Source organism: Mycolicibacterium lacusdiani (assembly GCF_021916785.1).
GTDB lineage: Bacteria > Actinomycetota > Actinomycetes > Mycobacteriales > Mycobacteriaceae > Mycobacterium > Mycobacterium lacusdiani.
Window position 1 is genome coordinate 1 of record NZ_JAKCFC010000013.1, and the last position, 57,306, is coordinate 57,306.

Here is a 57,306-nt window from a genome sequence, read left to right on the forward strand (position 1 = left end):
TCCCGAACCCGGAAGCTAAGCCTACCAGCGCCGATGATACTGCCCTTTCGGGCGGAAAAGTAGGACACCGCCGAACACCCTTTAAACCAGTGGCCCCCAATCCAAGATTGGGGGCCACTGGCATTTCTATGTCCAGACGCCATTCTCTCCAATGGCCAGGATGGTCAATCGAATAGCGTCGCCACCGGCGCGAGTCGATTCTTCTCCATGTCGAGTAATTGCCGCTTGCGCGCAAGGCCGCCGCCATAACCGGTGAGGCTGCCATTCGCTCCGATGACGCGATGACACGGCACGATGATGCCAATCGGATTGTGTCCATTGGCGAGACCGACGGCCCGCGAAGCGCCGGCGGAACCGATGTCGCGCGCGATCTCTCCATAGGTCCGGGTCTCGCCGTAGGGAATGGTGAGCAGTTCGGCCCATACCTTCTCTTGAAAGTCCGAGCCCACCAGGTCGAGTTCGAGGTGGAATTCGGTCAGGTCGCCGGCGAAGTAGGCGTGGAGTTGACGGACTACGTCGTCGAACGCACCGTCGTCGTCGACCCAGCCCTCGCGACTCGGCTCGTAAGTCTGATCGACCATGCGCAGATGACGAAGGCGTCCGTTCCGTCCCGCCAGGGTCAGCAGACCGACCGGACTGTCGACGGTGCGTGACTGCAGTGTCTCCATCACTTCTCCTTGGTCTTCGGGGGCCATACATTGACGTCGTGGTCCAGCGCGGTCCACAGGTATTGCGTTGCGTAGGAACGCCATGGCCGCCACGCTGCGCTATGACGAGTCAGTGGTCGAACCTCGTGTGGCAGGCCGAGTTGCTTGGCGGCGACGAGGACGCCGAGATCGCTTCCTGGAAAGGCGTCGGGGTCTCCGAGGCCACGCATGGCGATCATCTCGGTCGTCCAGGGCCCGATGCCGGGCAGGGCCATCAGTCGATCCCGTGCACTGTGCCAATCGCACCCAGGGTCGAGCACGACGTCGCCCTCGGCCAATGCGCTGATGAGGCCCACCAGCGTGCGCTGGCGTGACTTGGGAAAGGCGAGGAGCGCGGGGTCGATGTCGGCGAGCTGCGACACGTCGGGGAACACGTGGGTCAACCCGCCGCCCGGATCGTCGATCGCGCTGCCGTACGCCTCGACGAGCCGGCGGGCGTGGGTGCGGGCCGCCTTGACGGACACTTGCTGGCCGAGCACGACGCGCACGGCCAACTCGTTCTCGTCGACCGTGCGGGGGATGCGCTGGCCCGGTGCCTCGGCGACCAGTGCGCTCAGGTGCTCGTCGGCGCCCAGCACGTCCGTCACGGCTTCCGGGTCGGCGTCGAGGTCGAGCAGTCGGCGGGCCCTCGAGATGGCCGTCGACAGGTCACGTAAGTCGTCGAGCGTCAGATGACATTCCACGTGATCGGCGTGGGGACGCAGGCTGATCACGCCGTTGCCGGATGGCAGCCGAAGCGTTCGCCGGTAGGCGCCGTCGCGGACCTCCTCCACGCCGGGGATGCCGCTGGCCCCGAGGTGGCCGAAGAGCCCCTCGTAGGCGAACGGCGCACGCACCGGCAGCCGCAACGACAACGCGCCGGCTCCCCGAGCGTGATCGCCACCGAACCTGGTGCGCGCCTGGACGCGGAGCTCGGTCGGACTCGCCGCGCAGACCAACCGGACGGTGTCGTTGAATTGCCGAATGCTCGAGAACCCGGCGGCGAAGGCCACGTCGCTGAACGGCAGCTCCGTCGTCTCGATCAGTACGCGTGCGGTTTGCATGCGTTGCGCCCGGGCCAGGGCCAGGGGATTGGCGCCCACCTCTGCCTGAAGCAGGCGCTGCAACTGACGGGTGGTGTAGCCGACCCGGGCTGCCAGGCCGGTGACGCCTTCGCGGTCCACCGTGCCGTCGGAGATCAAGCGCATGGCGCGTGCCACGGCGTCACCGCGGACGTTCCACTCCGGCGACCCGGGCGATGCGTCCGGCCGGCAGCGCTTGCACGCGCGGAACCCGGCGCCCTGCGCGGCTGCTGCGGTGGGATAGAACCGGACGTTGCGGGCGAACGGGGGACGCACTGGACAACTCGGTCGGCAGTAGATCTTCGTGGTGCGCACGGCGGTGACGAACCATCCGTCGAACCGGGCGTCCTTGGATTGGACGGCCCGGTAGCAGCGGTCGAAGTCGTCGTGCACTCCTCCACGCTTACACGTCGGCTCCGACAGCACTGGCGGAAATCGGACATCAACGTGCGACGAGTGGACCGCGACGCCGAACGCAGTCGTTAGCCAAGCTCATTTCCTCCTCGGATGCCCTATGCTCATCCGGGACGCCAGAACGACGGCGCATCGGAATCCGGGGGGGCTTTCAGTGGTCGACACGCTTGCCGGCCACGACGTCGCCGATCTGCCACTGGCACCGAAGAATCCGCTGCCCTACCTCCAGCGTCTGCGTGCCGTCCGGTCGTTCCACACGGGCCCGGAGAAGCTGCGCGACGCCGGCGGCCCGGTGACCCGATTCAGCATCGGGCCACGCTGGCTCACCCCGACGATCGTCCTCGCCACGTCACCCGCCGCCATCCGCGACGTGCTCGGCGTCAAGGACGGGTCGGCCGACAAGACGACGCTGGTGTTCGACGAGGTGCGGCGCATCCTCGGGGCGAACCTGGCGAATCTGCCGCACCAGGAATGGGTTCCGCGCCGGCGCACGATCCAGCCCGTGTTCACCAGGCAGCGGGTCCGGGAGTTCGGTGGGCACGTCGCCGAGGCCGCAGAAGCGCTGGTGGACGGCTGGGCCGACGGCGCCGACCTCGACCTCGACGTCGAGGCACGCACGCTCACGTTGCGCGCCCTCGGCCAATCGGTGCTGGGCATCGACCTGGCCGAACGGGCCGATGACGTCGCCGAACCGCTCCGCATCGCCATGCAATACGCGATGCGCCGCGCCACGTCCCCCGTCCGCGCCCCGCGGTGGCTGCCGACCCCTGCGCGCAGCCGTGCCCGCGCGGCCAGCGCCAAGGTGCACCGGCTGGCCCTCGACATCCTCGACGCCTGCCGCTCCGATCCCACCCGGGAGGCGCCGCTCGTCCAGGCGCTCATCGCGGCGCGCGACCCCGAGACCGGCCGAACGCTGACCGACGAGGAGATCGCCGACGAGCTGATCGTGTTCATGTTCGCCGGATACGACACCACCGCAACGACCTTGGCGTACGCACTCTGGGCGCTGGGCAGGCACCCCGACGTTCAGGACCGCGTGGCCGCCGAGGTCGACGCCATCCCCGCGGGCCGGTTGACGCCGGACGACATCCCGCGGCTGGACTACACCGTCCAGGTGCTGCGCGAAGCGCTCAGGTTGTGTCCCCCCGCGGCCACGGGCACCCGCAGAGCCGAACGGGACCTTCGGGTGGGCGGCTACCGGGTGAAGGCAGGGACGATGATGGTGGTCGGGCGGATGGCCGTGCAACGCGATCCCCAGCTGTGGGACAGCCCGCTCACCTTCGACCCGGACCGGTTCAGCCCAGAGCGCTTCAAGGAACTCGACCGCTGGCAATATCTTCCGTTCGGTGGGGGTCCGCGGTCGTGCATCGGCGATCACTTCGCGATGCTCGAGGCCAGCCTCGCCCTCGCGACCATCATCCGACGCGTCGAGGTGACGTCCGCCGAACCGACGTTCCCGCTGGCCGTGCACTTCACGATGGTGGCCGGGGGCCCCGTCCCGGCACGCGTACGCCGACGGATCGCCACCACCGCGTCCGGCGGCGAGGCGCCGGGGTGACCGCGCTGGAAGACGAAAAGCGCTACGGCGCTCGGCTTCTCGATCCGGCTGACCCCGGTGACCACCGCGTCCTCGGGGAGCTGCGCGCCGACCCCCGCATCGAGTTCGTCGACCGGCTCGACGAGCAGCGCGAGACCCTGCAGCAGCTGCGGCCGGTCCCTAGCGCCGACGTCGTCGACGAAGGCCCGCGATTCGCCTACTACCCGTGGCGGCGCACGGTCGTCGGGGTACTGGGGCCGCGCGCCTTCCGGATGCTGCGGCTCGACCGCAACCGCAACGTCATCACCGTCGACGAGCAGGAACGGCTCGGCGCTCTGACGATCGGCGTGGTCGGGCTGAGCGTCGGCCACGTCATTGCCCACACGCTCGCCACCGAAGGTCTGTGTGGCCGCCTGCGTCTGGCAGACTTCGACGAACTCGAACTGTCCAACCTCAACCGCGTCCCGGCGACCGTGCTGGACCTCGGACTGAACAAGGCCGTCGTTGCGGCCCGCCGGATCGCCGAGATCGATCCATATCTCGACGTCGAGGTCTTCACCGGCGGGTTGACCGTCGACTGCCTCGAGGAGTTCTTCGACGGTCTCGACGTCGTCGTCGAGGAGTGCGACTCACTGGAGGCGAAAGCGCTCGCCCGGGAGGCCGCGCGCGACCGTGCACTGCCGGTGGTGATGGTCACCAGCGACCGGGGTCTCGTCGACGTCGAACGCTACGACCTCGAACCCGGCCGCCCGATACTGCACGGGCTGCTCGATGGCATGGACTCCGCCGGGTTGGCGCAGCTGACGAGCCACGAGCGCCTCCGCTACACGGTGCGGCACGCAGACCCCACGCAATCGTCGGCACGCCTGACCGCATCCCTTCTCGAGGTCGGGCGCACGGTGTCGACCTGGCCGCAACTGGTCGGCGAGGTCACGCTCGGTGCCGCGATCATCGCGGAGGCGGTACGGCGGATCGGGCTGGGTGAGCCGCTCACCTCCGGGCAGGCCCGCGTCGACGTGGCGGCCGCTCTCGGCGACCTCCGCGAACCGACGACCGCCCCGGCCGAATCGTTGGACTCGACAACCGATTTCGACGTCGCGGGCGACGCGCCGACCTCGGTCGCCGGCAAGATCGCTGCCGCCGCCAACCGTGCGCCGTCGGGTGGCAACGCGCAACCGTGGCACGTGGAGACGCGCTCCGACTCCGTCGTAATCCGGCTCGTCCCCGAACGCACGTCGCTGATGGACGTGAACTTCCGCGGCAGTGCGGTCGCGGTTGGGGCGGCGTTGTTCAACGCCAGGGTCGCGGCCGCGGCTCACCAGGTCTTGGGACCGGTCGAGGTGGTCGAGGCCGGCGCCGACACCCCGCTGCTGGCCACGCTCCGGCTCGGGTCGGGCACCGACCCGCGGCTCGCCGACCTCCATGGACCGATGCTGCAGCGGGAGACGAACCGGCACCGCGGCGAGCCCCACCCGATACCCGAACCGACGCTCGAGGCGTTGCGCGCGGCTGCGGAGACCGAAGGCGGGCGGCTGACGCTGCTCACCGCACCGACCGTTCTCGACGACGTCGGGAAGATCGTCGCGGCGGGCGACCGCATCCGCTACCTCACGCCGGACCTGCACCGCGAGATGTTCGCCGAGCTGCGCTGGCCGGGGGATGAGCCTGCGGACACGGGGATCGACGTTCGCAGCCTGGAATTGGACCCGAGCGATCAGGCAGTGCTCGACCTCCTGCGCCGCCCTGACGTGATGGCCGAGTTGGCGCGGTGGGATGCCGGGTCGGCACTCGGCGAGGACGCAGCGGCGCGCATCCGCTCGACGTCCGCGCTGGGCATCGTCTCGATGCGGGGGGACCAGCTCACCGACTTCGCCCGTGCCGGGGCAGCGGCCGAGGCGGCGTGGATAGCGGCGGGCCGGCTCGGGATCGCGGTGCAGCCGCTGTCGCCGGTGTTCCTGCACGCCATCGACGCCGCGGAACTGGCCGATATGTCGCCACCCTTCGGTGCGGAACTCGAGCGGCTGCGAGTGGAGTTCCGTCGCGTCGCCGGGATACCGGCCGACGAGTCACTGGCACTCGTCATGCGGATGACCTCGCCCGCGCCACCTCCCAGCGTGCGCAGTCGGCGTCGATCGGCGTTCGCCGACGACGTGTAGCAACCCCGGCCGGCCACCGCGAGCCGATGGACAATATGACCGTATCGTGAAACGATACGGTCGTATTGTAGTACTGAACCGCAAGCTGGGAGTTCGAGGGGTGCGCCTGGCATGGACCACCGATCAGCAACGACGCGTGAACCAAGGGTCTCCGGGGGGGCCTGACGGATACGACGGCGAGCCCGGGTCGCTCAATGCGGTGGCGAATCCCGGAATTGCCCTCGACGGATGAGCGCCGTGACGGCAGCGTCCCACCGTCGTAGCTGATCGGGTTCGGTGAGCGGCCCAGGCAGGTGACGCTCGATGTGCGACCGCAGGAGCATGGCACCCAGCCGCAGCACCAGCGGGTTGAGCGCCGCCCAGACCATGTCCTGTTCCGGTCGCAACAAGTCCTGCGCGGCGAACTGTTCCCGCTGCGCCGTGCTCAGCGCCAGCAGACCGTCGAAGATCTCCGCACCGAATTCGTCGCCTTCGATCAGGGCGCGGGCGAGGTAGTCGACGACGAATGCGTTCGACGAGATCATCGAGATCAGGCGGGCGCCTGCCTCGGTCAGTGGGTCGCCGTCGGCGGCCGTCAACGGGCTCGAGGCGACCGTACCGCTGATGACCTTCAGCACGTGATCGTTGACCGACTCGACAAGGGCCGCCTTCGTACCGAAGTGATGTTGCACCGAGCCGACCGACACGCCTGCGGACTCCGCGACCGTACGAAGTGACGTCGCCGCAATGCCAGTGCTGGCGAAGCACTCCAGCGCAGCGTCTCGAATGCGCTCCACGCTGGACGGCTCCGCCGTAGCGGGCCGGCGTGGAAATGGCATCGGGCGATCCATCGACGGCCACGCTACAGCGTCACTAGCCGTCGACGGGTCGAGCCGAGCGCAATTAGACGGCCCCGGGACCCGCACGCAAGGATGGGGTCATGGGCATGCTCGATAAACCGGCCATCAGCGACTCCGACGTGGAGTGCGTTCTCTACCGCGCCGTCGGCATCATCAATCCGCTGCTCGACCTCCTGGCTCAAGCCGATCCGCTGGGTCTGCGCGAGCGCACCGGTGATCTGAGCGCCGAGGGCGTGGTCGGTCACACGCTCGACATCGCGGCGTGGGTGCTCAACGTCGCCGACGTCCCCGGGACCACGTCGTGGGAGGGTATGGACGTCGACGAGCGGATCGACTGGTGGGTGCAGCGGGTCGGCGCGCTGAACACCGTGGCCGTGGCGTTCCCCGGTTTCTTCGGCGTGATCGCCGACCGCCTCCCGCTGCAGGACTTCCTCGGCTTCGCGAGCCAGGCCATCGTGTTGTGCGCGGTGGCGCGCGAACTCGGCGTCACCGACCGCCGCACGCACGTGCGGCTGCTCGGCGTCGTGATGTGCGACCGGGACTTCGAGGGCCCGCCTTTGGTCGCCGAGGACGTGACGGCCGCCGACGCCGTCACCGTGGAGTGGTCACTGCCGGGTGTTGGGAAGGCGCTGTGGCAGCTCGTCGGGCTGATGCGTGCCATCGGCGACGAATTGGTCAAGCGCCCCAAGCCCCGTGGCATCTACCACTACCTCGGAATGTTGCCCGCGGCCGGCGCCGTCGCGGACTACTTCGGCGAATACGGTGCACTCAAGCGCGCGGCGAAAGAAGCCCGGACGTGGCTCGAAACCAATGCGCAAGCGGAGGGGCGTCAGCCCCGCTGAATGGGGCACGCCACGTCGACCGAGACCGGGGTGGTCGCAGTCGGATCCGGCGTCGGGGTGTCGGCATCGTGGATCTCGGTCACCACGCAGGTGGTCAGTAGCGCGGTGTCGCCACTGGGCACGCCGTTGATCGTCACCGCAAAGCCTTCTTCGCGAAGCTGGTCGATGACCGCCGCCGCGGATTCGCCGTCGATGTCGGGATCCGCTGTTGCGCAGGGGGCCAAGCCGATGGCTCCGGCCATGGCGGCGACGGCCAGAGCCACTCCGAATCTTGGTGCGAACGACATGCGAGGCCCTCTCCGGGTGCTCAGTGCACCTGGGCGGTGCCTGTGAGATCGCCCCGAGGCTAGCTTTTCGCGAGATCTCCGCTCGAATGGCGAACCGGCGTGGCGAGTCTCGTTGCCTCATCGTGACCGCGCAGTGTCACGGTCTTGCCCAACGTCCAACGCGGGCGTTCGTCATCGCCTGCCGCTGCGACGGTCTCGGCCGAGGCAACCAGATGCCCGTCGACGTCCTTGGACAGTTCGCACAGCCGGGCCGCCTCGTTCACCGGCCCGCCGATCACCGTGTACTCGAACCGCTCCTTGGCGCCGACGTTGCCTGCAACCACCTGGCCGGACGCCACCCCGATGCCCGCGTCGCACTCGGGCACCTCGGCGCAGATGCGTTCGGCCATCGCGCGTGCCGCCGACAGCGCTTGGTCCTCAGCGTCGTCGAGTGCCACCGGGGCGCCGAAGACGGCCAGCACCGCGTCGCCCTCGAACTTGTTGACCAGACCGTGGTGGCGGTCGACCTCGTCGACGATCACGGCGAAGAACCGGTTGAGCAGCTCGACGACCTCGACGGCGGGCCGGCTGGTCACCAACTGCGTCGACCCGATGATGTCGACGAAGATCACGGCGGCATGCCGTTCCTCGCCACCGAGTTTCGGCCGTTGCTTCTCGGCGAGCAACGCCACTTCGCGACCCACGTGCCTACCGAACAGATCGCGTACCCGCTCGCGCTCGCGCAGGCCGTGCACCATCCTGTTGAAACCCCGCTGCAGCTCCCCGAGTTCGGTGCCGTCGAAGACCACGAGGTTGGTGTCGAGGTCGCCGCGCTCCACCCGGTCGAGGGCGTTGCGCACCGACCGAACGGGTGTGGCGGTGAGCCAGGACAGGATCCACATCAGAAGGAAGCCGAACGCCAATGCGAACACGGCCAGGATCATGACCGCGACGGTGAACTGGGTCGGTGACACGTTCTGCAGCGTCAGCGTGATGATGGCGGCCAGCAGGATTCCGAGCACCGGCACGCCCGATCCAACTGCCCACACCGTCAGCGTGCGGCCCATGATGCCGGGGGCGAAGCGGCGCGGCGGCGGCCCCACTTCGAGCGCCTGCGCGGCGACGGGCCGCAGCGCGAACTCGGTGAACAGGTAGCAGCTGGCGGACACCACGATGCCGGGAAAGCTGATGCCCAGCAACACCTTCGGGATGTAGTCGGTGTCCTGCAGTCCGTACAGCAGGGTCAGCACGATCGTGCCGCCACCCCACAGCACCAGCAGGACGCGCGTCAGCCGCCAGGGCGCGAAGAACGTGTTGCGCTGGTCCTGTTCGGTCGGCACCCGTTCCTCGATCGACCACCGGACGTTCTTGATGACGCGGTTGGTGGCCCAGATGACGCCGACGATCAGTGCCGAGCCGATGTAGGCGGGCGCCACCGCGGCGGTGATCCACAGGACGTGCGAGTCGAAGACGCTGGGCACCGGGAACGTGACGGTGACGACCAGCAGCGCGACGCAGATGCCCACGAGGTTGGCGATCACGACGAACGTCGTCAGGATCAACTGGATGCGGATGCGTCGACGCTGCGGACTCTCCGACACGCGGCCGAGGATCCAGGTCCCGTACTCCGAGGACGCAGGCCCGTGGCTGCTCTGGCTGGTGAGCCGTGCGAGGAGCCGGCCCAGCCGCTGCGCGGTGCTCTTCTCGTGCCTCATGGTGGCGTCAGCCTAATGACCGCGGCGCGGCAATCTATGGTGGTTCGGTGCGGCTCGTCATTGCTCAATGCACCGTCGACTACGTCGGACGGCTCACCGCCCACCTTCCCTCCGCGCGGCGGCTGCTGCTGTTCAAGGCAGACGGGTCGGTGAGCGTGCACGCCGACGACCGCGCCTACAAGCCGCTGAACTGGATGAGCCCGCCGTGCTGGGTCACCGAGGAGGACGGCGACCCGCTGGTGTGGGTGGTGCAGAACAAGGCGGGCGAACAGCTGCGCATCACCGTCGAAGACGTCGAGCACGATTCGTCGCACGAACTTGGCGTCGACCCCGGTCTGGTGAAGGACGGCGTCGAGGCGCACCTGCAGGAGCTGCTCGCCGAGCACGTCGAACTGCTCGGCGTCGGCTACACGCTGGTACGGCGTGAGTACATGACGGCGATCGGGCCGGTGGACCTGATGTGTCGCGACGAACTGGGACGGTCGGTGGCCGTCGAGATCAAGCGCCGCGGCGAGATCGACGGCGTCGAACAGCTGACCCGCTACCTCGATCTGCTCAACCGCGACACCCTGCTGGCGCCGGTGAGTGGCGTGTTCGCCGCCCAGCAGATCAAGCCGCAGGCCCGAACCCTGGCCGCCGATCGCGGAATTCGTTGCGTGACATTGGATTACGATCAGATGCGCGGGCTCGACAGTAGCGAGTTCCGGCTGTTCTGAGGGCCTACACTCGAAGGCATGCCCAGGCGTCGCCCTCCTCCGCGACGGCAGCCGCCGTCGTCGCCCACACCGCCGTTGCAGCGACGCGTCGAGACCGGGCCGGACGGATACGACTACGAGGTGCGGCCGGTCGCGGGGAGCAGGGCGACGAAGACCTACCGCTGCCCGGGCTGCGACCACGAGATCAGAGCGGGCGTCGCGCACGTCGTCGTGTGGCCCGCGGACGCGGGGAAGTCGGCGGTCGATGACCGCAGGCACTGGCACACGCCGTGCTGGGCGAACAGGATGACGCGCAACCCGACGCGGAAGTGGTCCTGAGGGTCAGTGATCCTCGGCCGCTGCCGGCTCGACGAGTTCGACCAGCACGCCGCCCGCATCCTTGGGGTGGATGAAGTTGATGCGCGAGTTCGAAGTACCGCGACGGGGCACGTCGTAGAGCAATCGGATGCCCTGCTCGCGCAGTCGCTCGGTGAGTGCGTCGATGTCGCTGACGCGGTAGGCGAACTGCTGCAGGCCGGGGCCGCGCTTGTCGATGAACTTCGCGATGGTCGACGTCTCGTCGAGTGCCGCCATCAGCTGGACCTGCGAGCTGCCCTTGGGGGCGCCGCGCACTGCGAGCATCGCCTCGCGAATGCCCTGGTCCTCGTTGACCTCCTCGTGCAGAACGATCATGCCCAGGTGGTCGTGGTACCACTTGATCGCGGCGTCGAGGTCGGGGACCGCAATGCCGACGTGATCGATCGCCGTCACCAGCGCGCTCGCCAATGCTGGTCGGGCGTCTACGTGTTCGGTGGTCATGTCGTAACGGTAACCTTTACGGGAATGTTTGCGGAATGTGTGATAGGCCACACAGTTCCCATTCGAGTGTCTAGTCAAACGTCTCGTGGAGGTACTCAATGACGACATCGGTGATCGTTGCCGGAGCCCGCACTCCGGTCGGCAAGCTCATGGGATCGCTCAAGGACTTCTCTGGAAGCGACCTGGGCGCCGTGGCCATCAAGGGGGCGCTGGAGCGCGCGGGTGTGCCCGCGTCGGCCGTCGAGTACGTGATCATGGGCCAGGTGCTGACCGCCGGTGCAGGTCAGATGCCCGCCCGGCAGGCGGCCGTCGCGGCGGGCATCGGCTGGGACGTCCCGTCGCTGACCATCAACAAGATGTGCCTGTCGGGCATCGACGCCATCGCGCTGGCCGATCAGCTGATCCGCGCCGGTGAGTTCGACGTCGTCGTCGCCGGTGGCCAGGAGTCGATGAGCAAGGCCCCGCACCTGCTGATGGACAGCCGGTCGGGCTACAAGTACGGCGACGTGACGGTCCTCGACCACATGGCCTATGACGGCCTGCACGACGTGTTCACCGACCAGCCGATGGGCGCGCTCACCGAGGCGCGCAACGACGTCGACCAGTTCACCCGCGCCGAGCAGGACGAGTTCGCTGCGCGCTCGCACCGGCTGGCGGCAGCCGCGTGGAAGGACGGCGTGTTCGCCGACGAGGTCGTGCCGGTGTCGATCCCTCAGCGCAAGGGTCCGGCGGGCAGGAGCGCAGCGACGGGGGGATCGGCTCAGTCGATCGAGTTCACCACCGACGAGGGCATCCGCGCCAACACGACCGCCGAGTCGCTGGCCGGCCTGAAGCCGGCGTTCCGCAAGGACGGCACCATCACCGCGGGCTCGGCGTCGCAGATCTCCGACGGGGCATGCGCCGTGGTCGTGATGAACAAGGCCAAGGCCGAGGAGCTCGGCCTGACCTGGCTGTGCGAGATCGGCGCACACGGCGTGGTCGCCGGGCCCGATTCGACGCTGCAGAGCCAGCCCGCCAACGCGATCAAGAAGGCGATCGCCAGGGAGGGCATCTCCGTCGATCAGCTCGACGTGATCGAGATCAACGAGGCGTTCGCCGCCGTGGGGCTGGCCTCGGCCCGCGAACTGGGCATCGACCCGGACAAGGCCAACACCAGCGGTGGGGCCATCGCCATCGGCCACCCGATCGGGATGTCCGGTGCCCGGATCACGCTGCACGCCGCGCTCGAACTGGCGCAGAAGGGCTCGGGTTACGCGGTGGCCGCACTCTGCGGTGCGGGCGGCCAGGGCGATGCGCTGATCCTGCGGAGGCCCTGACCCCTCGGCCACGATCGACAACGACGCCGTGTAGTAGCTGGCGTCGCCGTCGGGCAGAATGGCGGGCATGGCAAACACTTTGGACCTACGCAGCGCTGCGGGCTGGTTCCGGCTGATCGCATTCGCGGAGGCGCTCAGCTGGGCGGGGCTGCTGATCGGGATGTACTTCAAGTACCTCGGGTCGCCGCGTACCGAGATCGGCGTGAAGATCTTCGGTCCCATCCACGGTGGGGTGTTCGTCGCGTTCATCGTGGCGGCCGTACTGGTCGGCATCGCGCACAGGTGGAGCGTCTGGACGTGGATCCTGGCATTGCTGGGCAGCATCGTGCCGCTGGGCAGTGTGATCTTCGTCATGTGGGCCGACCGCACCGGCAGGATGAGCCCCGTCGCGGGCGCGAAGACCACGTCGGTCCCTCAATCGACCTGACGGGCGACGTGCCAGACTTGTACGCGTGACACGTCCACGACCTCCCATGGGGCCCGCACTGGCGGGCGCGATCGATCTCTCGGCACTCAAGCAGCCACCCCCGTCGGCCGCCGCTCCGGCATCCGGTGCCGCACCGGCGAGCGCCATCGAGGTGACCGAGGCGAACTTCGAAACCGACGTCATCGCCAAGTCCAACCAGGTCCCCGTCGTCGTCCTGCTCTGGACGCCGCGTAGCCCGTCGAGCGTCCAACTCGGCGACGTGCTCGCCGCACTGGCCGCCGACGACGGCGGCACGTGGGCGCTGGCGACGGTCAATGTCGACGTCGTCCCGCAGGTCGCCCAGGCGTTCGGCGTCCAAGGCGTGCCCACTGTCGTGGCAGTGGCTGCGGGACAACCACTCTCGAGCTTCCAGGGCGCGCAACCGCCCGAGCAGTTGAGGCGGTGGGTCGACTCGCTGCTCGAGGCCACGGCGGGCAAGCTCGCCGGCGGTTCCGGGGAGGAAGAGGTCGTCGACCCCGAGGTCGAGCAGGCTCGCGCGCACCTCGACGCCGGTGACTTCGACGCGGCGCTCGCTGCCTATCAGGCCGTCCTCGACGCCAAGCCCAATCACGAGGAGGCGCGCGGCGCGGTACGGCAGATCGCCTTCCTGCAGCGGGCGACGACTCAGCCGCAGGACGCCGTGGTCCGCGCCGAGGCGGCGCCCGACGACCTCGACGCGGCGTTTGCCGCGGCCGACGTCGAAGTGCTGCAGCAGGATCCGGCCGCGGCGTTCAACCGGCTCATCGGCTTGGTGAAGCGCACTGCAGGCGACGACCGGACGAAGGTGCGTACCCGGCTCGTCGAGTTGTTCGAACTCTTCGACCCGGCCGATCCCGACGTCATCGCAGGCAGGCGCAACCTCGCCAACGCGCTGTACTGACCGGCCGGACTACCCGGCCGCTTCCGGCGGCGCCGGTTCGAACCACAGTGCTGCCAGGGGCGGCAGGACCATCAGCGCGGACGCCGGCCTGCCGTGCCAGGACTCGTCGGTGGCTTCGACGGCGCCGTAGTTGCCCATGCCCGAACCGTTGTAGTCGGCGGCGTCGGTGTTGAGGACCTCTCGCCAGGTGCCGGTGTGCGGCAGGCCCAGCCGGTAGCGCGAGTGCTCGGATCCCGAGAAGTTGAAGACGCAGGCCATCACCGAGCCGTCGTCGCCGTAGCGCAGGAAGCTCAGCACGTTGTTCGCCGAGTCGTTCGCGTCGATCCACGAGTAGCCCTCGTGGCTGGTGTCGCGCGACCACAGGGCACGGTGGTTCTGGTAGACGCCGTTCATGTCGCGGACCATCCGCTGCACGCCGTTCGAGAAGCCGTTCTCGTCGAGCTGGTACCAGTCGACGCCGCGTTCCTCGGACCACTCGGCGCGCTGGCCGAATTCCTGCCCCATGAACAGCAGTTGCTTGCCAGGGTGGGCCCACTGGTAGGCGAGCAGGCCGCGCAGACCGGCGGCCTTCATGTGGTCGTCACCCGGCAGGCGGCCCCACAGGGTGCCCTTGCCGTGCACGACCTCGTCGTGGCTGATCGGCAGCACGAAGTTCTCGCTGAAGGCGTACACCATCGAGAACGTGATCTCGCCGTGGTGGTACCCGCGGTGAATGGGGTCGCGGGAGATGAACTCCAGGGTGTCGTTCATCCAGCCCATGTTCCACTTCATCGAGAAGCCAAGGCCACCAAGGTTGGTGGGGCGCGTGACGCCGGGCCACGACGTCGATTCCTCGGCGATCGTGACGATGCCGGGTGTCACCTTGTGGACGGTGGCGTTCATCTCCTGCAGGAACTGCACCGCCTCCAGGTTCTCCCGTCCGCCGTAGACGTTCGGCGTCCAGCCACCTTCTGGCCGGGAGTAGTCGAGGTACAGCATCGAGGCGACGGCATCCACCCGCAGCCCGTCGACGTGGTACTCCTGCAGCCAGTACAGCGCGTTGGCCACCAGGAAGTTTCGCACCTCGGCCCGCCCGAAGTCGAACACGTAGGTGCCCCAGTCGAGTTGCTCACCGCGACGGGGGTCGGAGTGTTCGTAGAGGGGAGTGCCGTCGAACCGGCCGAGCGCCCAGGCGTCCTTGGGGAAGTGGGCAGGCACCCAGTCGACGATCACGCCGATGCCTGCCTGATGCAGGGTGTCGATCAGGTACCGCAGATCGTCGGGACTGCCGAGCTTCGGCATCGGCGCGTAGTACGAGGTGACCTGGTAGCCCCAAGACCCACCGAAGGGGTGGGCGGCGACGGGCAGCATCTCGACGTGCGTGAAGCCGTTCTCGACGACGTACTCGGTGAGTTCGGTGGCGAGTTCCCGGTAGGTGAGACCCGGCCGCCACGACGGCAGGTGTACCTCGAGCGTGCTCATCGGTTCGAAGACGGGGTTCTTCAGCGCGCGTTGCGCCATCCAGTCGTCGTCGCCCCAGGTGTAGTCGCTGACGTGGACGCGCGACGCGGTGCTGGGCGGCACCTCGGCGGCGAACGCCATCGGGTCGGCCCTATCGCTCACCGAACCGTCGGCGCCGTGCACCCGGAACTTGTACAGCGCGTCGAGCGGGAAGTCCGGCCAGAACAGTTCCCAGACGCCCGAGGATCCCAGGCTGCGCATCGGAGCGTCGTTGCCGCTCCAGTGATTGAACTCGCCAATCAGCGTGACGCCCTTGGCGTTCGGCGCCCAGACGGCGAACGACACGCCGTCGACGTCGCCGTCGGCGGTGCGATAGGTGTGCGGATGTGCGCCCAGCACCTCCCACAGGCGTTCGTGGCGGCCCTCGGCGAACAGGTGCAGGTCGATGTCGCCGAGCGTCGGCAGGAAGCGGTACGGGTCGGCCACGGTGTGCACCGGGCCGTGGTCGTCGCCGGAGGGGTAGCGAATCTCCAGGCGGTAGTCGATGAGACCGGTGATCGGCACCGCGACCGCGAACAGCGCGTCGTCGACGTGGCTGAACGGGTAGCGCTCCCCGCCGATGAGTGCGGTGACCTCGACGGCGTTCGGACGCAGCACCCTGATCACGGTGTGGTCCTCGTACTCATGGGCACCGAGCACCGAGTGCGGATCGTGGTGCTCGCCGGCGAGCAGACGGCCGAGGTCGGAGTCGTTGGGTCGTAGATGTTGGCTGGTGAACGGGTTGGTGCGGGTCATGTCTGTCATTCCCTCCGCAGCAGGTTGAGGCGTCGATCGGCGGGGATCGACGGCATGTTCAAAACGTGGGCCACGGCTCTGGCCGGATCGAGGCGGACATAGTTGGCCTGCCCCCATTGGTATTCGTCACCCGTTATCTCGTCGCGCACCCAGAACCGGTCGTGGTCGGACATGCCCAGAGCGGCCATGTCCAGCCAGACCGTCGATTCCTCGGCGCCGAACGGGTTCAGCGTCACGACGACCAGCACGCAGTCTCCGGAGACCGGATCGAACTTGCTGTAGGCGAGCAGTGCGTCGTTGTCCACGGCGTGGAACTTGATGGTGCGCAGTTGGCTGAGTGCGGGGTGGAGCCGGCGGATCTCGTTGAGCCGGGTGAGGAAGGGCTCCAGCGATTCGCCTCGGGCCACTGCGGCGTCGAAGTCACGCGGACGCAGTTCGTACTTCTCAGAGTTCAGGTACTCCTCACTACCCTCGCGCACCGCCTGGTGCTCGAAGAGTTCGTAACCGCTGTACACGCCCCACGTCGAACTCATCGTGGCTGCCATCACCGCACGAATGGCGAACATGCCCGGCCCGCCGTACTGCAAACTCTCGTGCAGGATGTCCGGCGTGTTGGGCCACAGGCTCTGCCGCGCATAGTCGGCATGCTCGGCGATCTGCTCACCGAACTCGATGAGTTCCCACTTGGCCGTCCGCCACGTGAAATACGTGTATGACTGCGTATACCCAAGTTTCGCGAGACCGAAAAGGCGGGCCGGCCTGGTGAACGCCTCGGCGAGGAACAGCACGTCGGGATCGGAGTTCTTGACCTCGCCGATCAGCCACGCCCAGAAGTTCGGCGGCTTGGTGTGTGGGTTGTCGACGCGGAACACCTTCACCCCGTGCGACACCCAGAACCGCACCACGCGCAGCACCTCGGCGTAGATGCCCGCCGGGTCGTTGTCGAAGTTGATCGGATAGATGTCCTGATACTTCTTCGGCGGGTTCTCGGCGTAGGCGATGGTGCCGTCGGGCAGCACGGTGAACCACTCGGGGTGGTCCCTGGCCCACGGGTGGTCCGGCGCGCACTGCAGCGCGAGGTCGAGTGCGACCTCCAGGCCTTGGTCGCGGGCGGCTGCCACGAAGGCATCGAAGTCCTCGATGGTGCCCAGGTCGGGATGCACGGCGTCGTGGCCGCCGGCGGCGCTGCCGATCGCCCACGGCGACCCGACGTCGTCGGGACCCGCGGTGACGCTGTTGTTGCGGCCCTTGCGGTGCACCTCACCGATCGGGTGGATCGGCGGGAGGTACACGATGTCGAAGCCCATCCTCGCGACCCGCGGCAGCGCATTCACCGCGGTCTTGAAGGTGCCGTGCACCGGGTTCCCGTCGGCGTCCCAGCCGCCCGTCGAGCGGGGGAAGAACTCGTACCAGGCACTGGACCTGGCCAGCGGGCGGTCGACCCAGACGCCGTACTGCTCGTCACGGGTGACGAGTTCCCGCAGCGGGTAGCGGTCCAGCAGGGAGGTGACCTCCTCGGCGAGCGCCAGGCCGGCCCGCGTGAGCGGGTCACCCGGCTCGCGCAGGCGGGTCGCCGCGTCGATCAACGGGAAGCGGTCCTGGCGCGGGAGCCCGGTGGCCGCCCGCTCGAGGAGCTTCGCGCCGATCAGCAGATCGTTGTCCAGTTCGGCCTCGCCCTGGCCGGCGTCGAGCTTGGCGACGACCGCCTTGCGCCAGGTGGCGATGGGGTCGCCCCACCCGTCGACGCGGAACGTCCACAGACCCACGGCGTCGGGCACGAACTGGCCGTAGAAGACGTCGGGCTCCTCACCCGTGCGCATCGGCAGGTTCTGCGGCTTGACCCTGGGCGCGGGGTTGACCACGTCCTCGATCGGTACGGGTTCGGCCTCGGTGGGCCGAATGCCTGCCGGCGGCGTGGCCAGCTGAGGGTAGGACGTGCCGTGGTAGCGGACGACGAGCGTGGCCGCGACGACGTCGTGCCCCTCCCGCCACACCGTGGCCCGAACCGGCACCACCTCTCCGACCACGGTCTTCGCCGGATACCGTCCACCCGAAACCACGGGCGCGACGTCATCGATCCCGATACGACCGGCCACCACCGAACTCCTCACATTGGCGCGACGCGTAATGGCCGCGCGGTGTCATCTGTTTCGTTTCAGCCTCGTCGCGCTCTATACCCACCGTAGTGTCCGACTCAACCCCTCGCGCGTGACCAGTAGTTCAGCTCGCAGTGGCTAACGGCGATCAGCAGTAAGGTGAGATCGCGTGAAAGCACTTCGTCGGTTCACCGTCCGTGCCCACCTCCCGCAGCGTCTCGAGGCGCTCGAGCGACTGTCGGTCAACCTGCGCTGGTCGTGGGACAAACCCACCCAGGACCTGTTCGCGAGCATCGATCCCGAACTGTGGAGCCACGTCGAAGCGGACCCCGTGGCGCTGCTGGGAGCGGTCAGCCCCAAGCGGCTCGACGAACTCGCGGTCGACGACTCCTTCCTGAACCGGCTCGACCACTTGGCGGCCGATCTCGACGACTACCTGCAGCGGCCCATGTGGTACCAGGAGCGGATCGCCGCCGGTGAGGAGCTACCGACCGGAATCGCCTACTTCTCCATGGAGTTCGGCGTCGCGGAGGTGCTGCCGAACTACTCCGGCGGGCTGGGCATCCTGGCCGGCGACCATCTGAAGTCGGCGTCGGACCTCGGTTTGCCGCTCATCGCGGTGGGCCTGTACTACCGGTCCGGCTACTTCCGGCAGTCGCTGACCGCCGACGGCTGGCAGCACGAGAACTATCCGTCGCTGGATCCGCAGGGGTTGCCGCTGCGGCTGCTGACCGATGAGGTCGGGGAGCCCGTCCTGGTACGCCTGGCGATGCCCGACTCGGCGGAACTCAACGCACGCGTGTGGATCGCCCAGGTCGGTCGAATCCCGTTGCTGCTATTGGATTCCGACACCCCCGAGACCGACCACGAGCTGCGCGGCGTCACCGACCGGCTCTACGGCGGTGACCAGGAGCACCGGATCCAGCAGGAGATCCTGGCCGGCATCGGTGGCGTCCGGGCGATCCGCGCGTTCACGCGGGTGGAGAGTCTGCCCGAACCGCAGGTGTTCCACATGAACGAGGGGCACGCCGGATTCCTGGGCATCGAGCGAATCCGTGAACTCGTCACCGACGGTGGCCTGGACTTCGACACCGCGCTGGCGGTGGTGCGCTCCTCGACGGTGTTCACCACGCACACCCCCGTGCCCGCGGGCATCGACCGGTTCCCGGTCGACCTGGTGGAGCAGTACTTCGGCGCTGAATCCGGAGAGCCGTCGGGCGCGGATTCCGAACTGCTGCCTGGTCTTCCGCTGGACCGCATCGTCGCATTCGGCGCGGAGGACGATCCGTCGAAGTTCAACATGGCGCACATGGGTTTGCGGCTGGCGCAACGCGCCAACGGCGTATCGCTGCTGCACGGCCGGGTCAGCCGGGGCATGTTCAACGAGCTGTGGAACGGCTTCGACACCGAGGAGGTGCCGATCGGGTCCATCACGAACGGTGTGCATGCCCCCACGTGGGCGGCCCCGCAGTGGGTGCAGCTGGGGCGTGAGCTGATCGGCAGCGACGATCTCGGGTCGTTGAGCGAACCCGATACGTGGCAGCGGCTGCAGCAGGTCGACCCCGGTCACCTGTGGTGGATCCGCTGCGAGTTGCGCAAGCTGCTGATCGACGACGTCCGCGCGCGGTTGCGCAAGTCCTGCCTCGAACGCGGCGCCTCCGATGCCGAACTCGGTTGGATCGCAAGCGCATTCGACCCCGACGTGCTGACCATCGGATTCGCTCGCCGGGTGCCGACCTACAAGCGCCTGACGCTCATGCTGCGCGACCCCGACCGACTCGAGCAGCTGTTGCTCGACGAGGCGCGGCCCGTCCAGCTGATCGTGGCTGGCAAGTCGCACCCGGCGGACGACGGGGGCAAGGCGCTGATCCAGCAGGTGGTGCGCTTCGCCGACCGGCCCGACGTGCGGCACCGGATCGCGTTCCTGCCCGACTACGACATGTCGATGGCGCGGCTTCTGTACTGGGGATGCGACGTGTGGCTCAACAATCCGTTGCGCCCCTTGGAGGCCTGCGGCACCTCGGGCATGAAGAGCGCGCTCAACGGCGGGCTCAACCTGTCGATCCGCGACGGGTGGTGGGACGAGTGGTACGACGGCGAGAACGGTTGGGAGATCCCGACCGCCGATGGCCTGGCCGACGAGACGCGCCGCGACGACCTCGAGGCGGCCGCCCTGTACGACCTGATCGCCAACTCGGTCACCACCAAGTTCTACGACCGCGACGCCCAGGGCGTCCCCACCCGCTGGGTCGAGATGGTGCGGCACACGTTGCAGTCGCTCGGGCCCAAGGTGCTGGCGTCTCGGATGGTGCGGGACTACACCGAGCAGTACTACGCACCGGCGGCCCGATCGCTGCACCGGACGATCGAGGCGGTCGACGGCGTGCCGTTCGGCGCGGCCCGCGACCTCGCGGCGTACCGCCGGCGTGCCGAGGAGGCGTGGCCCAGGATCCAGATCACCGACGTCGACAGCTACGGCCTGCCGGATACTCCGCTGCTCGGTTCGGAACTGACGTTGACCGCGACGGTGGACCTCGCAGGCCTCGCGCCCGACGAGGTGGTGGTCGAAGCGGTGATCGGCCGCGTGGACACCACCGACGCACTGCTCGAGCCCACCACCGTGCAGATGGCGCACGCCGGGCCCGGCGACGGCGGTAGCGAGACCTTCTCGACGACGACGCCGCTGCCCGTGGCCGGGCCGGTCGGTTACACGGTGCGGGTGCTGCCACACCACCCGTTGCTGGCCGCCGCCGACGAGCTGGGGCTCGTCACGCTCGCGTGAGCGGCATCCTCGAGGTCCCCGTCGACGGGGGGCCGTACGCACTGACCGCCGGTCCCGACGGTGCGATGTGGGTGACGCTGGTGCACGGCGGCGCGATCGCGCGGGTGGCGCCCGACGGCGACCTGCGCGTGCATCCGGTGGCCGACGGCAGCCGACCGTCGCTGATCACGCGCGGCGGCGACGGTGCGCTGTGGTTCACCCGCTCGGGCGACGACCGGATCGGGCGCATCACCACCGACGGTGAGCAGTCGTCCGTCGAATTGGCAAGCGGCAGCGCGCCATTCGGGATCGCGGTGGGTCCCGACGGCGCGCTGTGGTTCACCACGATGACGGCAGGCACGGTCGGCAGGCTGGGCGACGACGGCACCGTGGACGAGTGGCCGGTGGGCGGCATGCCGTCGATGATCACGACCGGCCCCGACGGGGCACTGTGGTTCACGATGAATAAGGCCAACTCCATCGGCAGGCTCGACACCGGCGGCACGCTGACCAAGCGCGAGGTGCCGACCCGCGGGTCAGGACCCGTCGGCATCACCGCCACCCACGACGACACGGTGTGGTTCACGGCGGTATTGGCCGACAAGATCGGCCGCATTCCGATGGACGAGGCGATCCAGGAACTCGACTTGCCCGGCAAGCCGCACGCCGTGGTCGCCGACCCGATGGGCGGTGTCTGGGTCAGCCTGTGGGGTGCCGACCAGGTGGCGCGGGTGAGTGCCGATGGGGAGGTCGTGACGATCGACCTGCCCGCGGGCAGCGAGCCCCACGGGATGGCGATCGGGCCCGACGGCGCGCTGTGGGTCGCGCTCGAAGCCGGGTACGTTCTGCGGCTGCCGACCAACTGAGTGGGTTTCCCCAACCCGGCACCGCGGAAGTGCTGAGGCGATATAAGTTCCGAAGGTCACCAACAACAGGGGGTCCTTCGTGCTCTTTCGTCGTCTTGCCGTCGTGGCATCGGTCGCCGCGATCGGTGGGCTGAGCCTGCCGCTGGCCGGCGCCGAGCCGGGCCCGGTCGTCGAGCCGGTCGGCGCCGAGGTGGCGCCGACGCCCGACGCGGGCCGCGTGGTGTCACCTCCGCCGCAGGTCCTCGAGTCCCCGGACGGCTGGAAGCTGGTGCTGGGGGCCAAGGACGAGACGCAGGTCATCAGCGCTCCGCTGACCACCGCCCTCTCCTCCCGTGAATACGTCGTCGGCGGCACCTACGAGGGGTCCCTCGAGGGACCCGACGACGGTGAGGGCACCCGCGGCACCATCGAGGTGGGCTACCAGATCGGGTGCGGCATCGACATGAGCACCTCCAACGGCGTCTCGCTCACCGGCACCGTGGGCCTGAACCCGTCCCTGGGCATCCTGGGCACCGAGGTGATCTCACCGCTGCCCGACGGCATCCTGCCGGGTATCGGCGGCAACATCGGCGGCGGTATCACGGTGGGTCTGAAGCCGGGCATCATCAACGTCGTCCCGGTCACCAAGAAGGAGTTCGACGGTGCCGCGCCGTGGGTCATGATCAGTAACTTCCACGTCAAGATCGACGGGTGCGTCGGCGAGTCGTTCCTACGGTCGTACGCGTTCCTCACCCGCTCGACCAAGATGTCCGACGCGATCGTCGCGTACTACGGCGAGACCAAGACCGTCTAGCGACCGTCTAGTCGAAGCGCTTGAAGCAGCGGTCGGCGTCACCGAGTACGCCGACGCGGAACGCGTCGATGCGCGAGAACCCGGACGGCACGGTGTCGCCGTTGACGTCGCTGGCGACCAACCCGTTCAGCAGGATGCCCGACACCGCCTCGTCGACGTCACCCGCCGTGATCGCGATGGTGTTGCCGTCGGGCGTGGTGACGCTGTCGGTCATCTTCGCCGTCGCCACCCCGGTCAGACAGGCAGTGCGCAGGGCGGCCTCGGCGTCGTCGAGCGCGACACCGCCGTGCTCACGCTGGACGGCCTGCATGTACCGCGACACCAGAATCGAATACGCGGTGTTGTCACCGCTGGCCAGCCCGCTGCCGTCGTCTTCATCCGACGGCATGCCGATCTCCGCCAGCTGCGGAAGGTCGACGACGATCGTGTTCGACGAGGGGCAGTAGGACACCGGCGGGTGCGTTCGCGCGTCCGTGCAGTCGACGGCGTCGAAGGTCAGCGCAGGCGGGTCGGCAGGTGCGAACAGCGTGCCCATCGCGTCGACCACCGAACGCACCGAGTCCTCGGTGACCGGCAGTTCACCGGTCTCGTCGCCGGGTAGGAGCACCGGGAGGTCGCCGCGGCGCTGCTCGATCTCCTCGGAGTCGATGCCCGCGCACGACGCCGGTCCGTCGGTGAAGCCGAACTGGAAGGCCGACACCCGCTCGAAGGCAGACCCGTGCTCGTCGGCGCCGGCCTCCGGGTCGTCCTCGTTGAGCAGCGGGTCGCGGAACGCGATCATCGCTGCCAGCAGGTTGTTGAGGCCTTCGCTGGTGCTGAGCGTGAACCTCGGCGAATTGCCCTCGGCGACCCAGCGCATGTACGAGCCCGCGAGGCAGTCGGCCTGCTGCTCGCCGACCAGCGTCGGGGTGGACGGACCGACCAGGTCCGCCTGGTGCTGCACCGCGTGGCCGTATTCGTGGGCAAGCACCATCGCGACCGCCATGTCGCCGTTGGCGCTGTGCAGCGACGGCAGCAGCTCACCGCGGTCCCAGCCGATGGTCTCATCGTCGAAGCAGTAGCCGGCATTGACCAGACCGAAGGTGTCGGATCCGCAGAACGCGCCGTCGAATTCTTCGCTGTCCCATGAGTGCACCTCGGAGACCGGGGTGAACTCACCGCCGAAGGCGTCACCGTAGGCCGACGCCCAGAACTCCTCGACGTCGCTGACCGCTTGAACGCCGAGTTCGTCGATCTCGCTGCCGTCGGTTCCCAGCACCTCGCGCGACGGTGCGGCCGCGTCGTCGCGCAGCCCGGTGGGGCCGTCGGTGGCTGCCATGCCCGCGACGCTGAACGGATCGCTGAATACCGACACCGGCCTGCCCTGCAGTGTCGTCGTCGCGCACGCGGAGATCAGTAGGGCCGCACACGCGATCACCGTCGTGGACATCGGGTGCCACCGGCTCATCGAGGCTGCCTTTCGCTTGCCTTGCGGCCGGCGGCACGCACGTGGAAGTCGATCGTGATGATAGTGATCGAGTGCACCGCACACCGGGTGAATCCTCGCCGTCGGTCAGGACCTCAGGCGTTCGAGCGCCGCCCGCACCCGCGCGCCGTCCGTCGTCGACCAGAACGGCGGTAGCGACGCCCGCAGGTAGCCGGCGTAACGGGCCGTGGCCATGCGGGAGTCGAGGACGGCGACCACGCCGCGGTCGTCGACGCTGCGCAGCAGTCGCCCGGCGCCCTGGGCCAGTAGCAGCGCGGCATGGCTTGCCGCCACCGCCATGAAGCCGTTGCCGCCGCGGGCGGCGATGGCGCGCTGCCTGGCGGTGATCAGCGGGTCGTCGGGTCGGGGGAACGGGATGCGGTCGATGATGACCAGCGTCAGCGACGAACCGGGTACGTCGACGCCCTGCCACAGCGACAACGTGCCGAACAGCGAGGTCTCGTCATCGGCGGCGAATTGGCGCACCAGCGCGGAGGTCGTGTCCTCGCCCTGGCACAGCACCGGGGTGTCGAGTCGCTCGCGCATCACCTCGGCGGTGGCACGCGCGGCGCGCATCGACGAGAACAGCCCGAGGGTGCGTCCACCCGCGGCCGCGACCAGTGCCTCGATCTCGTCGAGCTGCTCGGCCGATCCCGCGCTGTCGCGGCCGGGCGGGGGAAGGTGCGCGGCGACGTAGAGGATGCCCGACTTCCCGTGCGCGAACGGCGATCCCACGTCGAGCCCACGCCAGGGCGCACCGTCGTCGTCGTCGCCGAACTTCAGCCCCCAGGACCGGGCCATCGCGTCGAACGTGCCGCCGACCGTGAGGGTCGCCGAGGTGAGGATCGCGGTCTGCTGGTCGAAGATGCGGTTGCGCAGCAGGCCCGCCACCGACAGCGGTGCGACTCGCAGGACGACCCTGACCTGACCGCGAATCTCCTCCCGATCCAGCCACACCACGTCGGTGCGGTCCGGGATGGCCGGGCCGTAGGACGTCAGGATCCGCGTCGCGGTGTCGCTGAGGTCGGTCAGGGCAGTCACCGCCTCGGTGCGCGCCGAGGCGGCCTTGGGGTCGCTGGGCGCCGTGTCGATGGCCGAACGCACCTTGTCGGCGGAGTCCCGCAGCACCGTCAGGTAGGTCGCCATCTCCTCGTCGAGGCTGTCCTTGCGGCCCGGCTCCTCGTCGTGCAGTGCGGAGGTGAACGTGGCAATCGCCGCTTCGAGTCGTTGCGCCATCTCGGGTTCGACGAGGCGCGCCGCGCGCCGCAGTGCGATGCCGAGGGAGGTGGCCGAGAGTTCGGCGGTGGCCACGCTGGTCACCCGGTCGACGAGTTCGTGCGCCTCGTCGACGACGATCACGTCGTGCTCTGGCAGCACGTTGACGTCGGAGATCGCATTGATCGCCAGCAGGGCGTGGTTGGTGACCACGACGTCGGCGGTGCCCGCCTTGGCCCGCGCCTTCTCGGCGAAGCATTCGGTGCCGTAGGTGCAACGGGTGGCGCCGATGCACTCGCGCGCCGAAACGCTCACCTGACCCCAGGACCTGTCGGGGACGCCGGGCGCGAGTTCGTCGCGGTCCCCGGTCTCGGTGTCCGACGACCACTCGGCGAGGCGCTTGACGTCGCGACCGAGCTGCGTCGACGCCACGGCATCGAACAATTCCTCCTGCGGCCGGTCGTCCGGCTCGGCGGTGGATCCGCCGTTTATCTTGTTGAGGCACAAGTAGTTTCCGCGTCCCTTGAGAAGCGCGAACTCGGGACGGCGCGGGAGTTCGGGAGCCAGCGCGTCGGCCAGGCGCGGCAGATCGCGATCGACGAGCTGGCGCTGCAGTGCGATCGTCGCGGTCGAGACGACGACCGGGTGGTTCGCCTCGAGAGCGTGAGAGATCGCAGGCACGAGGTAGGCCAGTGACTTGCCGGTGCCGGTGCCCGCCTGCACGGCGAGGTGCTCGCCGGTGCTGAACGCGCGCTCGACCGCTTGGGCCATCTCGACCTGACCGGTGCGTTCGGCGCCGCCCAGCGCGGTGACGGCCGCAGCGAGCAGTTCGGTCACGCGGCCTGAGTCGGAGCCCTTGGGCATCGGGGTCACATGCCCTCGGGGGCGACCATGCGGGTCGGGATGGCCGGCTCGCCACCGGAGAGCTTCAGCCCGTCCCACGGCAGGCTCACCAGGCCTGCGGCGACCCGCGTGCGTGCGGCATCCAGCGAGAAGTCCGCGACGGCGTCACCGCCGCGGACCATCGGCACCGCGAGTTCACGCGCCAGAAGCCCCTCGGGTACCGACGGCGCGCGTCCGGCGGGGTGGACGACCTCTTCGACGACGGTGCCCGACGGCTTGGCCAGCCGCAGCGCCTGCTTGCCGCCGCCGTGGGACTCCTTGTGGCTGCTCCGCTTGGCGACGGGGATGCCGTCGACCTCGACCAGCTTGTAGACCATGCCCGCCGTCGGCGCGCCCGAGCCGGTGACCACGGACGTGCCGACGCCGTAGGAATCGACCGGTTCGGCACGCAGCGCGGCGATCGCGAACTCGTCGAGGTCGCTGGACACCACGATCTTCGTGCCCGTCGCGCCGAGCCCGTCGAGCTGGTCGCGGACCTGGCGGACCAGCACGCCGAGTTCTCCGGAGTCGATGCGGACGGCGCCGAGTTCGGGACCGGCGACCGCGACCGCGTTGGCAACGCCGGTGGCGATGTCGTAGGTGTCGACGAGCAGCGTGGTGCCGACGCCGAGGGCGTCGACCTGGGCTGCGAACGCCGCCTTCTCGTCCGTTCCGCTCGCCGACGCGTGCAGCAGCGTGAAGGCGTGGGCGCTGGTGCCCATCGTGGGGACGCCGTGGCGCTGCTCGGCCGCGAGGTTCGACGACCCGGAGAAACCGGCGAGGTAGGCGGCGCGGGCCGCGGCCACCGCGGCTTCCTCGTGGGTACGGCGGGACCCCATTTCGATCAGCGGTCTGCCCTCGGCGGCGCTCACCATGCGGGCCGCGGCCGAGGCGATGGCACTGTCGTGGTTGAGGATCGACAGGGCCAGCGTCTCGAGCACGACGCACTCGGCGAAGGTGCCCCGCACCGACAGCACGGGGGAGCCGGGGAAGTACAGCTCGCCCTCGGGGTAGCCGTCGACGTCGCCGCCGAACCGGTAGTCCGCGAGGTAGGCCAGCGTGTCGGGATCGAGGAAGTCGTCGAGCAGGCTCAGCGCGGCGTCGTCGAACGTGAACTGCGACAAGGCTTCCACCAGGCGTGCGGTACCCGCGACGACGCCGTACCGGCGTCCGTCGGGCAGCCTGCGGGCGAAGACCTCGAAGGTGGTCCGGCGGTGCGCGGTCCCGTTGCGAAGTGCCGCGGCGAGCATCGTGAGTTCGTACTTGTCGGTGAACATCGCCGTCGACGAGGTAGCCACACGCCCAACCGTAGCCGCTGGTACTCCAGCGTCGGGCAGCCAGATCTGATCCCCGGGTCGCTGCGCTCCTGCCCGCCGACAGCCACTCGCTATCCTAGGCGGCATGGTTACCCCAGCACGGACCCGTCCGGGTACCCGTGAGGAGCGATCGGCCGACGCCGTCGCAGCCGAGGACACCGCCACCGACGCACCCTGGGTGACGATCGTGTGGGACGACCCGGTCAACCTGATGTCCTACGTCACCTACGTCTTCCAGAAGCTGTTCGGCTACAGCGAGCCGCACGCCAACAAGTTGATGATGCAGGTGCACGAAGAGGGCAAGGCGGTCGTGTCGGCAGGCAGCCGCGAATCGATGGAGGCAGACGTGTCCAAGTTGCATGCCGCTGGACTGTGGGCCTCCATGCAGCAGGACCGCTGAGGCCGGCGGGTGCGCAAGTGGAAACGGGTCGAGACCGCTGACGGACCCCGGTACCGATCGTCGCTCGCGGCGCACGAGGCGGCACTGGTGCGCAACCTCGTCTCGTCGTTGATCGAGATGCTCGCCGACCGCGAATCCGATTCGCCCACCGACGAACTCGAAGAACTCACCGGGATGAAGACGGGCAACTCGAAGCCGCCAGAGGACGACACGATGCGGCGGCTGCTGCCGGACTTCTACCGCCCCGCGACCGAGCATCCCGCGGGCTCGCGCACCGCGGAGAGCCTGAACGCAGCGCTGCGCAGCCTGCACGAGCCGGCGATCATCGACGCGAAACGCCAAGCCGCGCAGCGACTGCTGGACACGCTGCCGTCCGCAGGCGGGAAGTTCGAGCTGACCGAGGACGACGCGCACTGCTGGGCCAGCGCGGTCAACGACGTCCGGCTGGCACTGGGGACCATGCTCGAGATCGGCGCCGACGGGCCAGACCGGCTGCCCGCCGAGCACCCGATGGCCGGGCACCTCGACGTCTACCAGTGGCTGACGGTGTTGCAGGAGTATCTGGTGCTGGGACTGATGAACTCGTCGCACCGATGAGCGACCGACGATGACCGGTTCGGAGTTCGGCTCGATCACCGACGTCGCGGGCATCATGGTCGGCCACCACGACCGGCTCGACGACGACGCCACGCTCGGTTCCGGCTGGGCCACCGGCACCACCGTGGTGCTCACTCCGCCGGGAACCGTCGGCGCCGTCGACGTGCGCGGCGGTGCGCCCGGTACCCGGGAGACCGATCTGCTCCACCCGTCCAACAGCGTGCGCTACGTGGACGCGGTGATGCTGACCGGTGGCAGCGCGTTCGGACTGGCCGCGGCAGACGGCGTCATGCAGTGGCTCGAGACCCGCGAGCGGGGTGTCGCCCTCGACGGCGGTCTGGTGCCGATCGTGCCCGCGGCGGTGATCTTCGACCTGCCGGTCGGCGGCTGGCAGTGCAGGCCGATCGCCGAGTTCGGCCGGCGCGCCGCCGAGGCCGCGGGGCCGTCCGTCGCGGTCGGGACCGTGGGGGCTGGGGTCGGCGCCCGCGCAGGCGCGCTCAAGGGTGGGCTCGGCACGGCGTCGATGCGGCTCGACGACATCGGCGTCACCGTCGGTGCGATCGTCGCGGTGAACTCGGCGGGCAACGTCGCCGATCCACGCACGGGCCTGCCGTGGATGGTCGAGTACGCGCGCGAGTTCGGTCTCGTTCCGCCGCCGCCGGAGGAGATCGAGGCGTTCCGCGAGCGCGACGCCGAGCTGTCGCCGTTCAACACGACGATCGCCGTCGTCGCGACCGACGCGCTGCTGAGCCCGGCCGCATGTCACCGGATGGCCGTGGCCGCGCAGGACGGGCTCGCCCGCACGATCCGGCCGGTGCACACGCCACTCGACGGTGACTCGGTGTTCGCGCTGGCGACCGGTGCCATCGAGGTGGAGCCCGCGAGCGACACCCCGGCCGCGATGTCGCCGGAGACCAAGCTGACCGCCGCCGTCGGCGCCGCGGCGGCCGACTGTCTGGCCCGCGCGGTCATGGTCGGCGTGCTCGCCGCCGAGGCGGTGGCAGGAATACCCACCTACCGTGACATGTTGCCCGGAGCGTTCGGCGAGTGAAGGGGAAGTGACCGGTGCTGGTGATCCGTAGCGATCTGGTGGACGCCATGGTGGCCCATGCCCGCGCCGACCACCCCGACGAGGCCTGCGGGATCGTCGCCGGGCCCGACGGCTCGGACCGGCCCGAACGGTTCGTCGCCATGCTCAACGCCGAGCGGTCGCCGACCTTCTACCGCTTCGACTCCGGAGAGCAGCTCAAGGTGTGGCGTGCGATGGACGAGGCCGACGAGGTGCCCGTGGTCATCTACCACTCGCACACCGGCACCGAGGCGTACCCCAGCCGCACCGACATCTCGTTCGCCTCCGAACCCGACGCGCACTACGTGCTGATCTCCACCCGTGACCCCGAGGTTCACGAACTTCGCAGCTACCGCATCGTCGAGGGCGTCGTCACCGAAGAGCCCGTCACGGTCGTCGCCCAGTACTGACCCTCCAGACTTCACCGCAACCGAACCGTCCCAGCACGGCAACGAAAGGACCGAGCCCATGACCGTCAGCGTGTCGATCCCGACCATCCTGCGCACCCACACCGGCGGGGAGAAGCGCGTCAGCGCCTCCGGTGACACCCTCAAAGCCGTCATCGACGACCTCGAGGCCAACTACTCCGGCATCACCGAACGCCTCGTCGACAAGGACAAGCTGCATCGCTTCGTCAACATCTACGTCAACGACGAGGACGTGCGCTTCTCCGGCGGTCTGGACACCACGATTTCCGACGGCGACTCGGTGACGATCCTGCCCGCCGTCGCGGGCGGGGCAGTCGGCGGCTGACCCGTGGCCCGGTTCGACTCACTGCTGCAGGCCCTCGGCAACACCCCGCTGGTCGGGCTGCAGCGGCTCTCGCCGCAATGGGAGGACACCGACACCGCGCCGCACGTCAGGCTGTGGGCCAAGCTCGAGGACCGCAACCCCACCGGCTCCATCAAGGACCGGCCGGCACTGCGGATGATCGAGCAGGCCGAGCGGGACGGGCTGCTCGCCCCGGGTGCCACGATCCTCGAGCCGACGAGCGGCAACACCGGGATCTCACTGGCGATGGCGTGTGCGCTGAAGGGCTACCACCTGATCTGCGTCATGCCGGAGAACACGTCGATCGAGCGGCGCCAGCTCCTCGAGCTGTACGGCGCGAAGATCATCTACTCGCCTGCCGAGGGCGGCTCGAACACCGCGGTGGCGACGGCCAAGGAGCTGGCCGCCGAACACCCGGAGTGGGTGATGCTCTATCAGTACGGCAACCCCGCCAACGCCGAGGCGCACTACCACGGCACCGGTCCCGAGCTGCTGGCCGATCTGCCCGAGATCACCCACTTCGTGGCGGGTCTCGGAACCACCGGAACGCTGATGGGGGCGGGGCGGTTCCTGCGCGAGCGCGTACCCGGGGTGCAGATCGTCGCGGCCGAGCCGCGCTACGGCGAAGGCGTGTACGCCCTGCGCAACATCGACGAGGGCTTCATTCCCGAGCTGTACGACCCGGACGTGCTGACCACCCGCTACTCCGTCGGCGCGTTCGAGGCCATTCGGCGCACCCGCGAGATCGTCGAGGTGGAGGGCATCTTCGCCGGCATCTCGACCGGCGCGATCCTGCACGCCGCGCTGGGGATGGCCGCCAAGGCGGTGAAGGCCGGCGAGCGTGCGGACATCGCGTTCACCGTCTGCGACGCCGGCTGGAAGTATCTGTCGACCGGTGCATACGCCGGTAGCCTGGATGACGCCGAGGACGCGTTGAAAGGGCAGCTATGGGCATGACCGCACCGAACCCCGCTGCGCCGTCCGGTTCCGGCAGGCGCCCCGCCTGGGTGGTGGGCGCCGCGACGGTCGTGACGTTCGTCGCGCTGCTCTACCTGGTCGAGATCTGGGACAACCTGACCGGACACCGCTTGGACTACAACGGGATTCGGCCGCTCGAGACCGACGGCCTGTGGGGTGTCGTCTTCGCCCCGCTGCTGCACTCGAACTGGCAGCACCTGATCGCGAACACCGGTCCGGCCCTGGTGCTGGGGTTCCTGATGACGCTGGCGGGCATGTCGCGGTTCGTGTACGCCACCGCGATCATCTGGATTCTAGGCGGGCTGGGCACGTGGCTGATCGGGGACGTCGGCGCGCCGCCGGGAGTGGAGACCAACCACATCGGCGCGTCGGGTCTGATCTTCGGGTGGTTGACGTTCCTGATCGTCTTCGGTTTCTTCACGCGCAAGGCATGGGAGATCGTCGTCGGGGTCATCGTGCTCTTCGTCTACGGCGGTGTGCTGCTGGGCGTGCTGCCCGGCACGTTCGGAGTCTCGTGGCAGGGCCACCTGTGCGGCGCGATCGCGGGGGTGGTCGCCGCCTACGTGCTCTCCGGTCCCGAGCGCACTGCCCGCGAGCGGCGCAGGGGCGGCGTGGCGCCCCAACTCGGCCGCTGATCACCGGGCAGATCGCACTTTGCTGAAATGAGGTGTGCGCCACACCTCGGCCGGATCGCCGTCGCGGTCTCTCTCGACGTTCGCCCAGGTGAGACGTCACACCGTGACCAATCGGTGAATCCGAACGCCCAAAGCGGTGATGTTTTCGTCACATGGAGACGGGGCATGGCAAGCTAGTGAGCGTGCGAATCACCGTTCTGGGATGCTCCGGGAGTGTGACGGGGCCTGATTCGCCTGCCTCGGGATATCTGCTGACCGCCCCCGACACGCCACCACTGGTCCTCGACTTCGGCGGCGGCGTCCTCGGCGCTCTGCAGCGGCATGCCGATCCGGGCACCGTCGGGGTCCTGCTCTCGCACCTGCACGCCGACCACTGCCTCGACCTTCCCGGCCTCTTCGTGTGGCGGCGTTACCACCCGACCCCGCCGAAGGGGCGCGCGCTCATGTACGGGCCGGAGGCGACGTGGGCGCGCCTCGGCGCCGCATCCTCGCCCGAGGGGCGCGAGATCGACGACTTCACCGACGTGTTCGATCTACGCCGATGGACCGACGGCGAGCACGTCCAGATCGGCGCACTCGACGTCATGCCCCGGCTGCTGTGCCACCCGACCGAGTCCTACGGCATGCGCTTCACCGACCCGTCCGGTGCCACGTTCGTCTACAGCGGCGACACCGGCTACTGCGACGCGCTGATCGAACTGGCCAGCGGCGCCGACGTCTTCCTGTGCGAGGCGTCGTGGACCGATTCGCCCGACCGTCCGCCGAAGCTGCACCTCTCCGGTGCCGAGGCAGGCCGCGCCGCGGCCAAAGCCGGTGTCCGCGAACTGCTGTTGACCCACATCCCGCCGTGGACCTCGCGTGAGGACGTCATCGGCGAGGCGAAGGCCGAGTTCGACGGACCGGTGCACGCCGTGGTGTGCGACGAGTCCTACGACGTCACGCGCTCCTGAGCCAACCTGCACCTGGTCGGACCCGGCCGTTAGGGTTGAGCCGTGTCCAGACGAGAAGACGGCCGCCTCGACGACGAGTTGCGCCCAGTGACGATCACCCGCGGTTTCACCAATCACCCCGCCGGGTCCGTGCTGGTGGAGTTCGGTCAGACCCGCGTCATGTGCACCGCCAGCGTCACCGACGGCGTGCCGCGATGGCGCAAGGGATCGGGCCAGGGCTGGCTGACCGCCGAGTACGCGATGCTGCCCGCTGCCACTCACGACCGCTCGGACCGTGAGTCGGTCAAGGGTCGCGTCGGCGGCCGCACACAGGAGATCAGCCGCCTCATCGGCCGGTCGCTGCGGGCGTGCATCGACCTCGGGGCCCTCGGCGAGAACACCATCGCCCTGGACTGCGACGTACTCCAGGCCGACGGCGGAACCCGGACCGCCGCGATCACCGGCGCCTACGTCGCCCTGTCCGACGCCGTGACCTACCTGGCCGCGGCTCAGAAGCTCTCCGACCCGCGGCCGCTGTCCTGTGCGATCGCGGCGGTGTCCGTCGGCGTCGTCGACGGTCGCGTGCGGGTCGACCTGCCGTACTCCGAGGATTCGCGCGCCGAGGTCGACATGAACGTCGTCGCGACCGACACCGGCACGCTGGTCGAGATCCAGGGCACGGGCGAGGGAGCCACCTTTCCCCGCTCGACGCTGGACAAGATGCTCGACGCGGCCATGGCCTCTTGCGAGCAGTTGTTCGCGGTGCAGAACGCAGCGCTCGAACTGCCGTACCCCGGTGTGCTCCCCGAGCCGACCGGCCCGACGAAGAAGGCCTTCGGAAGCTGACCCGGCGTGACCGACCTGCTGGTTGCGACGCGCAACGTCAAGAAGCTCGCCGAACTCCACCGCGTACTCGACGCCGCAGGCGTCACCGGTCTGCGGTTGCTGTCGCTGAATGACGCCCAGGCGTTCGACGAGGCACCCGAGACGGGTGCGACGTTCGAGGAGAACGCCCTGGCCAAGGCCCGGGATGCCTTCCGCGCGACGGGGTTGGCGTCGGTCGCCGACGACTCGGGCATCGCGGTGGATGCACTGAACGGGATGCCGGGGGTGTTGTCGGCGCGGTGGTCGGGTGTGCACGGCGACGACGCGTCGAACACCGCGCTCCTGCTCGGCCAGCTCGAGGACGTCCCCGTGGAGCGGCGTGGTGCTGCGTTCGTGTCCGCGTGCGCGCTGGTGCACGCCGGCGGCGAGACCGTGGTACGCGGCGAGTGGCCGGGTACGGTCGCGTTCGAGTCACGCGGCTCCGGCGGCTTCGGCTACGACCCGGTGTTCGTCCCGGACGGGTCGTCGCGGTCGGCGGCCGAGCTGACCCCGGAGGAGAAGGATGCGGCATCGCACCGCGGCCGGGCGCTGGCCCAACTGGTGCCGGCACTGCGCGCGCTCGTCTGACGTCGCGGCAGCAAATTTTCGATAGCGTAGCTAACGTGTAGTGTGCGCGACGTGGGTCGTCGTGGTTCCAGCAGTGCCGGGTCGTCGACTCGGCCGGCGCTCACCGCACGGCATCCGGCCATCCTGATCGCGGTCCTCTCGGTCGCCGGGATCAGCGTCTCCCTGATGCAGACGCTCATCATCCCGCTGATCCCCGAACTGCCGAAGCTGCTGGACGCCAGCCCATCCGACGCGTCGTGGGCCGTCACCGCGACGCTGCTCACCGCCGCGGTCGCCACGCCGGTGTTCGGCCGGCTGGGTGACATGTACGGCGCCAAGCCAATGCTGATCACCTGTGCGCTGATGCTGATCGTCGGCTCGCTGATCGCGGCCATGACGACGTCGCTGCTGCCGATGATCGTCGGGCGGGCGCTGCAAGGCTTCGGAATCCCGATCATCCCGCTCGGCATCAGCGTGCTGCGCGCCTGCGTCCCGCCCGAGAAGGTCGGCAGCGCAATGGGTTTGATGAGCGCATCGCTCGGCGTCGGCGGTGCGCTCGGGCTTCCCCTGTCCGCGGTGATCGCCCAGCACTACGACTGGCACATGCTGTTCTGGTTCGCCACGGCGCTTGGCGTCATGGCGCTGGTCATGTTCACCACGCTGGTCCCGCACGTGCCCTCGCGCTCCGACGATCGGCTAGATCCGATCGGCGCACTGCTGTTGGCAGGCGGCTTGGTGACGCTGCTGCTCGGCATCTCGAAGGGGCAGACCTGGGGGTGGACGAGCGGCCTGACGCTGGGCATGTTCGGTTCGTCGCTGGTCGTCTTCGCGGTGTTCGGGTGGTGGGAGCTGCGAGTGTCGTCGCCGACCGTCGATCTGCGAACCACGGTGCGGCGACCCGTGCTCGCCACCAACGTGGCGTCGGTCGCCGTGGCATTCGGCATGTTCGGGCTCTCGCTCGTCGCGCCGCAGATCCTGGAGATGCCGCGCGAGACCGGCTTCGGGCTGGGGCAGTCGATGCTGGCGACGGGGCTCTGGATGGCGCCGGGCGGGCTCGCGATGATGGTCGCCTCACCCATCGCGGCGCGTATCGCCGCGGTGCGCGGGCCGCGCTTCACGCTGGCCGTCGGTGCCGCGATCATCTCCGTCTCCTATGCCGCGGGCATCGCACTCCTGGCCGCGCCGTGGCAGATCATGTTGCTCAACATCACCGTGTCGGTCGGCGTCGGGTTCGCCTACGCATCGATGCCCGCGCTGATCAACGCTGCCGTTCCCATCTCGGAGACCGCCGCCGCCAACGGGATCAACGCGCTGGCTCGGTCACTGGGTACGTCGATCTCCAGCGCGGTGATCGGCGCGATCCTCGCCGGGATGACGGTGGCGCACGCAGGCGCGCAGGTGCCGTCCCTGGCGGGGCTGCGGACTGCACTATTGGTCGCCGCGGCGGTCGCGGGCCTGGCGGCGGTGCTGGCGTTGCTCATCCCGATCGCACGGCCCGTCGAACCCGCGGCGGAGGAGGAGGCGGTGGAGCTGGCCGCCGTCAGACCCCGAACTGCGCCTTGATCTTCTTGGTCTGGAAGTGCTCGACGACGATGCCGAGCAGCGGAATGGTGCCCGCCAGCAGCACGCCGATGGTCTTGGCAATGGGCCAGCGCACCTTGACGGCCAGGTTCGCCGCGAAGATGAGGTAGATGAAGTACACCCATCCGTGCACGACGGCGATCCAGCTGAGCGAGTCGTCGCCGAACCCGTACTTCAGCACCATCTCGTAGCAGAGCGCGATGAGCCACACGCCCGTCACCCAGGCCAACACCCGATAGCCGGTCAGGGCCTTGCGGACGGTGTCGTTCGGCGTCTGCGACGCCGGATCGGAAGCCTGCGGGCGCTGCGCCGGCGCCTCGGGATCGGGTGAGGTCATGGCGTGGTCCTGTCGTTCTCGGTCTCGTGGGATCTGGCGAGTTCGGCGAGGTAGGCGTTGTACTCCGCGAGCGTTGGATCGTCGTCCGGCAGTTGCGCCTTGGGCCGCTCGGGGAGCAGCCCCGCGGGGATCTCGGTCAGCTCGCCGCGGTCCGGCTTGACCGGCGGTGCCTCCTCGTAGCGCACGAACTTGTAGTACGCGTAGAAGCAGAACCCGGCGAACATCGGCCACTGCAGCGCGTAGCCGAGGTTCTGGAAGCTGCCCGACGTCGACTCGTATCTCGTCCACTGCCACCACGCGAGCGCGAGGCATCCGGCGGCGCCGAGGCACACCAGCAGGATGAGCGCCGGCCTCCTACGCCGTGTAGTGGACATGGGTCAACGGTACCGCGTTAGGATCGCGGCGTTGCGGGCGTGATGGAACGGCAGACATGCCGGCTTTAGGTGCCGGTGCTCGAGAGAGCGTGTGGGTTCGAATCCCACCGCCCGCACTCCACACCGCTAGTCCTCGGCCGATGCGATCAGCGAGCGCAGGTGCACCCCGGGGTTGTCGCGCTGGAAGCCCTCGAGCCGCCACGACGTCGAGAACAGTGCCAGCATTACGCCGTCGCTCCTGGTCAGCACCTCCGCCGACGGCTGCTTGTTGACGAATTCCGCGTCCTCGGGGTCGACGATCCGCGCCACCGAGTACGGCAGCGACTCCAGTGCGATCGGCGCGCTCAACTCGGCGGCCATCCGGTGCTGGGCCACCTCGAACTGCATGGGCCCGACGGCGGCGAACACCGGGGCCTGCTCGCCGCGGCGGTCCGAGCGCAGCACCTGCACCACTCCCTCCTGGTCGAGCTGCTCGATTCCCTTGCGGAACTGCTTGTGCTTGCTGGGGTCGGTGCCGCGGGCCACCGAGAAGTACTCGGGGGAGAAGCTGGGGATCGGCGGAAACCGAACGGGCACATCGCGATAGAGCGTGTCGCCGGGGCGCAGCACCGCGGCGTTGGCCAGACCGATCACGTCACCCGGCCAGGCGTCGTCCAGCGTGGAGCGCTGCTGGCCGAACACCGACTGGGCGTACTTCGTGACGAACGGCTTGCCGGTGCCGGCGTGAGTCAGCACGTCACCACGCTCGAAGGTGCCGGAGCACACCCGGGCGTAGGCGATGCGGTCGCGGTGCGAGGAATCCATTCCTGCCTGCACCTTGAACACGAACGCGCTGAACGGCGATTCGACCGGCCGGGGCACCCCGTCCACGTCGACGATGGGCCCCGGCGAGGGCGCCAGTTCCACCAGCACGTCGAGCAGCTGGTTGACGCCGAAGTTCAGGGCCGCCGAGGTGAACAGCACCGGAGAGGACTCGCCGGTGCGGAACGTCTCCGGATCGAAGTCCGAGCCGTCCATCGACAGCAGTTCGGACTCCTCGACCGCGGTCTCCCAGTCGCTTCCGGCGGCGTCGGCAGCCTGGTCGGCGGGGATGTGCTCCTCCGGGGCGGCGGTCGCGCCACCCGCGGTGCGCGTGAACCGGATGTAGTGGCCCTTGCGGCGGTCCATCACGCCCTTGAAGTCCCCAGCGATGCCCACCGGCCAGGTCAAAGGTGTGGTGCGCAACCCGATGCGTTCGTGGATCTCGTCCATCAGCTCCAGTGCGTAGCGGCCCGGACGGTCCCACTTGTTGATCACCGTGATGATCGGGATGCCGCGGTGCTTGCACACCTGGAACAGCTTCAGGGTCTGCGGCTCAAGGCCTTTGGCGGCGTCGATGAGCATGACGGCAGCGTCGACGGCCGTCAGCACCCGGTAGGTGTCCTCGGAGAAGTCGGCGTGGCCGGGGGTGTCGAGCAGGTTGATGACGCAGTCCTGCCCGGCGGTCGAGTAGTTGAACTGCAGCGCGGTCGACGTGATGGAGATGCCGCGGGCCTTCTCCATCTCCATCCAGTCCGAGACGGTGGAGCGGCGTCCGGCCTTGCCGTGGATCGCGCCGGCCTCGGTGATGACCCTGGCGTGCAGCACGAGCGCCTCGGTCAGCGTCGACTTGCCTGCGTCGGGGTGGCTGATGACGGCGAAGGTGCGGCGGCGGGTGGCCTCGGCGGTGACGCGGGGTGCCGACGGCCCGCCTGTCGCAACGGTGGCATTGGGAGAGTTCATTCTCGGTCCATGGTATTGGGGGTGGCCGCCAAACCCGTAATCGTGACCGCGGGCGGGGTGACCGCTACTGCCGAAGCCGCCGAACGACCTGCCTGATCAGTCCGTCGTGGCTGGCTGGCGGATGACGTTCGACGTACGGCCACGGCTCGTTGCGTTCGGGGACCGCCGAGGCCTGCGCCTGCTTGAGTCGAATCCGGAGATGCCCGCGCAGGGCGTGCAGGGTCGGGTCCGACCACCGGTTGTGGGACTCGGTCGGATCGCCGGTCAGGTCGTAGAGTTCCCACTGGTCGTCGATCGGCTCCGTGCGGTAGGCCTCGCCCCCGATGCCGTTGCTCGCGAGGTGTCGTACGCCCGGTTCCGTCCACGTCGCGGGATCGTCGAACGTGCGCACCAATTTCCAGAGGTGGCCGGCGCCCCCGGACACCTCGGCGGCCGCGACGCGCACCACGAGTCCCTCGAAATTGTTGGCGACGTGCGCAGGAATCGTGATGCGCAGGGGTGCAGGGGGATTGGCGGTGACTCCCAGGCCACGTGCGGCAGCGGAGGCGCCGGTGTCGCCTTCGAGTACGTTGTCGCGCGTCATGAGATAGACGGCGCGATCCTCGTCCGCGGCGGCACCCTCCACGACTGGCAGGAGATCGACCCCGGGTAGCGGGTGCACCTCGGAGAACGTCTCGGACAGCTTGGCGGCGGTCGCGTCGACGTCGACTCCCGCCGCAGCGAGCAGAGTCGGCACCAGGTCGACGTGCGACGTCGGTGCCGTCACGGTACGAGGCCGAGTGGGTTGCGCCCCTATGCGAGCAATGACGAACGGCACGCGAGTGGCCTCGTCGTATAGGTTGAACCACTTCTGATGCAGCCCACCGTGTGCGCCGAGCAGATCGCCGTGATCGGACGTCCGGACGAGTAGGGCTTCAGTCGAGCCACCGTTGGTGACGGCGCGGCGGACCCGGTCGATGGGACCGTCGACCTCGGCATGCAAGCGGTAGTACAGGTCCCGGTACTGCTGCGCGTTGCGCTCGTACGTCCGGGCGATGGCCGCCGCAGGGCCGTACCCGGAGTAGTACGCCTCCCGGAAGGCGATCTGCGCGGCGGGTTTGGCCGAGAGATCCTCATCGGCCGTCGGTGCGGCCGGCACGGACGGTGGGTCCAGCGGAGAGGGGTCCAGCGGGCTGCGTCGCGTCCAGGCCGGGAACAGCACGATGTCGTGCGGGTTGACGAAGCTCGCCACCAGTAGGAAGGGGCGCAACGCTGCCTCGTCGCCCGTGCGCCGCCGTTCATAGCGGTCGGCCAGCCAAGTGACGACGCGGTCTGCGATCAGTCCGTCGCGACGGACGCCGCTGTTCGATAGAGCTGCCCCGTGTGGTTCCGGTCCGACCCAGCCGCTGAACCCGTACGCCGCCAGCGGATCGGCATCGAGATAACGTCGAACGGCGACCGCATCGACGACGCCGTGGTCGTCATTCGTCGCGAGCGGTTCGCCCGTGGCCGGGTCGACGAGATCGGCGTGCGAGATGTGCCACTTGCCGTCGTAGTGCGTGTCGTACCCGGCGGCGCGGAACCAGTTGCCCAGGGTCGGTACCTCACCTGGACGCAGCCACCGCAGGCGCGAGTCGTCGTGGCGCTTGCCGATGCCGTCGGTCTGCGTGACGCCATGCAGGTCGGGATAGTGCCCCGTGAACAGTGTCGGCCTGCTCGGCACGCACGCGAGCGAGCCGGTGTAGTGGCGGTCGAAGCGCACACCGTTGCGGTCGAACCAACGTCGGCCGGTCAGCGTGCGGTCCCGCCACGCCAGCACGGCGGGTGATTCGTAGGGCGGCACCGCGCGCTCCTCGTCGGTCATCAAGACGACGATGTCTGGCCGCGGTGAACCGTCAGGCATGTGCCGACTCCATTCGTCTGGTGAGTCCGGTGAGCATGGCGTCGGACTGCTTGGTCGCGAGTCGGCACACCAGTCGTTCCGCGATGCGGCTCAGTGGGTTCGCGCCGATCTCTACGATGCTGGTGACGCGTACCAGCGTGGCGTCGCCGGCCGGTCGCAGCGTCCACCGGTTGGCGACGTAGCGCAACTGCTTTGGCAGACCTGTGATCTCGTAGCAGAGACGGACCGGCGGCTCGGCCTCGGTGATGCGCTCGACGAGGACGTTGCGCCCCACCTGCACCCGCCGGCTGGTCCCCAGCAGGGTGCCACCGGGCCCGTCGTTGAGCACCGACGAATGGTCGACTCCGTCGACCCACGAACTCAGCGCGCCGAAGTCGGCGAGTACGTCCCAGATCGCCTGAGATGACGCCGATATCGTACGAACCCGACTGGCCTCGAACACATGATCATTCAACACCACGGCCCTCGCCGCTGAGGCGAGTCGGCGAATGCAGCGGGCGGCGTCAGATCATGTCGTTGCGGGTCAGCCACCGCATCACCGGCCACCCGATGAACACCGGCAGCCAGCACGTCAGCACCCGGTAGAGGAGTACCGACGGTACTGCGATCGCCGCCGGGACTCCGAAGGCGGCGAGCCCACCGATGAGCGCGGCCTCCACTGCGCCGACGCCGCCCGGGGTCGGCGCCGCCGAGGCCAGCGTTCCACCGATCATCGTGACGACGGTGACGGTCACGAACGAGGTGTCGCCGCCGAACGCCTCAACGCTGGCCCACAGTGCCAGTGCCGCACCGAGAGTGGACGTGGCACAGCCGATCACGATGAGCGCGAGGCGCTTCGGTTCGCGCGCCAGCTCGGCGAGGTCGTGTGCGACCTCGCTCAGGCGTGGTCGCACCGCCGTCGCCAGCCACTTCCGCGCCTTCGGGATGAACAGGAACGTGCCGACGACGCCGAGTGCGGCACCGGCGATCAGGTACAGCACGGTGGCCGATGGCACGAAGCGCTCGAGGTTCGCCGATGCTCCCGCGAAGGCGGCGAAGAAGATCAGCAGCGTGACGTGGGTGATCACCTGCACTGACTGCTGCAGAGCGACGGCCGCGGTCGCGCGCAGGGTGCCGAGCCCCGACTTCTGCAGGAACCGGGTGCTCAACGCGAGGCCGCCGACGCCTGCGGGCGTGGTGGTCGCGGCGAAGGTGGCAGCCACCTGCATGATCGTCAGGTTGAGGAGGTTGACCTTCTCCGATGCGCAGGCCCACAGCGCCGACGCCGCGCCGACGTACCGCAGCGCGGACACCGCGAGGCCCAGCAGTGCCCACCACCAGTTCGCGGTGCTCAACTCGGCGAAGAATGCGGGCACGGTGCTGATGAACGGGTACGCGACGTACACGAGGGCGACCAGCAGCACCAACTGGATGAGCTGACTGCGGCTGAATCGCGTGACGGTCTCGGCCTGAATCCGCTCGGCCCCGGTGTGGCGCTTCACCTCGTCGCGCGCGGTCGACATCACGGTCTTGGCGTCGGTGACGGACTTCCGGAGACGTTGCCGCATGGCCGATTTCGACAGTCGGCGCGATGCGGTCAGCACGGTGTCCGCGCCGAACGCGGCGATGGCCGCCGCGACCGCGGCCTGGGCACCGTGCAGCGCAGTGGTCGTCAAGAGCAATTGCGCGACGTCGGACTGCAGCTGAGCATCCGACGCGCCGTACTCGGCGTGGCCGAATCCGCCGAACACCGCGTTGCCGTCGACGATGGTGATCGCACCGGCACGCAGGTCTCCGTGCGAGATCTGATGGTCGTGCAGCGCGCGCAACGCCCGCCACGGGACGTCGACGGGGACCGCGTCGGTCAACGGTTCGCCGTCGGCGTCGGTGTGGGCGTACAGCGTCCAGCCGCGGTCGAGCGCGGCCACGGCCATGGTCGTGGTGTTGGACAGCTCGAGATCGCTGATCGCGATCGCCATCAGCGCCCGGTGTTCCACGGCGCGTCGCATCGAGGTCTGCAGGGGAGCGGTCTCGTCGTTGCGCAGGGTCAGGTGCCGCCACAGCTGACGAAGGGCGCCGCCGATGCGCTGGTTGGGGCCGTACATCTCGACGACGGCAGGCCCGTTCCCGTCCACGCAGAACGCCGACATCAACAGCGGCCCCGGCCCGGCGGGGCGCACCACGCGCAGTTCGGAGACGGTGCAGCCGCGTCGGCCCAGTGCCCGAACGGCGGCGGCGAGGGGCACTTCCAGTGCCGGCGTCCCGACGACGAGCACCGTCAGCGCGCCGACGAACCAGCCCGCGGAGAGGCCGAGCAGGGAGCGGGCCGGGACCACCGCACTCACGACGAGGTGGATGGGCACGAACGCCAGCAGCAGCGTCCACCACCATCGCCGCCACCGGGCGGGCACCCACGGGCCTGAGACGGTCAGCACCGCGGCCAGCATCGCGATCCACCGCGGGTCGTCGAGGAACTGCGACAGCGTGGTGTTGAGCCGTTCGGACAGGTCGAGGTGCCACTGCGGCGCTGCGATCCCGTTGGACGTGATCGACAGCGCGAGGATGGCGATCAGCCCGGCTGCGGCGTAGGCACCGAGCAGCTTGAACTGCCGGGTTGCGATGAGCCCGATGAGGATCACGAACGGCAGCGCGACTATTGCCAGGCCGTAGACCAGGTAGACGAGGTTGGACTGGGCGGGCGTGAGCACCCCGAGGATGTCGGAGATCGACTCCTCCAGCGCCACCCAGTCCTGCCGGGTGACGAGCGAACTCGTCACGATGATCGCCAGGACGACCGTGGCGATCAGCAGTCGCAGGATGTCGTTGGTGCGCCGGTGCAGCGGTTGCAACAGGTTGCCCGAGACGGTGATGTCCCGGCCGTCGACGCGCATGGCCCTAGCTTCCCCGTACACGAGCGATGGGAGCGGGCGAAACGCCGCTCAGCCGCCGACCGCGGGGCGGAGGAAGTCGCCGGTGACCGTGATCGCGGGGCCGGAGGTGTTCCCGCCGACGACGAGCGTCGCGAACGCGATGTCGTCGACGATCCCGGCGAACCAGCCGTGTGAGCTGGTGTTGTCGCCGAACTCGGCCGTTCCGGTCTTCCCGCCGAGGCCGACGACGTCGCGCAGCTCGGTCGCGGTGCCGTCGGTGACGGTCTGGCGCATCATGGCGCGCAGGCTGTCCACGATCTCCGGCGGGATGGGCCGCGACTCCGCGTCGGCGGTGGTCTGCTCGCCGACGACGAGCGTGGGGGTGATGGTCGAGCCGTGCCCGAGGCTGGCCTCGGCGACCGCGAGGCCGAACGGGCTCACGGTCACCGTGCCCTGCCCGATGCCGTTCTCCACCTTCAGGGCAGGGGTGTCGGCGTTGGGCACGTTGCCGGTGATGGTCGTGATGCCGGGAATGACGTAGTCGACCCCGATGCCGAACAGCTTGGCCATGGTCGGCAGCGCGTCGGCCGGGAGCCGGTCGGACAGCACGGCCATCGTGGTGTTGCAGCTGCGTGCGAACGCCGTGGTGAGCGGGACGGTGCCCAGGTCGAATTCGTCGTCGTTGGGGATCGTCCGGTTCTCGACGGTGACGCGACCCGGACATGCCTGTGGGCTCTCGGGTGTGGCGATGCCTGCCTGCAGAGCCGCGGCGGTGGTGATGGTCTTGAAGGTGGAACCGGGTGGGTAGGTGCCCGACAGCGCGACCGGCCCCTGCGCGTTCGCGGCGGCGTTCTGCGCGACCGCGAGGATGCCGCCGGTGCTTGGGGAGATGGCGACCAGCACCGCGGGGCGCGGTTCCGCGGCGACGGCCTGCTGGGCGAGCAGTTGCAGCCGGCCGTCCAGCGTGGTGCGGATCGGCGGGCTGTCCTTGGGCGGCGTCGACGCGAGCTGGTCGGTGGGTTGGCCGTCGGCACCGACGAGGGTGACCGACCATCCCGCGGCGGCGTCGATCTTCTGCTGCCACACGTCGGCGAGCCCGCTGATCGCCGGTGAGGACAGGTCTCGGTTCGCGGTGAGCAGCGCACCCTGCTCGGAGACCGTGACGCCGGGAATCTGGGCCAGCTGGTCGCGCACGACGGCCAGGTCCGGCTCGCGGAGCCGGACCACGGTGACGACGTCGTCCTGGGTGCCTGCGAACTGCTCGGCGATGCTCGCGTCGGTGATGGTGGGGGCGAACTGCTGCAGCAGTGGTGCCAGTGCTGCCGCCGACGCGGCCTGCTCACGCGCCAGGGTCACGACGCCGACGGTCTGCCAGGTCATCAGCGGCAGGCCGTCGCGGTCGGTGACCGGGGTGAGGAGGTCCTTGTCGTCGCTGTATTGGAACGAGACGCCGTCGCGTAGCCGGGGGTGCAGTACGGCCGGGGTCCACTGCACGCGCCAGTCGTCACCCGACTGCGTGGCGGTGGCCTTGGCGTCGTAGCCGAACGTCTTGTCCGGCCCGAACGACCACTGGTAGGCCAGTGTCGCCTGGTTCTCGTCGTCGCCCGACTCAGAGGCCTCGACGGTCAGCGTGGCGTCGGTAGGCATGCCGTCGAACATCGACGTGATGGCCGGTGTGGCCGCGGACGGGTCGGTGGTGACCGCTGCCGCGGCGCCGGGATCCTTGCGCTGCAACGCCTCGGCGAAGGCGCGGAACGCGTCGGCCGGGCCGGCTGACGAGAACAGCGAACATCCCGTCGATCCGAGCAGGAGGACACAGAGCACGAGCGATACGGCGCAACGTCGAGTCATGGCCTCTCGAGAGTAGCCACCGCCTTCCGAGGGGTCGGGCGCTCAGCGGCGGTGTGTCGAGTGCTGCCGGCACGGCCTGCCTTGTCGTTGCGCCTGCCGGCGATCGCGAAGCTGGTGACCGCCAGCACGCTGGTGCACACCATGACGATCGCGGCCGGGACGGCCGTGTCCTCGCCGGCGATGCTCACCAGCGGCGACACCGCCGCGGCGACGCCGAACTGCAGTGCGCCCAGGACGGCCGACGCCATGCCCGCGGCGCGCGGGGCGGCGCCCAGCGCGAGTGCGGTGGTGTTGCCGAAGATCAGGCCCATGCTGCCGACGATCACCAGCAGGGGCAGCGCCAGCCAACCGGCCGGTGCGGGGGACAGCGCCAACGTCAGCAGCACCACGGTCGCCGTCACGATCGACGCCATGCCGACCGCCGCGACCCTGCGGACCTCGACGCGCGCGATCAGACGTGCAGACAGCGCGCTGGCGCTGAGCAGGGCGAGCGCATTGACGCCGAACATCGCGCCGTACTGACCGGCGCTGAGTCCCATCATCGACTGGTAGATGAACGGCGACGCCGAAATGTAGGCCATCATCGTCGCGAAGGCGCCGCAGAACGCGACGGCGTGGCCGAGGTAGGCGCGCCCCAGCAGGTCGCGCAGGGGCGAGCCCAGCGTGGCGCGTGACTCGCGGAGCTGGGTTCGCCGGTGTTCGGTGTGGGTCTCGCGGACCACGAGGACGACGGCGAGCAGCATCAGCGTCGACAGTCCGAGGATGACGGCGAGCGCGCCGCGCCAGCCGATCGGGCCGACCAGGAAACCGCCTGCCAGCGGGGCGATGACCGGGGCGACGCCACCGACGATCATCATCAGGCTGAACGCCCTTGCGGCCGCCTTGCCCGACGCCAGGTCGGCGATGATCGCCCTGCCGATCACCATGCCTGCCGCGCCTGCCACGCCCTGGGCGAACCTGGCGCCGATCAGCACCTCGATGGTGGGCGCGAAAACGGTTGTGGCGCTTGCGACGACGCACACGGCGGCACCGACCAGCATCGGCCGCACGCGTCCGAACCGGTCCGAAAGGGGGCCGAACAGCAGCTGCCCGGCGGCCAGGCCGAGCAGGAACGCCGTGAGCGTCAGCTGCACGGCCGTCGCCGACGTGTGCAGGTCGTCGACCATGGTGGGGAACGCAGGCAGGTAGAGGTCGGTGGCGAACGGCGCGACCGCCGACAACAGCGCCAGCGTGACGAGTAGGGCGGGCGTGATGGTCCCGGTGGGTTGGGGTCGGGTGTCTGGCGCCACGGCGCGACTCTCCTCAAGTAGTTATCAAGTGATACTTATCAGATTACAACTATCACGGTAGGCTTGGCGAGATGAGCCGAAGCGACGATCGTCACACCGAGACCCGGTACGCCGATCTCGCCGACGTCATCCTGGCGCTGGCCCGAATCATCAACGCCGACGCGCACTCCGACACCGGCGTGGTGGAGCTGACCGCCACCGAGGTCAACGTCATGCGCTTCGTCGACCGCCATCCCGGTGCGTCGCCGAGTACGGTCGCCGCCGCGACCGGCCTGCAGCGCAGCAACCTCAGTCGTGCACTACGCGACCTCGAATCGAAGGGCCTGATCGACCGGGTCGCCGACGAGACCGACGGGAGGCAGGTGCGGTTGGTGCCCACCGCGCGTGCCGCACGCAATCTCCGCAGGCTCCGCGCGAGCTGGTCGCGGCTGCTGTCGGCCGCCGGAGCCGAAGACCACGACCTCGACGCCGTCCTGACGACGCTGCGCGACCTCGAACTCGGATTGGCGCCGTCAGCGCAGGGTGAAGCCGGCGTCCAACGGCCATGACGTGCCGGTGATGAATCTGCCAGCGTCCGAGACCAGCCAGGCCACCGCGCCTGCGATCTCCTCGGGTGTCACCAACGTGATCGGCAGCGCGTTCTGTTGGGTCGCGAGCCACGGGTCCCCGGCCGCGGACAGGGCCATGGTCGAGGAGTTGAGGATCATGTCCGTGGCGACGCCGCTGGGGTGGATGGTGTTCACCCTGATCGAGTGCGGTGCGAGCTGCATGGCCCAGCCCTGCATCAGCGCGACCAGCGCGCGCTTCGACGCGGCGTAGGCCTGCAACCCGGGACGCTCGGTGCCCGAGGCCTTGATGCCCTGAGTCGAACTGGTCAGGACGATCGAGCCGCCACGACCGCCGTCGACCAGCGCGGGGATGCTTGCGTCCACGGTGTTCCAGACCCCGACGAGGTTGACGTCGACGATCTCTCGGAAGGTCCGGCGCCGGTCATCGGTGTCGGTCACCCGGATGATGCCCGCATTGGCGATCACCACGTCGAGGCGGCCGAACTCGGCCAGGCCATCGGCCACCGCCGCATCCACGGCATCGCCGTCCCGAACATCGGCCTGCCGCACCAGGATTCGGCGACCTGTCTCCTCCACGAGCCTCGCGGTCGCGGCCAAGTCGTCGGCCGTCGCCCCCGGGTAGTCGGTGGAGTCGAACTCGGCGCAGACGTCGAGGGCGATCACGTCGGCGCCCTCGGTGGCCAGCCGGACCGCGTGCGCCCGCCCCATGCCACGGGCAGCGCCGGTGACGAAGGCGACCTTGCCGTCGAGGGTTCCCCTCTGCGCGACCTCGGTCATCGGGACTTCGGGAAGTCGACGTCCTTGGTGATCGCTTCCCACTCGTCGATCGAGGCGGAGAACGACGCGAGCTTGTCGCGAACCGCCTTCAGCACGTCACGCCCGAGCAGCAGACGCAGCGGCGGCTCGTCGAGCGTCGTCACCAACAACACCGCCTCGGCCACCTTGCGCGGATCGCCGGGCAGGTGGTTGGCGAACTCCTTGATCATCGTCTTGCGGGCGCCCACGTTCTCGTCGTACGCGCCGATGGGAGTCGACGACTCCCACATCGACCGCGCGGCCCAGTCGGTGCGGAAGGCGCCCGGCTCGATGGCGGTCACCTTGATGCCCATGGGCTCGACCTCCTGCGCCAACGCCTCGGTCAGCGCTTCGAGCGCGAACTTCGTCGACGAGTAGTACCCGTTTGGGGGGTTGGCCACCAGCCCGGTCATCGACGAGATGTTGACGATGTGCCCGGACTGACGCTCGCGCATGCCGGGCAGGACGGCCTTGATCGTGTCGACCACGCCGAAGTAGTTCGTGTCGAACAGCTTTCGGACCTGGTCATCCTCACCCTCCTCGATCGCAGACAGATAACCGTTGCCCGCGTTGTTCACCAACACGTCGATGCCTCCGAACGCGTCGTCGGCAGCACGCACCGCCGCGCCGATCTGCGCCTTGTCCGTCACGTCGAGGGCCACGACGACGGCACGGTCACCGAAGTCGTCGGCGAAGTCGGCCACTGACTCCGGGCGACGCGCCGTCACCACGACGGAGTGTCCAGCTTCCAGTGCTGCGCGGGCGATTTCGCGACCGATGCCGGTGGAGCATCCGGTGATCAACCATCGAGCCATGTCACACCGTCCCTTCCGGAAGGCGACGTAGGTAAGCCGCCCGACGGTCGGCCAGTTCGGCCTTCCGCTCCTGCTCGGACACCCGGCGCAGATCCGGCACGTGCTGCTCCAGATCGTCGAGCGGCACGACCCGCCCGCGCGCTCCGAGGTCCTCCTTTGGACCGTCACCGCCGAACTCGGCCATCCGCAGCGTCAGTATCCCCTCGGTGAGCCCGTCGGAGTCGATCCAGTTGGCCACGCCCGGGTCGGTGGGCGAGATGACGTAGGTGTAGGTGCCGTCCTCGTTCGGTACCGATTGCGCCTTGTTGAGACTGCCCGTGCGGTCGACGATGTCGAGCGTCGTGCCCCACACGTTGCCCAGCGGCACGGTGAAGTACTCGGCACCACCGTCGCTCACGTCGACGACGAATGCCTCGCCCGGGCCGAGGTCGAAGCGCCCCATCACGTACACCTGGTTGCGCATCGCACCGACCTTGTCGGCCGACCAGGCCAGGTCGAAATGGTTGGGCGGCATCTTGTAGACGCCGTGACTGAGCTTGCCGGTGAAGTTCGCGAAGTACGCCATCATGTTCGCGGTGGCATCGGCCTGCTCATCCAGCGTCCGTGCCGGCTGCGAGGGGGGCCCGCCGAGCCGTTCCACCGCCAGATGATTCGGATCGTCACGGCCCCAGTCGAGCAGTACGTCGCGGATGTAGAACTCGTGCGCCTCCGGGGTGGACCTAACGTGGTTGGGTCGGTCGCCTGCCGGGTCGGAGTCGACCGTGACGGTGAACGAGCCGTCCGCGTCGACCTCCATAGTCCGCCCGTTCAGTACGGCCACGGTCCCCATGTTGGCATCCCACAGGGTGAAGTAGTTCTCGGTCATCCGGTGTTCGCCGACGCGGCCCCGGATCTCGTAGCGTTCGTCACCGGAGATCGGGATGACCCGGTAGACGCTGTCGGGATTGTCGATGCCCCAGCGCGATCCGGGGATGGACCGACCGCCGACCGAATGTCCGAGCCGGGTGATGCAGGTGACCTTCGGGCGCAGCCCGTCCTGGTTCGACGACCACATCGCGGCGGAGAACATCACCTCGGCGAACGCCGCGTCGAAGCGCGCGCGCATCTGCTCCGACGGCTTGGCCCTTCCCAGCCACGTCTCGGCGACGCTGCGGTACGCGGCCCGCACCGTTGGGTGGTCGGTGAGTTCGAGCGCAGCGACCTCCTGCTCGTGTTGCGACGACGTCGCGACCGGGTGATCGTCGTGCGGGTTCATCGCTGTCTCCTCGAAGGTTCTGCGGCCGAGCGGAATCGGATGTTGTAGTCGGAGAAGCGTTCGTCGATCGCGGCGTCGTCGAGCCCGAAGTCAGACGCGGCGTACGGTGCTCGCGCGGGTTCGCGCGGACGTTCGTCGAGCCAGCGTCGCATGCCGGACTCGGCATGGGAGGTGAGCGGCAGGTCGACCGCCTCGTACACCCGAGCCACCTGACCGATCGGGTCGGCGACGGCATCGGTGAACTCGATGTCGGTGCATCGTCGAGCGTCGTCCGCCCAGCGGTCGCGGGTGGCGATGGCCCGATCGTTCGTCCAGCCCATGCGCTCGAGCCACTGCGCGCCGACGCGCGCCCGGTCGACGTGGTCGGCATGCATCGCGTGCAGCGTGGCGTTCAGCCCGGCGCCGGATGGAATCGTGTCGCGGGGGTCGCGGTGCATGTGCACGACGTGGAGGTCGGGGAACCGGGCGCGCAGGGTGTCGAGATACCCGAGGTGGGCAGGCGACTTGAGCACCCACCGCTGGGCCGACGCACCGGCGCCCGCCCGGCGCTTCTGCCACTGCAGGAATTGCAGCATCCGGTGGAGGTACTCATAGGCGGGGGTGAAGTCCTGCCCGTTGATCCAGGTCCGGTAGAACGGCAGGTGAGCACCTGACTCCGGTACGTGGGACAGGAACGAGTCGGACAGGAAGACGATCTCCTCCTCGGGCTCGCGGGCGTACATGGGGTGGATGGCGAACAACTCGGGTGCCATCTCTCGCATCGCCGATTCACGCTGCTCGCTAACGACGATTCGGGGGTCTTCCTGGCCTTCGGGGTCGAACTCGTAGTCCAGTTTCGGGGCGACCTCCACGACCTCCCAGCCGTAGGCGCAGTGGAAGCGACGGTCGGCGGCGAGCAGGCGCTGCAGGAGGGTCGTGCCGCTGCGCATCATGCCTACCACCACGATCGGTGCGACGATCGTCTCGTCGCTGATCTCGGGGTGACGCCGGAACCATTCCTCGGTGCGCAACCGCATGCGGAGGCTGTGGATCAGACCCGAGCGCAGGATGTGTGCGCCGATCGAGTTGATGTCGGCGGATCCGTAGGCGTCGGCCAGCACGGTCAGCGGGGTCTCGAAATCCGTTCGCCCCCAGTCTTGCAAGCCCTCCTTCCGCTGCGCGGCGGTCATCAACGCCGCAGCGTCGAAGGGGCGCGTCACAGAGGTCAGAACTTGAGATGCCGGCTGGTGTCGCCGATCTGGTCGACGTACATGGTGCGGGAGTCGAACCACCAGGCGCCGTCGACGCGGTGGAAGGTGTCCCGGTAGTGGCCGGTCACGATGATCTGCAACGGTAGGTCGGGTGTCGCCTGCGTGACGCAGTAGTAGGCACTGCCCCTGGCCGTTCCCGATGCCTCGTCGACGTAGATCTGCACGTTGCTGGTGAAGTGCTTGGTCTTGGGAGTGCCGTCGTCGTAGAGGCGGGTGGCCATCTCGTACATCTTCCGTGCGCGGGCGGTGCCGGCAAAGACGGTCTCCGGCGGACCGTCCTCCATGCCACAGATCCGGCCGTGTTCGAACAGCGCTGCGACACCGTCGAGGTCGCCGGCATCGATTCGCTCGGCGTACCGATATACCAGGTTCTCGATCTCACGGGCGTGATCGGTCACCGTCACCCCCGGATCGACGTCGACGTCATTTGCCGTAGACAACCATTCGGTCTGACGGATGTCAACGATCGGCGATGTTTAGCCGCTCGCCCCGGTCAATTCCCCGTCGCTTCGCTCGCCCCGGGATTCTTCCCCGTCGCTTCGCTCGCCCCGCGGTCGAGGACCCAGCGGATGCCGCCGACCAGAGTCCGCCCCGCGACGCGGACGGCGGTGGCCTCCACCGGCGGCAGGTGGGGCAGCCGCAGCGGCGAGCGAGCCCAGCCGGGCAGCATCGCGACCGACGTCGCGGCGAGGACGCCGTACGGGGGTCTGGCCAGCAGGGGCAGCGGCGGGGTGAGCAGCAGGAACTTCGCGGCGTCCCGCGCGGCGGCCGAGCCGGTCAACTCCGGCCGGTAGTCGGAGATGCGTTGCCGCAGTTCGGCTTCGGTGCGCGGCGGGTCGACGACCCCGAGTGCGGCGGCCACCCGAGCGGTGTCCGCCACGTAGTCGTCGCGGCCCTGCTGGTCGAGGGGCTTGGCGCCGTAGAGCTGGTGTGCGACGAGGAAGCTGTCGATCTCGGCGATGTGCACCCATTCCAGCAGGTGCGGGTCGGAGGCCTCGTAGGCCCGCCCGTCGGCTGCGGTGCCGCGAACCCGGCGATGGATGCCCCGAACCTTGTCCACGGCGCGCTGCGCGTCGTCGGCGGGACCGAACGTGGTCACGGCGAGGAAGGTGCTGGTGCGCTGCAGCCGTCCCCACGGATCGCCGCGGTAGTCGGAGTGCTCGGCCACACCCGCCATTGCGAGCGGATGCAGCGACTGCAGCAGCAGGGCCCGCAGCCCGCCGACGAACATCGACGCGTCGCCGTGCACCCGCCTGATCGGCCGGTCGTCCCCGAACCACCGCGGGCCCGGGGTGTCGTGGATGCGCGCGCGATTCGCGGGGCCCTCCGGGCCTGCCACCATCCCGAACAGTCGCTGACCCAGTTCGTCGCGAACACTGGTCAACCCGGGCAGCGTCACGACTTCGACAGTACGCGCGGGAACCGACGGGTCAGGCAGGCTGCGCCAGCACGCTCAGCGCTAGCACCGCGGCGTCGTCCTCGACGCCGGTGCCCAGCCCGTCGAGGAGGTCGTGGATGGCGGTCATGATCGCCTTCGCCGTGGTGGGGGAGTTCTCCCGTGCGAACGCCAGCAGTGCGCCGGTGTCATCGTAGCGCTCGTACCCCCGTCCGGTGCTCGCCTCGGTCAGTCCGTCGGTATAGAGGACCAGCGTGTCGCCGGGTTCGAGCCGCAGCCGAGTCGACACGAAGTGCGGGTTCCTGGTCATGCCGACTGCCTGACCGCCGGTGGTGTCGGCGTAGTACGCGGTGCCGTCGGCGTACAGCACCAGCGGCGGCGGGTGCCCGCCGCTGGCCATCTCGACGTCGAACCCGCCTTCGGTTCGCGTCAGGCGGCCGTAGATCAGCGTGCAGAACCGGGTTGCGTCGTTGCCGAGTGCCTGGGCGAGCACCGTGTCGAGGTTGCGCAGCACCACGACGGGTTCGTCATCGATGGCCGCCGCCGCACGCAACGTGTAGCGGGTCAGTCCCGTCAGCACGGCGGCGTCCACGCCCTTGCCGGAGACGTCGCCGAGGAAGAAGCCCCACGTCGAACGCGACAGCGGGAACAGGTCGTAGAAGTCGCCGCCGATGTCGTCCTCGGAGGCGGCGTAGTAGTAGTCGGCGGCCTCGAGGCCATCGGGCGGCGACAGCACCGGCGGCAGCAGCGACCGCCGCAGCGTCTCCGCGAAGACCTTGACCCGAGCGCTCTCGCGCTCGGCGCGTTGCCGCTCGTGGAGGAGTTCGCGTTCGTAGGCGCGGCGATCGCTCGCATCCTGCGCGGTGAGTCGGAGCAACGCGGGATCGCCGCCGGGCGAACGCTTCACGTTGGCGGTGAGGAACATCGGCAGTCGCCTGCCGTCGGTCGCGACGAAGTCGAGGGTGACGCCCGTGAGGTCACCGCTCATGTGCAGGAGCGGGCCGAAGTGGGTCTCGTAGTGGATCGCGCCGCCGATCGTCAGCAGATCCGTGACGAACCTGCCGCGCATCGCGTCGGGGGCGTAACCCAACCACCCCGCGAGGGTGGCGTTGACCATGACGATCCTGCCGTCGGGGGTCGCGACGATGTGTCCGCAGGGGGCGTTCTCCCAGAGGTCGTCGAAGTCCGGGTCGCTCATCGGGGCTGCACGAAGGCGGCGACGGCCCGGGCGGTCGAGTCCGGATCGGTCATGTGCGGACAGTGTCCGGTGGTGGGCAGCGTCACCAGCTGGCTGTCCGGGATGTGTCGGTGGACGTACTCGCCGACCTCGCGGGGCGCAATGACGTCGTGTGCGCTCTCGATGATCAGACTCGGCACCGGGATCCGCGGCAGGTCCGCGCGGTTGTCGGAGAGGAACGTGGTGCGGGCGAACACCTGCGAGCGCGCGGGGTCACTGCGGCAGAACGTCGTCGACCACTCCTCCTGCAGGTCGGCATGGTCGGGTCCGACGATGCTCGAGGCCATGGCGCGCGACCAGCCCAGGTAGTTGCTGTCGAGGGAGTCGAGCAGTTCGTCGATGTCGTCGCGCGAGAAGCCGCCGCGGTAGTCGTCGTCGTCGATGTAGCGCGGCGACGGCGTGATCAGCACCAGCTTCGCGAAGCGGTCGGGCTCTGCGATCACCGCGAGCGCCCCGATCATCGACGACACCGAGTGACCGACGAACGTGACGTCCGACAGGCCGAGTTCGGTCACGATGTCGACGACGTCGTCGGCGAATCCCTGCAGGGACGAGTACTTCGCCGGGTCCCAGGCCGACGCGTCGGACCCGCCGAAGCCGACGTGATCGAACAGCACCAACCGGAAGTCGGACCGGAGTCGTTCGACCACGGCACGCCACATGTTCTGGTCGCAGCCGAAGCCGTGGGACAGCAGCAGTGTCGGGCCGTCGTCGCCGACGACGGTGATCTTGTTCTTGACACGCACGTCCACGCCGGTCATTTTGTCATCCTCGGTGCGCGAGGCTTGACCGGTTCGGGTCAAACGCCGTATCGCCGTGCCAGTGCGCGCCGATGCGCGGCCGGTGAGCCGTACAGCGCGCGGTTGAGCGTCGCGCGTTTGAGGTAGACGTGGACGCCGCTCTCCCACGTGTACCCGATGCCGCCATGCAGTTGCATCGCCTTGCCCGCCACTTCGACGGCCATCGACGTGGCATGGGACTTGGCCATCGCCGACGACACCGCAGCCCCCTTGCCCGCGGCCACCTCGGCGACCGCCACCTCGACGAGTTCGCGCGCCACCGCGATGTGCACGAGCATGTCCGCGCACGCGTGCTTGACGGCCTGGAACGAGCCGATGGGTCTGCCGAACTGGTGTCGCACTCTTGCGTACTCGACGGTGCGGGCGAGCATGGCCTCGGCGAGTCCGAGACTGTCGCACGCGACCGCCACCGCTGCGCGCTCGTGCAGCGCCTCGGCGTCGCCGTCGATCGGCCATGCCTTCGTGGGCGTGACGTCGTCGGCGGTCACCACGGCCAGCGCGCGCGTCTCGTCGACGACGGGTTGCGGCGCGACGGTGACCGCGGCGGTCGCGAGAACGCAGGCGCCCCGCGAGTCGCGGGCCAGGAGCAGCAGGTGATCCGCGGCTGCGGCATCGGGGACGAACTCGGCACGGCCGGAGAGCGTCCCGTCGCGGTGGATCTCGAAACCGGTTGCCAGAGCTGCCGTCTCGCCGGCGGCGATGCGGCTTGCCACGTCGTCGCGGGCGTCTGCCGCCGACGCGGCGTTCAGCGCCGCCACGGCCAGTGCGCACCCGAGGTAGCCGGTGGTGGCCGCTGCCCTGCCGATCTCCTCGAGCACGATCGCGGTCTCGACGAAGGTCGCGCCGGCACCTCCCGATTCGTCGGCGACCTCGAGGCCGGTCCAGCCCGCATCGACGAGCTGCCGCCAATCGACGGTCGGCCGGTCGAGTACGTCGCGCGCGACCGCGCGCAACTCGGCGTGGAGTTCGTCGAACTCGGTCACGACGCCACCGGATCCCTGGGCATGCCCAGTCCGCGCTCGGCGATGATGGTGCGCTGGATCTCGCTGGCGCCACCGGGGATCGTCCATTCCCAGGACCCAATGAAGTCGAGCACCCACGCGCCCGACTCCCAGCCGCTCGACATCGGCTTGGTGAGCACGGTGTGCGCGTCGAGTCCGCCGATCTCGACGCCGAAGTCGCTGAGACGCTGCAGCAGTTCGCTGTAGAACAACTTCACGATGGACGGATCGGCCGGGCCGACCGCGTCGCCGTCGTGCCCCTCGACGACGCGGCGGCACAGCCCCCGCAGGCCCGCGATCTCGGTCTCCAGTCGGGCGAGCCGGTCGCCGACGGCGGCGTCGTCGAGCGGGCGGTGGCCGTCGGGTCGGGTGCGGGCCGCTTCGGCGACCAGCCAGCGGAAGCCCGCATTGCCGAGGCGCTCGGCGAGTTCGAGCATCGTCATGCCGCGCTCGGCGCCCAACGTCGCCTGCGCGACCTGCCATCCGGCGTTCTCGGCGCCGATCAGGTTGCGCTCCGGTATCACCACGTCGTTGAGGAACACCTCGCAGAAGTGCGAGTCGCCGACGGCGTTGCGGATGGGGCGTACGTCGATGCCGGGGCTCGTCATGTCCATCAGGAAGTAGGAGATGCCCTTGCGCTTCGGCGCTTCCGGATCGGTGCGGGCCAGCAGCAGACACCAGTCGGCGTGCATGCCGCCGCTGGCCCACAGCTTCTGCCCATTGACGACGAACGCGTCGCCGTCGCGGCGGGCCGTGGTGCGCAGCGCCGCGAGGTCGGAGCCGGCCTCCGGCTCGGAGAAGCCCTGCACCCAGATCTCGCCGTCGACGATCGCGGGAAGGTGTTGCCCGCGTTGCGCTTCCGTGCCCGCGACCAGCAGGGTCGACGCCGCGTGGTGGATCCCGACGAAGGCAAGCACCAGTCGTGGCGCGTCGTGTGCGGCGAGTTCCTGGTACAGCACGATCTGTTCGGCGACGGGCATGCCGCCGCCCCATTCGGCGGGCCAGTGCGGCACGGCGAAGCCCGCCGCGTGCAGTTCGGCGAACCAGGACTTCTGGAAGGCGACGAACTGCTCGTCACTCGCTCCGGTCTGTGCGGCGCGCCAATCGGTGGGGACGTGTTCGGCGCACCATTGGCGGACGTGGTCGCGGAACTCGGCCAGCTCCTCGGCGCTCATCGCGCGGCTCCCGGCCCCGCGCTGAACAAGCCGGTCAAGCCGTGCCGGTCGAGTCGCGTGGTCAGCAGCTCGCGGGTGGCCGACAAGCCATGGGGGAGGCGGCGCAGCGGTTGGCTGTGCCGCGACAGCCACGACAGCGTCGTCTCGTCGCAGAACCCGACCGCGCCGTGCAGCTGGTGGCATACGCGGAACACGACTTCCGCGGCCTCGAGCGCCGCCATTCGCAGGGCGAGGGCGTCGTCGACGGCCTCGGGCCTGCCGCTGGCGACGCTCCACAGCGTGTACTTGGCGAGCACGTCGAGTCCCGAGCGTTCGACCTCGGCGTCGGTCAGTTGGAACTGGACGCTCTGGAACCCCGAGAGGGGCTGTCCGAACTGCTGCCGCATCCCCACGTGGGCGACGGTGAGATCGATTGCGCGGTCCAGCATTCCGAGCAACGTCCAGCAGGGCAAGGTCAGTGCCAGCGCCACGTCGTCGGCACCGTCGACGTCGAGGGGTTCCAGGCCGAGGACGCCGACGAACGCGGGTCCGGGGGTGCCGGTGTCGGTGACCCGGTAGCGGTGGCCGTCGACGGTGGTGGCCGCCCAGCGCGCGTCGACGCAGGCAACGGCCGCTGACGGCCGGTCGGACGCCACGACCACGAGCCCGTCGAAGTCGGTGCCTTCCGGCCTGGCGAGCCGTTCGGCCACCGGGTAGGGCAGCGCCCAGTACCCGGCGCTGCGGCACAGGGCGGCGGCGGCCTCGGCGGAGTCGGCGTCCTCGCGCGGTTCGAGGTCCCACGCCCCGAGTTCGGCGAGCACTCCGCCCGCGATGTCGGAGCGGGCGGTCGGATCGGCCTCGGCGCGTTGCACCAACTGGTCGCCGCCCGCGGCTTCTATCGCGCGACGGGCCTGCCTGCCGAACTCGCGGGCCTCGTCGCTGAGGTCGATGTTCATCG

The 57,306-nt window shown here is 69.1% G+C and carries 54 protein-coding genes and 1 tRNA gene (1 of these 55 only partly in view); 24 read left to right on the forward strand and 31 right to left on the reverse strand.

Going from position 1 to position 57,306, the window contains the following annotated elements; all coding sequences use genetic code 11:
• Positions 1–164 precede the first annotated feature (164 nt).
• Together LOK44_RS27180 and LOK44_RS27185 are read right to left on the reverse strand one after the other, a co-directional pair.
• Entirely contained in the window at positions 165–668 is a 504-nt protein-coding gene (locus tag LOK44_RS27180) for a methylated-DNA--[protein]-cysteine S-methyltransferase (protein WP_237573202.1), read from the reverse strand.
• A complete protein-coding gene (locus LOK44_RS27185) occupies positions 668–2,161 on the reverse strand; it encodes a DNA-3-methyladenine glycosylase 2 family protein (protein ID WP_237573203.1) in 1,494 nt (497 codons plus the stop codon). Before LOK44_RS27185 ends, LOK44_RS27180 begins: the two co-directional genes overlap by 1 nt.
• A 175-nt stretch (positions 2,162–2,336) precedes the next feature.
• On the opposite strand from LOK44_RS27185, the gene LOK44_RS27190 reads away from it, so the two are divergent.
• Both LOK44_RS27190 and LOK44_RS27195 read left to right on the forward strand, forming a co-directional pair.
• The gene (locus tag LOK44_RS27190; RefSeq protein WP_237573204.1) at positions 2,337–3,740 is read left to right on the forward strand and encodes a cytochrome P450; all 1,404 of its coding nucleotides are present in this window, start codon (positions 2,337–2,339) and stop codon (positions 3,738–3,740) included.
• A complete protein-coding gene (locus LOK44_RS27195) occupies positions 3,737–5,875 on the forward strand; it encodes an Rv1355c family protein (protein ID WP_237573205.1) in 2,139 nt (712 codons plus the stop codon). The genes LOK44_RS27190 and LOK44_RS27195 overlap by 4 nt, the downstream gene beginning before the upstream one ends.
• Before the next feature lie 191 nt (positions 5,876–6,066).
• Here LOK44_RS27195 and LOK44_RS27200 read toward each other — a convergent pair whose 3' ends face one another.
• Entirely contained in the window at positions 6,067–6,693 is a 627-nt protein-coding gene (locus tag LOK44_RS27200; protein ID WP_237573206.1) for a TetR/AcrR family transcriptional regulator, read from the reverse strand.
• Between the two features lie 101 nt (positions 6,694–6,794).
• Here LOK44_RS27200 and LOK44_RS27205 point away from each other — a divergent pair, with 101 nt between their 5' ends.
• A complete protein-coding gene (locus tag LOK44_RS27205; protein ID WP_237573207.1) occupies positions 6,795–7,556 on the forward strand; it encodes a hypothetical protein in 762 nt (253 codons plus the stop codon).
• On the opposite strand, the gene LOK44_RS27210 is transcribed toward LOK44_RS27205, so the two are convergent.
• Together LOK44_RS27210 and LOK44_RS27215 are read right to left on the reverse strand one after the other, a co-directional pair.
• Positions 7,544–7,843, reverse strand: coding sequence for a hypothetical protein (locus LOK44_RS27210; RefSeq protein WP_237573208.1), 300 nt, complete (start codon positions 7,841–7,843; stop codon positions 7,544–7,546). The two genes, LOK44_RS27205 and LOK44_RS27210, sit on opposite strands and share 13 nt — an antisense overlap.
• Positions 7,844–7,902: 59 nt before the next feature.
• Positions 7,903–9,537 carry an adenylate/guanylate cyclase domain-containing protein gene (locus LOK44_RS27215; RefSeq protein ID WP_237573209.1) on the reverse strand — a complete coding sequence of 545 codons (1,635 nt, stop codon included), beginning with the start codon at positions 9,535–9,537 and terminating at the stop codon, positions 7,903–7,905.
• A gap of 47 nt (positions 9,538–9,584) precedes the next feature.
• Here LOK44_RS27215 and nucS point away from each other — a divergent pair, with 47 nt between their 5' ends.
• On the forward strand, positions 9,585–10,253 hold the full coding sequence (gene nucS / locus LOK44_RS27220; protein WP_237573210.1) for an endonuclease NucS: 669 nt from the start codon (positions 9,585–9,587) through the stop codon (positions 10,251–10,253).
• An 18-nt stretch (positions 10,254–10,271) separates the two neighbouring features.
• Positions 10,272–10,571 carry an Rv1322 family protein gene (locus tag LOK44_RS27225; RefSeq protein WP_237573211.1) on the forward strand — a complete coding sequence of 100 codons (300 nt, stop codon included), beginning with the start codon at positions 10,272–10,274 and terminating at the stop codon, positions 10,569–10,571.
• Positions 10,572–10,574: 3 nt separating this feature from the next.
• On the opposite strand, the gene mce is transcribed toward LOK44_RS27225, so the two are convergent.
• Positions 10,575–11,051, reverse strand: coding sequence for a methylmalonyl-CoA epimerase (mce, locus tag LOK44_RS27230; RefSeq protein WP_237573212.1), 477 nt, complete (start codon positions 11,049–11,051; stop codon positions 10,575–10,577).
• 98 nt (positions 11,052–11,149) lie between these two features.
• Between mce and LOK44_RS27235 the strand changes: the two genes are divergently transcribed.
• From LOK44_RS27235 to LOK44_RS27245, 3 genes are read left to right on the forward strand one after another with little or no spacing between them, the layout of a single operon-like run.
• On the forward strand, positions 11,150–12,367 hold the full coding sequence (locus LOK44_RS27235; RefSeq protein ID WP_237573213.1) for an acetyl-CoA C-acetyltransferase: 1,218 nt from the start codon (positions 11,150–11,152) through the stop codon (positions 12,365–12,367).
• A gap of 58 nt (positions 12,368–12,425) precedes the next feature.
• A complete protein-coding gene (locus LOK44_RS27240) occupies positions 12,426–12,794 on the forward strand; it encodes a DUF3817 domain-containing protein (RefSeq protein WP_237573214.1) in 369 nt (122 codons plus the stop codon).
• Positions 12,795–12,819: 25 nt separating this feature from the next.
• Positions 12,820–13,713 (forward strand): tetratricopeptide repeat protein, encoded by an 894-nt coding sequence (locus LOK44_RS27245; protein ID WP_237573215.1) that lies wholly within the window; start codon positions 12,820–12,822, stop codon positions 13,711–13,713.
• 9 nt (positions 13,714–13,722) lie between these two features.
• Here the strand turns inward: LOK44_RS27245 and glgB are convergent, their stop codons facing one another.
• Together glgB and LOK44_RS27255 are read right to left on the reverse strand one after the other, a co-directional pair.
• The gene (glgB, locus tag LOK44_RS27250; RefSeq protein WP_237573216.1) at positions 13,723–15,948 is read right to left on the reverse strand and encodes a 1,4-alpha-glucan branching protein GlgB; all 2,226 of its coding nucleotides are present in this window, start codon (positions 15,946–15,948) and stop codon (positions 13,723–13,725) included.
• Between the two features lie 5 nt (positions 15,949–15,953).
• A complete protein-coding gene (locus tag LOK44_RS27255; RefSeq protein ID WP_237573217.1) occupies positions 15,954–18,044 on the reverse strand; it encodes an alpha-1,4-glucan--maltose-1-phosphate maltosyltransferase in 2,091 nt (696 codons plus the stop codon).
• A gap of 169 nt (positions 18,045–18,213) precedes the next feature.
• Here LOK44_RS27255 and glgP point away from each other — a divergent pair, with 169 nt between their 5' ends.
• The 3 genes from glgP (at position 18,214) to LOK44_RS27270 (ending at position 22,464) form a co-directional block, all read left to right on the forward strand.
• Positions 18,214–20,826 (forward strand): alpha-glucan family phosphorylase, encoded by a 2,613-nt coding sequence (gene glgP / locus LOK44_RS27260; protein WP_237573218.1) that lies wholly within the window; start codon positions 18,214–18,216, stop codon positions 20,824–20,826.
• Entirely contained in the window at positions 20,823–21,671 is an 849-nt protein-coding gene (locus LOK44_RS27265; RefSeq protein WP_237573219.1) for a Vgb family protein, read from the forward strand. Before glgP ends, LOK44_RS27265 begins: the two co-directional genes overlap by 4 nt.
• 79 nt (positions 21,672–21,750) lie before the next feature.
• Positions 21,751–22,464 (forward strand): MspA family porin, encoded by a 714-nt coding sequence (locus tag LOK44_RS27270; RefSeq protein ID WP_237573220.1) that lies wholly within the window; start codon positions 21,751–21,753, stop codon positions 22,462–22,464.
• Positions 22,465–22,471: 7 nt separating this feature from the next.
• On the opposite strand, the gene LOK44_RS27275 is transcribed toward LOK44_RS27270, so the two are convergent.
• The 3 genes from LOK44_RS27275 to LOK44_RS27285 all read right to left on the reverse strand — a co-directional run bounded on the left by LOK44_RS27275 (position 22,472) and on the right by LOK44_RS27285 (position 27,324).
• On the reverse strand, positions 22,472–23,911 hold the full coding sequence (locus LOK44_RS27275; protein WP_237573221.1) for a neutral zinc metallopeptidase: 1,440 nt from the start codon (positions 23,909–23,911) through the stop codon (positions 22,472–22,474).
• 105 nt (positions 23,912–24,016) lie between these two features.
• On the reverse strand, positions 24,017–26,008 hold the full coding sequence (locus tag LOK44_RS27280) for an ATP-dependent DNA helicase (protein WP_237573222.1): 1,992 nt from the start codon (positions 26,006–26,008) through the stop codon (positions 24,017–24,019).
• Between the two features lie 5 nt (positions 26,009–26,013).
• Entirely contained in the window at positions 26,014–27,324 is a 1,311-nt protein-coding gene (locus LOK44_RS27285; RefSeq protein ID WP_308192805.1) for a nicotinate phosphoribosyltransferase, read from the reverse strand.
• Positions 27,325–27,427: 103 nt separating this feature from the next.
• Between LOK44_RS27285 and clpS the strand changes: the two genes are divergently transcribed.
• The 11 genes from clpS to LOK44_RS27340 all read left to right on the forward strand — a co-directional run bounded on the left by clpS (position 27,428) and on the right by LOK44_RS27340 (position 35,715).
• The gene (gene clpS / locus LOK44_RS27290; RefSeq protein WP_163924129.1) at positions 27,428–27,742 is read left to right on the forward strand and encodes an ATP-dependent Clp protease adapter ClpS; all 315 of its coding nucleotides are present in this window, start codon (positions 27,428–27,430) and stop codon (positions 27,740–27,742) included.
• A 9-nt stretch (positions 27,743–27,751) separates the two neighbouring features.
• Positions 27,752–28,339, forward strand: a complete 588-nt coding sequence (gene aosR / locus LOK44_RS27295) for an oxidative stress transcriptional regulator AosR (RefSeq protein WP_237573223.1) — start codon at positions 27,752–27,754, stop codon at positions 28,337–28,339.
• A 10-nt stretch (positions 28,340–28,349) separates the two neighbouring features.
• Positions 28,350–29,390 carry a P1 family peptidase gene (locus LOK44_RS27300; RefSeq protein WP_237573224.1) on the forward strand — a complete coding sequence of 347 codons (1,041 nt, stop codon included), beginning with the start codon at positions 28,350–28,352 and terminating at the stop codon, positions 29,388–29,390.
• A 14-nt stretch (positions 29,391–29,404) separates the two neighbouring features.
• Positions 29,405–29,818: a M67 family metallopeptidase gene (locus tag LOK44_RS27305; protein WP_308192806.1), complete on the forward strand. Its 414-nt coding sequence runs from the start codon at positions 29,405–29,407 to the stop codon at positions 29,816–29,818.
• Positions 29,819–29,876: 58 nt separating this feature from the next.
• The gene (locus tag LOK44_RS27310; RefSeq protein ID WP_237573225.1) at positions 29,877–30,161 is read left to right on the forward strand and encodes a MoaD/ThiS family protein; all 285 of its coding nucleotides are present in this window, start codon (positions 29,877–29,879) and stop codon (positions 30,159–30,161) included.
• 3 nt (positions 30,162–30,164) lie between these two features.
• Complete coding sequence (locus LOK44_RS27315; RefSeq protein WP_237573226.1) at positions 30,165–31,136, forward strand: PLP-dependent cysteine synthase family protein; 972 nt, start codon at positions 30,165–30,167, stop codon at positions 31,134–31,136.
• Positions 31,127–31,792, forward strand: coding sequence for a rhomboid family intramembrane serine protease (locus LOK44_RS27320; protein ID WP_237573227.1), 666 nt, complete (start codon positions 31,127–31,129; stop codon positions 31,790–31,792). The genes LOK44_RS27315 and LOK44_RS27320 overlap by 10 nt, the downstream gene beginning before the upstream one ends.
• 176 nt (positions 31,793–31,968) lie before the next feature.
• Complete coding sequence (locus tag LOK44_RS27325; RefSeq protein ID WP_237573228.1) at positions 31,969–32,742, forward strand: cyclic nucleotide-degrading phosphodiesterase; 774 nt, start codon at positions 31,969–31,971, stop codon at positions 32,740–32,742.
• Between the two features lie 42 nt (positions 32,743–32,784).
• Positions 32,785–33,567: a ribonuclease PH gene (rph, locus tag LOK44_RS27330; protein ID WP_163924137.1), complete on the forward strand. Its 783-nt coding sequence runs from the start codon at positions 32,785–32,787 to the stop codon at positions 33,565–33,567.
• Positions 33,568–33,573: 6 nt separating this feature from the next.
• Positions 33,574–34,173 carry an RdgB/HAM1 family non-canonical purine NTP pyrophosphatase gene (rdgB, locus tag LOK44_RS27335; protein ID WP_237573229.1) on the forward strand — a complete coding sequence of 200 codons (600 nt, stop codon included), beginning with the start codon at positions 33,574–33,576 and terminating at the stop codon, positions 34,171–34,173.
• Positions 34,174–34,224: 51 nt separating this feature from the next.
• Positions 34,225–35,715 carry an MFS transporter gene (locus LOK44_RS27340; RefSeq protein WP_308192807.1) on the forward strand — a complete coding sequence of 497 codons (1,491 nt, stop codon included), beginning with the start codon at positions 34,225–34,227 and terminating at the stop codon, positions 35,713–35,715.
• Here the strand turns inward: LOK44_RS27340 and LOK44_RS27345 are convergent.
• Together LOK44_RS27345 and LOK44_RS27350 are read right to left on the reverse strand one after the other, a co-directional pair.
• The gene (locus LOK44_RS27345) at positions 35,693–36,070 is read right to left on the reverse strand and encodes a DUF3817 domain-containing protein (RefSeq protein WP_237573230.1); all 378 of its coding nucleotides are present in this window, start codon (positions 36,068–36,070) and stop codon (positions 35,693–35,695) included. The genes LOK44_RS27340 and LOK44_RS27345 overlap by 23 nt on opposite strands.
• Complete coding sequence (locus tag LOK44_RS27350) at positions 36,067–36,444, reverse strand: hypothetical protein (protein ID WP_237573231.1); 378 nt, start codon at positions 36,442–36,444, stop codon at positions 36,067–36,069. The genes LOK44_RS27345 and LOK44_RS27350 overlap by 4 nt, the downstream gene beginning before the upstream one ends.
• Before the next feature lie 33 nt (positions 36,445–36,477).
• Between LOK44_RS27350 and LOK44_RS27355 the strand changes: the two genes are divergently transcribed.
• Positions 36,478–36,560: transfer RNA gene (locus LOK44_RS27355), tRNA-Leu, on the forward strand.
• A 10-nt stretch (positions 36,561–36,570) separates the two neighbouring features.
• Here the strand turns inward: LOK44_RS27355 and LOK44_RS27360 are convergent.
• The 6 genes from LOK44_RS27360 to LOK44_RS27385 all read right to left on the reverse strand — a co-directional run bounded on the left by LOK44_RS27360 (position 36,571) and on the right by LOK44_RS27385 (position 46,076).
• Positions 36,571–38,205 (reverse strand): peptide chain release factor 3, encoded by a 1,635-nt coding sequence (locus LOK44_RS27360; RefSeq protein WP_237573232.1) that lies wholly within the window; start codon positions 38,203–38,205, stop codon positions 36,571–36,573.
• Between the two features lie 64 nt (positions 38,206–38,269).
• Positions 38,270–40,087, reverse strand: coding sequence for a sulfatase-like hydrolase/transferase (locus tag LOK44_RS27365; protein WP_237573233.1), 1,818 nt, complete (start codon positions 40,085–40,087; stop codon positions 38,270–38,272).
• On the reverse strand, positions 40,080–40,547 hold the full coding sequence (locus LOK44_RS27370) for an SRPBCC family protein (RefSeq protein WP_237573234.1): 468 nt from the start codon (positions 40,545–40,547) through the stop codon (positions 40,080–40,082). Before LOK44_RS27370 ends, LOK44_RS27365 begins: the two co-directional genes overlap by 8 nt.
• 43 nt (positions 40,548–40,590) lie before the next feature.
• On the reverse strand, positions 40,591–42,957 hold the full coding sequence (locus LOK44_RS27375; protein ID WP_237573235.1) for a lysylphosphatidylglycerol synthase transmembrane domain-containing protein: 2,367 nt from the start codon (positions 42,955–42,957) through the stop codon (positions 40,591–40,593).
• 48 nt (positions 42,958–43,005) lie between these two features.
• Positions 43,006–44,787, reverse strand: coding sequence for a penicillin-binding transpeptidase domain-containing protein (locus LOK44_RS27380; RefSeq protein WP_237573236.1), 1,782 nt, complete (start codon positions 44,785–44,787; stop codon positions 43,006–43,008).
• Entirely contained in the window at positions 44,784–46,076 is a 1,293-nt protein-coding gene (locus LOK44_RS27385; RefSeq protein ID WP_237573237.1) for a multidrug effflux MFS transporter, read from the reverse strand. Before LOK44_RS27385 ends, LOK44_RS27380 begins: the two co-directional genes overlap by 4 nt.
• A gap of 71 nt (positions 46,077–46,147) precedes the next feature.
• Here LOK44_RS27385 and LOK44_RS27390 point away from each other — a divergent pair, with 71 nt between their 5' ends.
• Positions 46,148–46,624 (forward strand): MarR family winged helix-turn-helix transcriptional regulator, encoded by a 477-nt coding sequence (locus tag LOK44_RS27390; protein WP_237573238.1) that lies wholly within the window; start codon positions 46,148–46,150, stop codon positions 46,622–46,624.
• On the opposite strand, the gene LOK44_RS27395 is transcribed toward LOK44_RS27390, so the two are convergent.
• From LOK44_RS27395 to LOK44_RS27450, 12 genes are all read right to left on the reverse strand, one after another.
• The gene (locus LOK44_RS27395) at positions 46,589–47,422 is read right to left on the reverse strand and encodes a mycofactocin-coupled SDR family oxidoreductase (RefSeq protein WP_237573239.1); all 834 of its coding nucleotides are present in this window, start codon (positions 47,420–47,422) and stop codon (positions 46,589–46,591) included. The genes LOK44_RS27390 and LOK44_RS27395 overlap by 36 nt on opposite strands.
• The gene (locus LOK44_RS27400; RefSeq protein WP_237573240.1) at positions 47,419–48,255 is read right to left on the reverse strand and encodes an oxidoreductase; all 837 of its coding nucleotides are present in this window, start codon (positions 48,253–48,255) and stop codon (positions 47,419–47,421) included. Before LOK44_RS27400 ends, LOK44_RS27395 begins: the two co-directional genes overlap by 4 nt.
• A gap of 1 nt (position 48,256) precedes the next feature.
• On the reverse strand, positions 48,257–49,510 hold the full coding sequence (locus tag LOK44_RS27405; RefSeq protein WP_237573241.1) for a hypothetical protein: 1,254 nt from the start codon (positions 49,508–49,510) through the stop codon (positions 48,257–48,259).
• A complete protein-coding gene (locus LOK44_RS27410; RefSeq protein ID WP_237573242.1) occupies positions 49,507–50,709 on the reverse strand; it encodes a sulfotransferase family protein in 1,203 nt (400 codons plus the stop codon). Before LOK44_RS27410 ends, LOK44_RS27405 begins: the two co-directional genes overlap by 4 nt.
• Before the next feature lie 5 nt (positions 50,710–50,714).
• Entirely contained in the window at positions 50,715–51,158 is a 444-nt protein-coding gene (locus LOK44_RS27415; protein ID WP_237573347.1) for a nuclear transport factor 2 family protein, read from the reverse strand.
• Between the two features lie 95 nt (positions 51,159–51,253).
• Positions 51,254–52,102 (reverse strand): oxygenase MpaB family protein, encoded by an 849-nt coding sequence (locus LOK44_RS27420; RefSeq protein ID WP_237573348.1) that lies wholly within the window; start codon positions 52,100–52,102, stop codon positions 51,254–51,256.
• A gap of 88 nt (positions 52,103–52,190) precedes the next feature.
• Positions 52,191–53,354 (reverse strand): SpoIIE family protein phosphatase, encoded by a 1,164-nt coding sequence (locus LOK44_RS27425; protein WP_237573243.1) that lies wholly within the window; start codon positions 53,352–53,354, stop codon positions 52,191–52,193.
• Positions 53,351–54,145: an alpha/beta fold hydrolase gene (locus LOK44_RS27430; protein ID WP_237573349.1), complete on the reverse strand. Its 795-nt coding sequence runs from the start codon at positions 54,143–54,145 to the stop codon at positions 53,351–53,353. The genes LOK44_RS27425 and LOK44_RS27430 overlap by 4 nt, the downstream gene beginning before the upstream one ends.
• A 47-nt stretch (positions 54,146–54,192) precedes the next feature.
• Positions 54,193–55,176 carry an acyl-CoA dehydrogenase family protein gene (locus LOK44_RS27435; protein ID WP_237573244.1) on the reverse strand — a complete coding sequence of 328 codons (984 nt, stop codon included), beginning with the start codon at positions 55,174–55,176 and terminating at the stop codon, positions 54,193–54,195.
• Complete coding sequence (locus LOK44_RS27440) at positions 55,173–56,369, reverse strand: acyl-CoA dehydrogenase family protein (protein WP_237573245.1); 1,197 nt, start codon at positions 56,367–56,369, stop codon at positions 55,173–55,175. Before LOK44_RS27440 ends, LOK44_RS27435 begins: the two co-directional genes overlap by 4 nt.
• Positions 56,366–57,304, reverse strand: coding sequence for an acyl-CoA dehydrogenase family protein (locus LOK44_RS27445; protein ID WP_237573246.1), 939 nt, complete (start codon positions 57,302–57,304; stop codon positions 56,366–56,368). Before LOK44_RS27445 ends, LOK44_RS27440 begins: the two co-directional genes overlap by 4 nt.
• Positions 57,301–57,306, reverse strand: the 3' end of a protein-coding gene (locus LOK44_RS27450; RefSeq protein WP_249784265.1) for an acyl-CoA dehydrogenase family protein. Its footprint extends 1,134 nt past the window's final position; the window shows 6 of its 1,140 coding nt (coding positions 1,135–1,140); its start codon lies beyond the right edge, outside the window; it ends in the stop codon at positions 57,301–57,303. Before LOK44_RS27450 ends, LOK44_RS27445 begins: the two co-directional genes overlap by 4 nt.

Excerpts from the sequence above, each read along its gene's own strand:
- LOK44_RS27280 (WP_237573222.1), bottom strand. The coding sequence starts at position 26,008 with ATGCCCAAGGGCTCCGACTCAGGCCGCGTGACCGAACTGCTCGCTGCG.
- LOK44_RS27180 (WP_237573202.1), bottom strand. The coding sequence starts at position 668 with ATGGAGACACTGCAGTCACGCACCGTCGACAGTCCGGTCGGTCTGCTG.
- LOK44_RS27310 (WP_237573225.1), top strand. The coding sequence starts at position 29,877 with ATGACCGTCAGCGTGTCGATCCCGACCATCCTGCGCACCCACACCGGC.
- LOK44_RS27275 (WP_237573221.1), bottom strand. The coding sequence starts at position 23,911 with ATGAGCCGGTGGCACCCGATGTCCACGACGGTGATCGCGTGTGCGGCC.
- LOK44_RS27405 (WP_237573241.1), bottom strand. The coding sequence starts at position 49,510 with ATGAACCCGCACGACGATCACCCGGTCGCGACGTCGTCGCAACACGAG.
- LOK44_RS27210 (WP_237573208.1), bottom strand. The coding sequence starts at position 7,843 with ATGTCGTTCGCACCAAGATTCGGAGTGGCTCTGGCCGTCGCCGCCATG.
- LOK44_RS27365 (WP_237573233.1), bottom strand. The coding sequence starts at position 40,087 with ATGCCTGACGGTTCACCGCGGCCAGACATCGTCGTCTTGATGACCGAC.
- LOK44_RS27320 (WP_237573227.1), top strand. The coding sequence starts at position 31,127 with ATGGGCATGACCGCACCGAACCCCGCTGCGCCGTCCGGTTCCGGCAGG.
- LOK44_RS27395 (WP_237573239.1), bottom strand. The coding sequence starts at position 47,422 with ATGACCGAGGTCGCGCAGAGGGGAACCCTCGACGGCAAGGTCGCCTTC.
- LOK44_RS27235 (WP_237573213.1), top strand. The coding sequence starts at position 11,150 with ATGACGACATCGGTGATCGTTGCCGGAGCCCGCACTCCGGTCGGCAAG.
- LOK44_RS27200 (WP_237573206.1), bottom strand. The coding sequence starts at position 6,693 with ATGCCATTTCCACGCCGGCCCGCTACGGCGGAGCCGTCCAGCGTGGAG.
- LOK44_RS27300 (WP_237573224.1), top strand. The coding sequence starts at position 28,350 with ATGACCGGTTCGGAGTTCGGCTCGATCACCGACGTCGCGGGCATCATG.
- clpS (WP_163924129.1), top strand. The coding sequence starts at position 27,428 with ATGGTTACCCCAGCACGGACCCGTCCGGGTACCCGTGAGGAGCGATCG.
- LOK44_RS27380 (WP_237573236.1), bottom strand. The coding sequence starts at position 44,787 with ATGACTCGACGTTGCGCCGTATCGCTCGTGCTCTGTGTCCTCCTGCTC.
- LOK44_RS27350 (WP_237573231.1), bottom strand. The coding sequence starts at position 36,444 with ATGTCCACTACACGGCGTAGGAGGCCGGCGCTCATCCTGCTGGTGTGC.
- LOK44_RS27240 (WP_237573214.1), top strand. The coding sequence starts at position 12,426 with ATGGCGGGCATGGCAAACACTTTGGACCTACGCAGCGCTGCGGGCTGG.
- LOK44_RS27360 (WP_237573232.1), bottom strand. The coding sequence starts at position 38,205 with ATGAACTCTCCCAATGCCACCGTTGCGACAGGCGGGCCGTCGGCACCC.
- LOK44_RS27425 (WP_237573243.1), bottom strand. The coding sequence starts at position 53,354 with ATGAGCGACCCGGACTTCGACGACCTCTGGGAGAACGCCCCCTGCGGA.
- LOK44_RS27375 (WP_237573235.1), bottom strand. The coding sequence starts at position 42,957 with ATGCGCGTCGACGGCCGGGACATCACCGTCTCGGGCAACCTGTTGCAA.
- LOK44_RS27440 (WP_237573245.1), bottom strand. The coding sequence starts at position 56,369 with ATGAGCGCCGAGGAGCTGGCCGAGTTCCGCGACCACGTCCGCCAATGG.
- LOK44_RS27225 (WP_237573211.1), top strand. The coding sequence starts at position 10,272 with ATGCCCAGGCGTCGCCCTCCTCCGCGACGGCAGCCGCCGTCGTCGCCC.
- LOK44_RS27205 (WP_237573207.1), top strand. The coding sequence starts at position 6,795 with ATGGGCATGCTCGATAAACCGGCCATCAGCGACTCCGACGTGGAGTGC.
- mce (WP_237573212.1), bottom strand. The coding sequence starts at position 11,051 with ATGACCACCGAACACGTAGACGCCCGACCAGCATTGGCGAGCGCGCTG.
- LOK44_RS27420 (WP_237573348.1), bottom strand. The coding sequence starts at position 52,102 with ATGGTGGCAGGCCCGGAGGGCCCCGCGAATCGCGCGCGCATCCACGAC.
- LOK44_RS27390 (WP_237573238.1), top strand. The coding sequence starts at position 46,148 with ATGAGCCGAAGCGACGATCGTCACACCGAGACCCGGTACGCCGATCTC.
- LOK44_RS27345 (WP_237573230.1), bottom strand. The coding sequence starts at position 36,070 with ATGACCTCACCCGATCCCGAGGCGCCGGCGCAGCGCCCGCAGGCTTCC.
- LOK44_RS27400 (WP_237573240.1), bottom strand. The coding sequence starts at position 48,255 with ATGGCTCGATGGTTGATCACCGGATGCTCCACCGGCATCGGTCGCGAA.
- LOK44_RS27215 (WP_237573209.1), bottom strand. The coding sequence starts at position 9,537 with ATGAGGCACGAGAAGAGCACCGCGCAGCGGCTGGGCCGGCTCCTCGCA.
- glgB (WP_237573216.1), bottom strand. The coding sequence starts at position 15,948 with ATGACCCGCACCAACCCGTTCACCAGCCAACATCTACGACCCAACGAC.
- LOK44_RS27445 (WP_237573246.1), bottom strand. The coding sequence starts at position 57,304 with ATGAACATCGACCTCAGCGACGAGGCCCGCGAGTTCGGCAGGCAGGCC.